46 protein-coding genes and 2 tRNA genes (1 of these 48 running past the window's edge) are annotated in these 57,671 nt (G+C 62.7%); 11 read left to right on the top strand and 37 right to left on the bottom strand.

The genetic code is table 11. The annotated features are described in order from the left end of the window. Window positions 1–1,057: the 5' portion of an outer membrane protein assembly factor BamC gene (gene bamC / locus BMW76_RS30695; RefSeq protein WP_090872077.1), read on the bottom strand. 173 nt of this gene lie to the left of the window's left edge; 1,057 of the gene's 1,230 nt are visible here — the first part of the coding sequence; it begins with the start codon at window positions 1,055–1,057; the stop codon falls past the left edge of the window. 498 nt (window positions 1,058–1,555) lie between these two features. Between bamC and BMW76_RS30690 the strand changes: the two genes are divergently transcribed. Continuing rightward, a complete protein-coding gene (locus BMW76_RS30690; protein ID WP_090872075.1) occupies window positions 1,556–2,035 on the top strand; it encodes a DUF2844 domain-containing protein in 480 nt (159 codons plus the stop codon). Window positions 2,036–2,046: 11 nt separating this feature from the next. Further along, entirely contained in the window at window positions 2,047–3,351 is a 1,305-nt protein-coding gene (locus tag BMW76_RS30685) for a DUF3443 domain-containing protein (protein ID WP_090872073.1), read from the top strand. 145 nt (window positions 3,352–3,496) lie between these two features. On the opposite strand, the gene BMW76_RS30680 is transcribed toward BMW76_RS30685, so the two are convergent. From BMW76_RS30680 to BMW76_RS30630, 11 genes are all read right to left on the bottom strand, one after another. Next, complete coding sequence (locus BMW76_RS30680) at window positions 3,497–5,635, bottom strand: YadA family autotransporter adhesin (protein ID WP_245763436.1); 2,139 nt, start codon at window positions 5,633–5,635, stop codon at window positions 3,497–3,499. Window positions 5,636–6,157: 522 nt separating this feature from the next. Beyond that, window positions 6,158–6,388, bottom strand: a complete 231-nt coding sequence (locus BMW76_RS30675; protein WP_090872071.1) for a hypothetical protein — start codon at window positions 6,386–6,388, stop codon at window positions 6,158–6,160. 134 nt (window positions 6,389–6,522) lie between these two features. Beyond that, entirely contained in the window at window positions 6,523–6,972 is a 450-nt protein-coding gene (locus tag BMW76_RS30670) for a hypothetical protein (RefSeq protein WP_090872069.1), read from the bottom strand. A 167-nt stretch (window positions 6,973–7,139) separates the two neighbouring features. Beyond that, window positions 7,140–7,907: an amino acid ABC transporter ATP-binding protein gene (locus BMW76_RS30665; protein WP_090872067.1), complete on the bottom strand. Its 768-nt coding sequence runs from the start codon at window positions 7,905–7,907 to the stop codon at window positions 7,140–7,142. 3 nt (window positions 7,908–7,910) lie between these two features. Next, window positions 7,911–8,588: an amino acid ABC transporter permease gene (locus BMW76_RS30660; RefSeq protein ID WP_090872065.1), complete on the bottom strand. Its 678-nt coding sequence runs from the start codon at window positions 8,586–8,588 to the stop codon at window positions 7,911–7,913. Between the two features lie 22 nt (window positions 8,589–8,610). Continuing rightward, window positions 8,611–9,393, bottom strand: coding sequence for an amino acid ABC transporter substrate-binding protein (locus BMW76_RS30655; protein WP_162497881.1), 783 nt, complete (start codon window positions 9,391–9,393; stop codon window positions 8,611–8,613). A 493-nt stretch (window positions 9,394–9,886) separates the two neighbouring features. Next, window positions 9,887–11,338, bottom strand: a complete 1,452-nt coding sequence (gene hydA, locus BMW76_RS30650) for a dihydropyrimidinase (RefSeq protein ID WP_090872062.1) — start codon at window positions 11,336–11,338, stop codon at window positions 9,887–9,889. A 32-nt stretch (window positions 11,339–11,370) separates the two neighbouring features. Further along, a complete protein-coding gene (locus BMW76_RS30645; RefSeq protein ID WP_090872060.1) occupies window positions 11,371–12,867 on the bottom strand; it encodes an NCS1 family nucleobase:cation symporter-1 in 1,497 nt (498 codons plus the stop codon). Window positions 12,868–12,986: 119 nt separating this feature from the next. Further along, on the bottom strand, window positions 12,987–14,309 hold the full coding sequence (gene preA / locus BMW76_RS30640) for an NAD-dependent dihydropyrimidine dehydrogenase subunit PreA (RefSeq protein WP_090872058.1): 1,323 nt from the start codon (window positions 14,307–14,309) through the stop codon (window positions 12,987–12,989). 49 nt (window positions 14,310–14,358) lie between these two features. Then, on the bottom strand, window positions 14,359–15,708 hold the full coding sequence (locus BMW76_RS30635) for an NAD(P)-dependent oxidoreductase (RefSeq protein ID WP_090872056.1): 1,350 nt from the start codon (window positions 15,706–15,708) through the stop codon (window positions 14,359–14,361). 114 nt (window positions 15,709–15,822) lie between these two features. After that, window positions 15,823–17,100 carry a Zn-dependent hydrolase gene (locus BMW76_RS30630; RefSeq protein ID WP_090872054.1) on the bottom strand — a complete coding sequence of 426 codons (1,278 nt, stop codon included), beginning with the start codon at window positions 17,098–17,100 and terminating at the stop codon, window positions 15,823–15,825. A 357-nt stretch (window positions 17,101–17,457) separates the two neighbouring features. On the opposite strand from BMW76_RS30630, the gene BMW76_RS30625 reads away from it, so the two are divergent. After that, complete coding sequence (locus BMW76_RS30625) at window positions 17,458–18,201, top strand: TetR/AcrR family transcriptional regulator (protein WP_090872052.1); 744 nt, start codon at window positions 17,458–17,460, stop codon at window positions 18,199–18,201. A 51-nt stretch (window positions 18,202–18,252) separates the two neighbouring features. On the opposite strand, the gene boxA is transcribed toward BMW76_RS30625, so the two are convergent. The 4 genes from boxA to BMW76_RS30605 all read right to left on the bottom strand — a co-directional run bounded on the left by boxA (window position 18,253) and on the right by BMW76_RS30605 (window position 23,847). After that, complete coding sequence (gene boxA / locus BMW76_RS30620) at window positions 18,253–19,500, bottom strand: benzoyl-CoA 2,3-epoxidase subunit BoxA (protein ID WP_090872050.1); 1,248 nt, start codon at window positions 19,498–19,500, stop codon at window positions 18,253–18,255. Window positions 19,501–19,550: 50 nt separating this feature from the next. After that, window positions 19,551–20,978: a benzoyl-CoA 2,3-epoxidase subunit BoxB gene (gene boxB, locus BMW76_RS30615; protein ID WP_090872048.1), complete on the bottom strand. Its 1,428-nt coding sequence runs from the start codon at window positions 20,976–20,978 to the stop codon at window positions 19,551–19,553. Window positions 20,979–21,068: 90 nt separating this feature from the next. Then, window positions 21,069–22,751: a 2,3-epoxybenzoyl-CoA dihydrolase gene (gene boxC, locus BMW76_RS30610; protein WP_090872046.1), complete on the bottom strand. Its 1,683-nt coding sequence runs from the start codon at window positions 22,749–22,751 to the stop codon at window positions 21,069–21,071. Window positions 22,752–22,884: 133 nt separating this feature from the next. Further along, window positions 22,885–23,847 carry a helix-turn-helix transcriptional regulator gene (locus BMW76_RS30605; protein ID WP_090872045.1) on the bottom strand — a complete coding sequence of 321 codons (963 nt, stop codon included), beginning with the start codon at window positions 23,845–23,847 and terminating at the stop codon, window positions 22,885–22,887. Window positions 23,848–24,267: 420 nt separating this feature from the next. Between BMW76_RS30605 and BMW76_RS30600 the strand changes: the two genes are divergently transcribed. From BMW76_RS30600 to BMW76_RS30585, 4 genes are all read left to right on the top strand, one after another. Next, window positions 24,268–24,747 (top strand): DUF4863 family protein, encoded by a 480-nt coding sequence (locus BMW76_RS30600; protein WP_090872043.1) that lies wholly within the window; start codon window positions 24,268–24,270, stop codon window positions 24,745–24,747. A gap of 64 nt (window positions 24,748–24,811) precedes the next feature. Beyond that, entirely contained in the window at window positions 24,812–26,410 is a 1,599-nt protein-coding gene (locus BMW76_RS30595; RefSeq protein ID WP_090872041.1) for a benzoate-CoA ligase family protein, read from the top strand. 8 nt (window positions 26,411–26,418) lie between these two features. Then, window positions 26,419–27,273, top strand: coding sequence for an alpha/beta fold hydrolase (locus BMW76_RS30590; RefSeq protein WP_245763435.1), 855 nt, complete (start codon window positions 26,419–26,421; stop codon window positions 27,271–27,273). 221 nt (window positions 27,274–27,494) lie between these two features. Continuing rightward, window positions 27,495–28,682 (top strand): sterol desaturase family protein, encoded by a 1,188-nt coding sequence (locus BMW76_RS30585; protein WP_090872038.1) that lies wholly within the window; start codon window positions 27,495–27,497, stop codon window positions 28,680–28,682. A gap of 400 nt (window positions 28,683–29,082) precedes the next feature. Here the strand turns inward: BMW76_RS30585 and BMW76_RS41375 are convergent, their stop codons facing one another. Then, window positions 29,083–29,388 (bottom strand): hypothetical protein, encoded by a 306-nt coding sequence (locus tag BMW76_RS41375; protein WP_177200538.1) that lies wholly within the window; start codon window positions 29,386–29,388, stop codon window positions 29,083–29,085. Between BMW76_RS41375 and BMW76_RS30575 the strand changes: the two genes are divergently transcribed. Beyond that, the gene (locus BMW76_RS30575) at window positions 29,315–31,429 is read left to right on the top strand and encodes a phosphocholine-specific phospholipase C (RefSeq protein WP_090872036.1); all 2,115 of its coding nucleotides are present in this window, start codon (window positions 29,315–29,317) and stop codon (window positions 31,427–31,429) included. The genes BMW76_RS41375 and BMW76_RS30575 overlap by 74 nt on opposite strands. A gap of 102 nt (window positions 31,430–31,531) precedes the next feature. On the opposite strand, the gene BMW76_RS30570 is transcribed toward BMW76_RS30575, so the two are convergent. From BMW76_RS30570 to uvrA, 3 genes are all read right to left on the bottom strand, one after another. Next, complete coding sequence (locus BMW76_RS30570; RefSeq protein WP_090872034.1) at window positions 31,532–32,236, bottom strand: glutathione binding-like protein; 705 nt, start codon at window positions 32,234–32,236, stop codon at window positions 31,532–31,534. Between the two features lie 141 nt (window positions 32,237–32,377). Further along, window positions 32,378–33,442, bottom strand: coding sequence for a DMT family transporter (locus BMW76_RS30565; RefSeq protein ID WP_090872032.1), 1,065 nt, complete (start codon window positions 33,440–33,442; stop codon window positions 32,378–32,380). A 37-nt stretch (window positions 33,443–33,479) separates the two neighbouring features. After that, window positions 33,480–39,404 (bottom strand): excinuclease ABC subunit UvrA, encoded by a 5,925-nt coding sequence (gene uvrA / locus BMW76_RS30560; protein ID WP_090872030.1) that lies wholly within the window; start codon window positions 39,402–39,404, stop codon window positions 33,480–33,482. Between the two features lie 797 nt (window positions 39,405–40,201). Between uvrA and BMW76_RS30555 the strand changes: the two genes are divergently transcribed. Then, window positions 40,202–40,492, top strand: coding sequence for a DUF3303 domain-containing protein (locus tag BMW76_RS30555; protein WP_090872028.1), 291 nt, complete (start codon window positions 40,202–40,204; stop codon window positions 40,490–40,492). Between the two features lie 191 nt (window positions 40,493–40,683). On the opposite strand, the gene BMW76_RS30550 is transcribed toward BMW76_RS30555, so the two are convergent. From BMW76_RS30550 to BMW76_RS30475, 15 genes are all read right to left on the bottom strand, one after another. Further along, window positions 40,684–40,760, bottom strand: a tRNA-Pro gene (locus BMW76_RS30550). A gap of 69 nt (window positions 40,761–40,829) precedes the next feature. After that, complete coding sequence (locus BMW76_RS30545; RefSeq protein ID WP_177200540.1) at window positions 40,830–41,228, bottom strand: MerR family transcriptional regulator; 399 nt, start codon at window positions 41,226–41,228, stop codon at window positions 40,830–40,832. Window positions 41,229–41,283: 55 nt separating this feature from the next. Further along, on the bottom strand, window positions 41,284–41,694 hold the full coding sequence (locus BMW76_RS30540; RefSeq protein ID WP_090872023.1) for an integration host factor subunit alpha: 411 nt from the start codon (window positions 41,692–41,694) through the stop codon (window positions 41,284–41,286). A gap of 54 nt (window positions 41,695–41,748) precedes the next feature. Further along, window positions 41,749–44,181, bottom strand: a complete 2,433-nt coding sequence (gene pheT, locus BMW76_RS30535; protein ID WP_090872021.1) for a phenylalanine--tRNA ligase subunit beta — start codon at window positions 44,179–44,181, stop codon at window positions 41,749–41,751. A gap of 172 nt (window positions 44,182–44,353) precedes the next feature. Further along, window positions 44,354–45,367 carry a phenylalanine--tRNA ligase subunit alpha gene (gene pheS / locus BMW76_RS30530; protein ID WP_177200539.1) on the bottom strand — a complete coding sequence of 338 codons (1,014 nt, stop codon included), beginning with the start codon at window positions 45,365–45,367 and terminating at the stop codon, window positions 44,354–44,356. A 159-nt stretch (window positions 45,368–45,526) separates the two neighbouring features. Continuing rightward, the gene (rplT, locus tag BMW76_RS30525; protein WP_004192938.1) at window positions 45,527–45,886 is read right to left on the bottom strand and encodes a 50S ribosomal protein L20; all 360 of its coding nucleotides are present in this window, start codon (window positions 45,884–45,886) and stop codon (window positions 45,527–45,529) included. Window positions 45,887–45,916: 30 nt separating this feature from the next. Next, complete coding sequence (gene rpmI, locus BMW76_RS30520) at window positions 45,917–46,114, bottom strand: 50S ribosomal protein L35 (RefSeq protein ID WP_090872017.1); 198 nt, start codon at window positions 46,112–46,114, stop codon at window positions 45,917–45,919. 270 nt (window positions 46,115–46,384) lie between these two features. Then, window positions 46,385–46,909 carry a translation initiation factor IF-3 gene (infC, locus tag BMW76_RS30515; protein WP_081767593.1) on the bottom strand — a complete coding sequence of 175 codons (525 nt, stop codon included), beginning with the start codon at window positions 46,907–46,909 and terminating at the stop codon, window positions 46,385–46,387. Between the two features lie 49 nt (window positions 46,910–46,958). Next, entirely contained in the window at window positions 46,959–48,866 is a 1,908-nt protein-coding gene (gene thrS / locus BMW76_RS30510; protein ID WP_090872015.1) for a threonine--tRNA ligase, read from the bottom strand. Window positions 48,867–49,139: 273 nt separating this feature from the next. Next, window positions 49,140–49,216, bottom strand: a tRNA-Val gene (locus tag BMW76_RS30500). Window positions 49,217–49,340: 124 nt separating this feature from the next. Further along, window positions 49,341–51,581 carry a RelA/SpoT family protein gene (locus BMW76_RS30495; protein WP_090872126.1) on the bottom strand — a complete coding sequence of 747 codons (2,241 nt, stop codon included), beginning with the start codon at window positions 51,579–51,581 and terminating at the stop codon, window positions 49,341–49,343. A 105-nt stretch (window positions 51,582–51,686) separates the two neighbouring features. Next, entirely contained in the window at window positions 51,687–52,040 is a 354-nt protein-coding gene (locus BMW76_RS30490; protein WP_090872013.1) for a RidA family protein, read from the bottom strand. A 128-nt stretch (window positions 52,041–52,168) separates the two neighbouring features. Further along, complete coding sequence (locus BMW76_RS30485) at window positions 52,169–53,089, bottom strand: alpha/beta fold hydrolase (RefSeq protein WP_090872011.1); 921 nt, start codon at window positions 53,087–53,089, stop codon at window positions 52,169–52,171. A 236-nt stretch (window positions 53,090–53,325) separates the two neighbouring features. Then, on the bottom strand, window positions 53,326–53,967 hold the full coding sequence (locus BMW76_RS30480) for a CoA transferase subunit B (RefSeq protein ID WP_090872009.1): 642 nt from the start codon (window positions 53,965–53,967) through the stop codon (window positions 53,326–53,328). Between the two features lie 2 nt (window positions 53,968–53,969). Continuing rightward, window positions 53,970–54,674, bottom strand: a complete 705-nt coding sequence (locus BMW76_RS30475) for a CoA transferase subunit A (RefSeq protein WP_090872008.1) — start codon at window positions 54,672–54,674, stop codon at window positions 53,970–53,972. Window positions 54,675–54,965: 291 nt separating this feature from the next. Here BMW76_RS30475 and BMW76_RS30470 point away from each other — a divergent pair, with 291 nt between their 5' ends. Further along, the gene (locus tag BMW76_RS30470; protein ID WP_090872006.1) at window positions 54,966–55,511 is read left to right on the top strand and encodes a PAS and helix-turn-helix domain-containing protein; all 546 of its coding nucleotides are present in this window, start codon (window positions 54,966–54,968) and stop codon (window positions 55,509–55,511) included. A gap of 62 nt (window positions 55,512–55,573) precedes the next feature. Here BMW76_RS30470 and BMW76_RS30465 read toward each other — a convergent pair whose 3' ends face one another. Together BMW76_RS30465 and BMW76_RS30460 are read right to left on the bottom strand one after the other, a co-directional pair. Then, window positions 55,574–56,002, bottom strand: coding sequence for an acyl-CoA thioesterase (locus BMW76_RS30465; RefSeq protein ID WP_090872004.1), 429 nt, complete (start codon window positions 56,000–56,002; stop codon window positions 55,574–55,576). Window positions 56,003–56,223: 221 nt separating this feature from the next. After that, window positions 56,224–57,000: an SDR family oxidoreductase gene (locus BMW76_RS30460; protein ID WP_090872002.1), complete on the bottom strand. Its 777-nt coding sequence runs from the start codon at window positions 56,998–57,000 to the stop codon at window positions 56,224–56,226. Between the two features lie 186 nt (window positions 57,001–57,186). Between BMW76_RS30460 and BMW76_RS30455 the strand changes: the two genes are divergently transcribed. Then, a partial coding sequence (locus BMW76_RS30455; protein ID WP_143062355.1) for an NAD(P)/FAD-dependent oxidoreductase occupies window positions 57,187–57,671 on the top strand: 485 nt, incomplete at its 3' end.

Genomic DNA, 57,671 nt, shown 5'->3' with positions numbered 1-57,671 from the left:
AGAAGCCCTGCTCCTCCGAAGACAAATCCTTCGGATCGACGTAGCGGACAAAGTACAGGCCACGCGCGCGATCGCGATCGTCGACGGTGAAGTTGCTGCGATCGAGCGCGAGACCGACACGCAGCCATGCGCGGTCGTACGGCTCGCCGAGCGTCAGTTCCGTCGACGAAGCCTGCACCGACGTATCGCCCGACGACGGATCCCGCACGGGCGTCTGCGCGGACAGCGAGACGTTTTGCGCAGCCGTCGCGGCGGCCACTGACTTCGCGCCATTCGTCGCAGCGTTGGGCGCCAGTTGCGCACCGGCGGGCGACGTAGCCGGCGCAGCCGAAGAACCGGCCACCCGCGCGCCCGAATCCGCCTGGGCGAGCGACGCCATCAGACGTTTCAGGTATTCGGTTTCGAGCGCCGGATCGTTCGGCTTCGGCTCCCACTTGCTCGTGTCGTTGTTCGCGCCGCTCAGCGCCTCACGCAGGCCCTTCTGGCTGACGAAGACGTATGTGCCGCCGTTCGGCGCCGCTTCGAGACGCGTGCGGTACTTGTTCCGCTCCGCCGTCACATACGAATTGCCCATCGCCTTCGACAGCGTGCTACGGATGAGACCATCGTTGATGGACGGATGCGTCTCGTTCCAGTCCGTTTCCATCACGCCCTTGTCGCGCTGATCGACGACGAGCAGAAAGCCCTGCTCCTGCCAGAAGCGGCGGATTTGCGGCCACGCCTGATCGGGCGTCTTGTTGTCGAGCACGAGCCAGCTTTCGGTGCCGTCGCGCTGGATGTGCATGCCGCTGACGACAGGCGCGACAGCCGTGGTGGACGGCGCATCGGATTGCACTTGCTGCAGCGTGGACAGCGACGTCTGACCGCTTTGCGGCGGCAGCGAGCGCTGGTCTGCCGTTTCTTCCATCATGTTCGGCGGAACAGCGAGTGACACTTCCTTCGACTTCGAGTCGCTCTTGTAGTCGATTTTGGTCGGCGACGACGTGCCGCAGCCGGCGACCAGACCGCCTGCCATCAGCAATGCTGCGAACCGCTTGGTGAGACGAAGATCTGTCATGTTCTGGAAATCCTTCCGCTACGCCACGGCAAGTCCGTGGTAACCCATCATTTTACCGGTCCGGCGTCGCGAAGTGCAAAAAGCGGGGTTTGCCTCGCGTGGAAGCGCTTTCGGCCGTGTTACCGCCATGCGCTTTCGGCCGTGTTGCCGCCATGCGCTGCCGGCCTGCCGTCGATGTGCCAAATGCGGAGCCTGGGCACCACTGCCCGCAACGCAAAAGCCGCCCGCATCATCTCATAATCACTGGGAAACGCAGCGCACCAGCGCCCATTTCACGCCGAAATTTAACATTCCGCCACAATTTTCGGCGCAATCGCGAAGCGGTCAAGACGCTGAGCTACGCCTTTGATTCCTTTGGGCTAAACGGGTATCGATCAAGCCCTTTCGAGCGATATCGACATGCGACCCTTTTGTCTGCGTGAATCGCGTCTCAAAACCCCGGTGATATCTTGAAATAACGATCTCAAAAATGCCCGCGGGCCTTCGGGGAGCACAACCATGACGCGAATCGACAATCATCGGGCGACGATTTTCGCCGCATTCACCGTTCTGGCGGCGGGCGTCACCGCATTGCTCGCCGGCCCCGCATATGCGGAACTCGGCGGCACGATGTCCGCGCATCGAACGGACGACGGCTCGACGCAACGCGTGCTGCCAGGCAGTGCGATCCAGATGCGTTCGATCGTCGATGCGGGCGGCACGACCATCAACGAATACGCAACCAGCGACGGCCATGTCTTCGCCTACACATGGCAAGGCCCGACGATGCCCGATCTCACACGGATGCTCGGACGCTATGCGGACCCCTACCGCGTGAAAGCGGCCGCGCAACTGAGCGAGCTCAGTCCCCTTCACGCTTCGCGCGTCGAGCAAGCGGAAGTCATCGTCGAGTCGGGTGGTCAGATGCGCAGCTACGTCGGCCGCGCATGGCTGCCGGCTGCCGTTCCGGCCGGCATTTCGCTCGCCGATCTGCACTGACGGGATGCGTGATGACGAATAGACGGCTTCTTGCGCCTGGCTTTCTCGTGGGCGTACTCATCGCATTGCCCGGATGCGGTGGCGGCGGCGGTGGCGGGAATTCAAGCAGTTCGGACACGGGTGGCAACTCGTCGCCTTCGACACCCCCTTCGCCGGCCAGCGGCTCGCCAACAGCCAGTGCCCCCGTCCCGGCCAGCGCGCCCGTTGCAACCGTTCCTCAATCGACGGTACCCAATACCCAACCGATCGTCGTCACGTCGACACCCACGCAGACCCGCAACATGCTAACGACGAGCGTGACGGTATGCGCGCCGGGGACGTCAAACTGCGTGACGATCGACAACGTGCAGGTCGATACCGGCTCGCAAGGGTTCCGCGTACTTGCTTCGCAATTGCCCGCGAGTCTCGCGTTGCCCGCCGTGTTGGCCACCGCGTCTGCCGGTACGGTGAACGGCGTAAGTGGAGAATGCGGCGTGTTCGGCACCGGCTATACATGGGGCGCCGTGCGCACCGCCGATATCCGGATGGCAGGCCAGCTCGCGCCGAGCCTGTCGATCCAGGTAATCGCCGATCCATCCATGCCGACCGTCCCCGCAGACTGTGCGGCCTCCGGCCTGCCGATGATGACGCCCGCGGCGCTGCGCGTGAACGGCATTCTCGGCGTCGGCCTGTTCTCCGCCGATTGCGGCGGCGGTTGCATCGCGTCGGCCCTGCCGCGCTGGTACTACGCATGCGACACGACAGGCTCGTGTGTGTCGAGCACACAGCCGCTCGACCAGCAAGTGACCAACCCGATCAGCCGGTTCGCGCTCGACAACAACGGCGTCGTGATCGACCTGCCGATGGTCGGTCCGAGCGGCCAGGCGACTGTCTACGGATCGATGATCTTCGGCATTGGCACACAGGCCAACAACACACTCGGCAGCGCAACCGTGTTGAAGGCCAACACCACGACGGGCTATGTCACCACCTCCCTGAACGGACAACCGTACTCGCAAAGCTTTATCGATAGTGGTTCGAACGGCCTGTTTTTCCCCAGCACGACGCTCACGCGCTGCGGTGTCTGGTGGTGCCCCGCGTCGACGCAATCGCTGTCGGCGACACTGACGGGCGTCAATGGCGCAACGGCGTCGCCGGACTTTTCCATCGCCAACGCGCAAACGCTGTTTGCCACCAACAACTACGCGTTCAACAACCTGGGCGGTCCATCGAGCGCGTTCGACTGGGGACTGCCGTTCTTCTTTGGACGACGCATCTATACCGCGATCGAGTCGCGCCTCACCTCGGCCGGCAACGGACCGTACTACGCTTTTTGAGCGAGTGTCGCGTCGCGTGCCGAACTTAGGACCGCTCGTCTGCTCGTCTCTATGGCCGAAGCAAGCGCTGCCGGGGTGTGACGACAGCGTGCCCACAACGCGATCACGACGGTGCAGCAGCGCTGCGCCCGCCGTGCAAGCCGGATCAGTTGCCGAGCACGATGCCTATGCCGGCTCGCACAATCGTGCTGTTACTGCCCGACGACGCGACGCCCGCATTGAAGTTGATCGTCCCCTTGTCGTTCCAGCGCGATACACCAAAACCGAGCGCCGCCTGCCCTCGATAGCCAGCGATACCGGCATTGAGCGTCGTACGCCCCGGCAGGTACGGCGTGACGATCTGCAACGCCGACGCGGCGGCGATCCCCTTTCGGGTGCTCGTGTCGAGGTCATGAAGCGACTGATGGGTCTGATCGATCGCTGCGTTCAACTGATTCAGGTTGACCGCGTCCGTGCCGCGCGTGCCTGGGGCGACATTGGCGATCTGCCGTTCGCCGCCTGCCCGGCCCACGGATACGGCATTCGCACGATCCGCAATGGAACCCGCGCCCAATGCGACCGCGCCATTGGCAACGGCCTGGCTGCCCGCGCCGAACGCCGAAGCATTTGCGCCGTTCGCGACAGCTTGCGCGCCAACAGCCGTCGCCGTCAGGCCGCTCGCCTGTGCATTGGCGCCGAGCGCGGTGGCCTGATCGCCGTTTGCGGTCGCGCTCGCGCCCACGGCCGTCGCATGCGTGCCAGTCGCAGCCGCTCCTTCCGTCTTGGCGTCGCCATTCACGCTCACGAAGGGATTCGTTGCGCCTTGCGTTTGCACGTTGACGATCTGATTCACCACATCGTTCAACTGACCGAGATTGACCGCGTCGCTGGCCAGAACGCCGTTGGCCAGATTGTGAAGGACCGTGCCGCCAGCCACGCCCTGGCCCAAGGTCACGCTCGCATAGTCCACCCGGTCAGTTGCATGGTCGTACACGACTGCACTCGTTGTGCGGCCGTTTTCGTCGACGAGTCCTGCCTGCTTCAACTGCGCGACATTGACGGCATCCGTATCGGCTGTGCCCGCCGCAACATGCGTGATCTGCCGTTCGCCGCCTGTCGTGCCGACGGACACCGAATTGGCCCGATCCGCGACCGCATTCGCACCGAGCGCGACCGAATTCTCGAACGCGGCCTGCGCGCCACCGCCGATCGCAACCGAATTGGCGCCCGTGGCCAGCGAATCGGCGAGCGTCGAATTCGCGTGGAAATAGCGCGGCTCGACGCCGTTGTTCATTACGTTGCCGAGCGCAACGTTGAGATCGTTGATTGCACTCGTGTTGCTGGCAACGCGGCCATCGAGATTGCCGAGTGCATCGCCGACGTTGCGAAACACGCTGCCACCGACACGATACGACGGCGCGACGACCGTTCCGTCCGCTGCGACCGCCGCGCCACCGCCCAACGCCGACGCCACGCTCGCGCTCAGGCCATGCAACTGGCTGCCGTTGATCGCATCGTGGCTGCTTGCATCGACCATACCGTTTGCCACATTGCCGAGCCGGACGGGCGCACTCGCTGCTGCGCCACCCAACGTGACGGCGTCATGGGCCGCCGAGTCATATGTGACCGCGTCCGGCACGCCAGCCGATACAGCGGCGCGCAACTGGCTGACGTTGACGGCATCGGTATCCGCTGTGCCCGCCGCGACGTTGACGATCTGCCGCTGGAGCGTCGCGTTGCCGACGGAGACGACGTTCGCGCGATCGGCTTTTGAATTCGCGCCCAACGCCACGGCACCGCTTGCGATGACCGCACTGTTCGAGCCCAAGGCCACCCCGTCGACGGCTGCGTCCCCCACCAGCGCGTTCACGCCGATCGCCGTCGAACGCTGACCGCGCGCCATCGACATCGAACCGAATGCGAGCGAATCGGCGCCGTCCGCCGCCGACATGTAACCGATCGACACGGCCCTGTCCGCGTCGAAACCGGTCGACGCGCTATAGCCAATCACCGTCGTGTCCAGGCCCAACGCCGCAACGCGCGCACCGATGGCCGTCGAACCGGCGCGCGCCGCGCCTGCGCCAGCTCCCACGGCGAGCGCATAGTCTCCCGACGCGTTCGCCGACGGACCGATCGCCATTGTATTCAGGTCGTTCGACACGGTGGTCGGCGCGCCCGTCATCACATTGGTGCTGACGGCGATGTAATCGGTGACGGGCGCCGCGCGCGCCGCCGGCAACCATGCGATCGCCCCGAACACCGCGACGGCCATGCCTGCGCGCGCATAGCGATCGAAGCAGCCCACGCGCCCCACTGCATCATAAGGAGCGACGCTTCGGCTAATCAGGCCAGCGCTGCCTCGCGCACGAACCGACAAAGAAGAAACCGGCGCGCGTTGATCGCGCGCTACGCTTTGCACATTGCTCATCTAGAACCTTGATACGGATAAATCCACCTCTCCCCAAAATGCAGCATCGAACGATTTGCTTCTGCTTCCATCACTTTGGATACCGAATCAATATGGACAAGGTATTCGATGAACGACGGAACCGACATTCCGCAAGATGCCTCCTACGTACCGCCACTTCTTCGATGTCGGTTACGACAGGTAAATCCTACGGAGACGGTGAATTCCTCAATACAAGAAAACTCCCAAAGTCGGATTTCTTCGACTTTCGCGGGCGACGCCGCTCAAACTGCGCACATGAGCGTGCGCAACGCATCGAGCGTATCGAAGGCGAACGAAGGGAACGCGTGCGACGCCAGCGCGCCACACAAACGACACTGAATGGAAAAAAGTGCAGGCGACAGGCCCGCAAGCGCAGGACTAGGAGCCGCCGCCCGCGAGCACCTGCTCGAGCGCCATCGAACGCGCCGCCTCCTCGGCCTCTTCAGCGGTGTCGAACACGCTGCCCGACACGTGAACCTGATGCCATTCGGGTTTGTCGGCGGCGTCGCGGAAGATGCGGAAGCGCGCGCAGTAGCCGCGCGGCGTGACGGGCACCACGTCGATGTCGACGGATGCGCCCTCTATGTGATGTCTGACGAAGCCGTCCATGCTGCCCTCCTGAACGCTGCATAACGTGCCCGCAATAACGTAGCCGCATTACGCAGAAATCCTAGCATGCCGGCCTGGATGCGGCAGGTGCGGCGCAGCATGCCGCGCCGCTCGCCCCGCTCGCAGCGCTCGCCTTACTCGCCGGTTTGCTCTCCGGCTCCGGCGGGCGCGCCCGTCTTCGCGAGGCGTGCGGGCGCGAGCCAGCGGAACGCGCTCAAACCGTTTGTGTCGTAGGTGCATTCGACGGCTGCGGGCACCACGGTCTTGCGCGGCTTGGTCTTTTCGATCGCGGCAGCGACGGGCGCGAGCAGGCCGGCTTCGTTGATGTTCGTATTCCGCGGCTTGGCGGCGGCCGCTTCCGATGCCGTCTGCGGATGCTCGAGCGTGCCTTCCACGACGACGCGGCTGCCACGGATGCCTGTCCCCGCGTGCACGATCTTCAACGTATCGTCGGCGGAAAGCTCCCTCGCCGATTGCCGCATCATCTGCTCGCATGCGCTCGTATTTTTGTACACGGACGCGCATCCCGCGGACAAAGCGGCGGCAACCGTGCAGCATGCGATCAACAGAGTGCGTGTCTTCATCGATGTTCCGTGGTTCAAGGCGACGGCCATTGTAGCGTAGCTGCCGGATGCCGGCGTGACGCACGTCCGAAGCGCGGGCCTCGAGCAAAACAACAAAGGGCGCCCGCAGGCGCCCTCGTTGTCATTCATACGTCGACGTGAGTCGGCGTGTATCGGGGATACGGCGATCAGTCTTCCCAGCCATCCGGCAGCGTCTGCGTGAGCGTCGAGACGAAGCTCGCCGTTTCCGACTGCTTCGGCCGCGTGAAGATGTCGCGCGAATGACCCTGCTCGACGATCGACCCATTGCTCAGGAACACGACGTTGCGTGCGATCGATGCGGCGAGCCGCAGATCGTGCGTGGCCATGAGCATCGTCATGCCTTCTTTCGCGAGCTGGCGCAGCACTTCGACCACTTCGGCGGCGAGGCCCGGATCGAGCGCGGAAGTCGGCTCGTCGCACAGCAGCACTTCCGGCGACGGCGCGAGCGCCCGCGCAATCGCCACGCGCTGCTGCTGGCCGCCCGACAGCGTGACGGGCCACGCATCGGCCTTGTGCGCGATGCCAACCTTTTCCAGCAGTTCGAGCGCCCGCGCGCGCGCCCTTTCGCGGTCCCACTTCTGCACCGTGATGAGCCCCTCCATCACGTTCTCGATCACCGTGCGATGCGGGAACAGCTGAAAGTTCTGGAACACCATCCCGGTGCGGCGGCGAATCGCGAGCACCGCTTCCTTCGACGGCTTTTCCGTGCGGCTGAACGGGATGCGCTGATCGCCGAGTTCGAGCGAACCGGCTTCGGGAATTTCCAGCAGGTTCACGCAGCGCAACAGCGTGCTCTTGCCGCTGCCCGACGGGCCGATCAGCGCCGTCACGTTGCCCTGTTCGAGCGCGAGATCGACGCTGTTCAGCACGCGATGATCGCCGAAATACTTTTCGATTTTTTCGAGGCGAATCATCGTTCAGCTACCCGACGTGAAAAGCGCGTGGCGGCCGAAGCGGCGTTCGAGGCGCACCTGCGCGGAGGACAGCACGGAGCTGAACACGAGATAGATCAGCGCGGCTTCCGTATAGAGAATCAGCGGCTCGTACGTCACCGATGCGATGCGCTGCGCGGCCTGGAAAATCTCCGGCACGGTCAGCACGGCAGCAAGCGACGTGTCCTTCACGAGCGCGATAAACGAGTTCGACAGCGGCGGCAACGCGACGCGCGCCGCCTGCGGCAGGATCGCGCGACGCAGCGCCTGCGCGCGCGTCATGCCCATCGAGTACGCCGCTTCCCACTGCCCTTTTGGGATCGACTCGATCACGCCGCGGATCACTTCCGAGTTATACGCGCCGACGTTCAGCGAGAAGCCGATGATCGCGGCCGTCAACGGATCGAGCACGATGCCGACGTTCGGCAGGCCATAGAAGATCACGAACAGCTGAACGAGCAGCGGCGAGCCGCGAAACAGCCACACGTAGAAGCGCACGACGGCCACCGACCACGCCGGCCCGAACAGCCGCAGCAGCGCCACGATGAACGCCAGCGCGAGTCCGATCGCGAACGACACGAGCGTCAACGGCACGGTGAACACGAGGCCCGCGTACAGCAGCGGCCACAGCGATTCCCCCATCAGGTGCAACCATGCAGGCATGATTCAGGCTCGCCCTTCTTGCTTATTGCGAAACGTCTTTGCCGAAGTACTTGTTCGAGATTTTCTCGTATGTACCGTCGGCCTTGATATCGGCGAGCGCCTTATTGATCGCGGCCTGCAGTTCCGGATTGCCCTTGCGGATCAGCACCGCCGACTTGTCCGAGCTATCCGACGACGTGTCGATCGCGGCGATCTTCACCTTCGCGTCCGGCTTGTGCTTCTTGAAGTCGAGGAACGATAGCGAGTCGTTGACCGTCGCATCGACGCGGCCCGACGTCAGCAGATCGATCGATTCGTTGAAGCCCTGCACGGGGACCACTTCAGCGCCGTGCGCGGCAGCGATCTTGCCGAAGTTGCTGGTCAGCGTGTTGGCCGACTTCTTGCCCTTCAGGTCGTCGAAGGTCTTGATCGCGCTGTTGTCAGCACGCACGATCAGCGCCGCGTGCGACGTGATGTACGGCGTGGAGAAGTCGTACTTCTGCTTGCGCGCATCGGTGACGGCCACTTCGTTGATCACGGCGTCGTAGCGGTTCGCGTCGAGACCGGCGATCAGGCCGTCCCATTTGCCTTCGACGAACACCGGCTTCACGCCCAGTTTCTGCGCGATCGCGCGGCCGATTTCGACGTCGAAGCCCGTCAGCTGGTTCGACGCATCGTGGAACGTGAACGGCGCGTACGTGCCTTCCGTGCCGAACTTGATCTCGCCGGCGGACTTGATCTTCGAGAGGTCGTCGGCAGCGAACGCGGCCGTGGCCGTCGCGACTTGCAGCAGGCCGATCAGCAGGAGGGATCGAATCGACTTCATGATGTGTGCTCCGAGGTTCGTTTTATCCGGTTGTGCGTGCGTCTGCCGGAACACCCGTCCGGCAGCGTGGGCGGACTGTAGCAAACGGTCCTTATTTCCACAACGCATTTGAAGGCTTATATATATGCCGCGGCGGAATAAACTGGACCGAAACAGAGAGGTTGGCAATGCGCAAGTATACGGACGCACGGGAATCCTTGCGCTGCATGGGGCGTTGACGTGCAGCACGTCGATTTGCTTCGTCGTCGCGTTGCGTCTGCGTATTCGTTGCTATCGCTTCGCGATGGCTTCGGCGTCGATCTGCCGCTCCCGTTGTTGCCGTCCTTACCCGTTCCTTGCACGGCGCGCTGTGGTGCATCGAAAGCCGCTCCCGCAGCGAGGCCGGAAGCATAACCGAAAATAGCAACGGCCGCTCCTGCCCTGCGAGGCGAAGCGGCCGTTCGTGTCGTGCAGCCAGATCGAGCCCGATCGAGGTTCAGTGCCCAGATGCGGTTCAGCGTTCGACGGGATGCGGCTCCTTCAGCTTGTTGGCGACCCGCACCGCGTCGTAGTACGCGGCATTGGGCGGGCGCTTCAGGTACTGACCCGCGCCGCGCTGAGCACGCAGATCGCCGTCGGCCCATGCATGCGCGCCGCGCGTGAACGTGTGCATCGCGACGCCCTGCACCGTCATCCCTTCGAAGACGTTGAAGTCGACCTTCTGATGATGCGTCTTCACCGAGATCGTCTTCGTCGCGGCCGGGTCCCAGATGACGAGGTCCGCGTCCGCGCCGACCTCCACCGCGCCTTTGCGCGGATAGAGGTTGAAGATTTGCGCAGCGTTCGTCGATGTGATGCGCACGAACTCGTTCGGCGTGATGCGTCCGCGGTTCACGCCCTCGTGCCACAGCACCGACATCCGGTCCTCGACACCGCCGCAGCCGTTCGGAATCTTCGTGAAGTCCTCGCGGCCCATCGCTTTCTGCGACGCGCAGAACACGCAATGGTCGGTGGCCGTCGTATGGAGCTGACCCGATTGCAGGCCGCGCCACAACGCCTCGCGATGCTCGCTCGTGCGAAACGGCGGGCTCATCACATGCGCGGCGGCACGCGTCCAGTCGCGGTCGCGATACACGGATTCGTCTATCACGAGATGGCCGGGCAACACTTCGCCGAAGACACGCTGCCCTTCGTTGCGCGCGCGCGAGATTGCTTCGACGGCCTCTTTCGCGGACACGTGCACGATGTACACAGGCACGCCGAGCACCTGCGCAATGCGAATCGCGCGATTCGCGGCCTCGCCTTCCACTTCGGGCGGACGCGACAACGGATGCGCCTCCGGCCCCGTGAATCCCTTCGCTAGAAGTTGCTTCTGCAACTGGAACACGAGCTCGCCGTTCTCCGCATGTACCGTGGGCAGCGCGCCGAGTTCGAGAGAACGCGAGAAGCTGTTCACGAGCACTTCGTCGTCCGCCATGATCGCGTTCTTGTAGGCCATGAAGTGCTTGAAGCTCGACACGCCGTGCTCATGCACGAGCGTGCCCATGTCGCGATACACCGACTCGTCCCACCACGTGACTGCCACATGAAAGCCATAATCCGCCGATGCCTTTTCGGCCCAACTACGCCATTGCCTGAACGCATCCATGAGCGGCTGCTTTGGGCTCGGGATCACGAAGTCGATGATGCTCGTCGTGCCGCCCGACAGGCCCGCCGCCGTGCCCGTATAGAAATCGTCGCTCGCCGTCGTGCCCATGAACGGCAGCTCCATGTGCGTGTGCGGATCGATGCCGCCGGGCATCACGTACTGATCGTGCGCGTCGACGATCTTCGCGCCCTCGGGCGGATCGATCGTGCGGTCGATCTGCAGGATCGTGCCGCCGTCCTGCGGGTCCGCGATCAATACGTCGGCTCTATGCGTGCGGTCGGCATCGATCACGGTGCCGCCGCGAATCAGGGTTGTCATCGGTTGCCTCCTCCGTTAAATCAATCGCGTGTTCATGCATTCGCCATGCTCGCGCCAGGACTGCGGCGCAGCTTCATCCACGTGCCGTACACGATCGACGCGAGTGCGAGTCCCACGAACCATGCATACGTGTAGAGCGTATTGAGGAACCCGGGCACGTTCGGGAACGACGCTGGAAACGCCGTGTGCAGAAAGCCCGGCAGATTCGGCAGCACGCCGACCACGAGCGCGACGACAGCAGCCATGTTCCAGCCGCCCGTGTAGCTGTATTCGCCGTTTTCGTCGAACAGTTCGCGCTGATCGAGCCGCGTGCCGCGAATCAGGAAGTAATCGACCATCAGGATGCCCGCAACGGGTCCGAGCAGCGCCGAGTACCCGACGAGCCACGTGAAGATGTAGCCTTGCGTGGTCGCGAGAATCTTCCACGGCATCATCACAATCGCGATCGTCGCGGTGATCAGGCCGCCCGTGCGATACGAAATACCCTTCGGCCACAGGCTCGAAAAGTCATACGCGGGACCGACGAGATTCGCGGCGAGATTGCAGCACATCGTATCGAGCGTGAGGATGATGAGCGCGATGCCGACGCCGATGCCCGTCATGCGGCTCGCCAGGTCGATCGGGTCCCAGATCGCCTTGCCGTAGATCACGACCGTCGCCGACGTGACGACAACCGAGATCACCGACAGCAACGCCATCGGCACGGGCAAGCCGATCGACTGCCCGACGATCTGGTCGCGCTGCGTTCTCGCAAAGCGCGTGAAGTCGGGGATATTCAGCGCGAGCGTCGCCCAGAAGCCGACCATCGCCGTGAGGCCCGGCCAGAACGTGACCCAGAAGAGCCCTTCCTTCTTGCCGCCCGGCGCGAACTGCGAAGGCGCCGACAGCATCGAGCCGACGCCGCCCGCCTTAGACGTCGCCCACCACACGAGCGCGATGCACATCACGACCTTGATCGGCGCGGACCAGCTTTCGAGCCAGCGGATCGAATCGGTGCCGTGCACGATGAAGTAGATCTGCAACGCCCAGAACGCGAGAAAGCACGCGAGCTGCGCAATCGAGATGTCGAGAAACGGCAGCGCCGCGCCGTGCAGCGCGTTGCCTGTCAGAATGTTGAGCAGCGTATAGATCGCGCTGCCGCCGAGCCACGTCTGGATGCCGTACCAGCCGCACGCGACGATCGCGCGCAGCATCGCCGGCAGCTTCGCGCCCTGCGTGCCGAACGACGAGCGCACGAGCACCGCATACGGTATGCCGTGCTTCGCGCCCGCATGTCCGATCAGAAGCATCGGCACCAGCACGATGACGTTGCCGAGCAGGACCGTCAGCACCGCCTGCCACGGCGACATGCCCTCTTCCGTCAAACCGGCCGCGAGCATGTACGACGCGATGTTCATCACCATGCCGACCCACAGCGCCGCGAAGTGATACCACTTCCACGTGCGCTGCGCGGGGCCCGTCGGCGCGAGGTCGTCGTTATAGAGACTGCTGCCGTGCGGCGCGTCGGCGGATTGCGCTGTCTGCTTCATCGGGGGATCTCCACTTGATCGCTCGTTGACTGCTCATTGACTGATGGCTGATTTGGCAAGCCCACGCGTTCTCTCATGTGATTCGTCGAAACGCGTCGGGCCGGAAGACGGCCAGCAAATCAGGCTGCTTTCGCCGCGTGCTGCGCATCGGCTTGCGCGCGGCCTGATTCGGGTGCATCCGCAACGACGCGTGCCGGATTGTTCGGATGCGTGGTCCAGTTCGCGTACTCGCCGCTGTCGACGCGCTCCATCGTGATGCATTGCTCGACTGGGCACACATGCATGCAAAGATTGCACCCGACGCACTCCGCGTCGATCACTTCGAAATGGCGCTTGCCGTCCTTCTCGCGCGTGATCGCCTGATGCGACGTGTCCTCGCATGCGATGTGACACAGACCGCACTGGATGCACTTGTCCTGATCGATGCGCGCCTTGATGTCGTACTTCAGGTTCAGGTACTTCCAGTCGGTGACGTTCGGCACCGCGCGGCCGCGAATGTCGTCGAGCGTCGCGTAGCCCTTTTCGTCCATCCAGTTCGACAGGCCGTCCGCGAGATCAGCGACGATGCGAAAGCCGTAATGCATCGCCGCCGTGCACACCTGCACGCTGCCCGCGCCGAGCACGATGAACTCCGCCGCGTCGCGCCACGACGAAATGCCGCCGATACCCGAGATGGGGAGACCGGGCGTCTGCGGATCGCGCGCAATTTCGGCGACCATGTTCAGCGCGATCGGCTTGACGGCGGGGCCGCAATAGCCACCGTGCGTGCCCTTGCCGTCGACGGTCGGCATCGGCGCCATCTGGTCGAGATCAACGGCGACGATCGAGTTGATCGTGTTGATCAGCGACACGCCGCCCGCGCCGCCTTTGTAAGCGGCGCGCGAGCCCATGCGGATATCGCTGATGTTCGGCGTGAGCTTCACGAGACACGGCAGTTTCGTGCCCTCCTTGACCCAGCGCGTGACCATCTCGACATACTCGGGCACCTGGCCGACAGCCGAGCCCATCCCGCGTTCGCTCATTCCATGCGGACAGCCGAAATTCAGCTCAACGGCATCCGCGCCCGTGTCTTCGACGAGCGGGAGAATCCATTTCCAGTCGCGCTCGTTGCACGGCACCATCAACGACACGATCAGCGCGCGGTCGGGCCAGTCGCGCTTGACCTGGGTGATTTCGCGCAGATTGACGTCGAGCGGCCGATCGGTGATCAGCTCGATGTTGTTGAGGCCCGCGATACGCTGGCCGTTCCACTGAACCGCGCCGTAACGCGAACTGACATTGACCACATGCGGATCGAGACCGAGCGTCTTCCACACGACGCCGCCCCAGCCGGCTTCGAAAGCGCGGTTCACGTTGTACGCCTTGTCGGTCGGCGGCGCGGACGCGAGCCAGAAAGGATTCGGCGAATTGATGCCGGCAATCGTGCAACGTAGATCGGCCATGATCGGCTCCGTGGAATTCGGTTGTGTTGTGACGTTGCGCGTGTGCGTTTCAGGCGGCCTTCACAGCTGCGAGCGCGAACGCCGCGTCGATCGACGCCGCCGCGAGCTTGCCGTCCTGCACGGCCTGCACGGTCAGATCGACGCCGCCCGATGCCGCGCAATCGCCGCCCGCCCATACTTTGTCCAGCGACGTGCGCATGTCCGCATCGACCGCAATGCGGCTTCCGTCGAGCGTCAGCAATTCACGATCGAGACCGACGGGCACGAGCGTTTGACCGATCGCCTTCAGCACCATGTCGGCTTCGACGATGAAGCGCTCCACGCTGCCCTCTCTTGCGACGCGTTCGAACTCGACGCCCGTCACCGTTCCATCGCCGGCGATCAGACGTACAGGCTTTGCATGCGTGACGAGCGTCACGCGCTGCGTCTGCGCGAACTCGCGCTCGGCCCATGTCGCGCTCATCGATTCGACGCCGCGCCGGTACACCATCGTCACGCTCGTCGCGCCGAGCTTGCGGCTTTGCACGGCGGCATCGACGGCCGTATTGCCGCCGCCGATCACGACCACGCGACGTCCGACGGGCACCGTCGACAGGTCTTTCGCCTGACGCACCTGCTCGATGAAATCCACGGCATTCATCACGCCGCTGAGCGACTCGCCTTCGAGTTCGAGCGCACGCACGCCCCCGAGGCCCATTGCGAGGAACACGGCGTCGTGCTGTTGGCGCAACGCGTCGAGCGTCACGTCGCGACCCAACGCAACACCCGTCTTCAATTCGATACCGCCGACCGACAGCAGCCATTGCACTTCGCGCTGCGCGAAGTCATCGACGGTCTTGTATGCGGCGATGCCGTATTCGTTGAGGCCGCCGCCTTTGTCGCGCGCGTCGTAGATCGTCACGCGATGGCCCGCCACGGCAACACGATGCGCGCACGCGAGCCCCGCCGGCCCCGCGCCGACCACGGCCACATGACGCCCGCTATCGGCCGCGCGCCTGAACTGCACGGCATCGCGCGCGATCGCCCAATCCGTCGCGTGACGTTGCAACGCGCCGATCGCGACGGGCTTCGCGTCCTGGTGATTGCGCACGCACGCGCCTTCGCAAAGGATCTCGGTTGGGCAGACCCGCGCGCACATGCCGCCCAATGGATTGGCCGAAAGAATATCGGTGGCGGCGCCCTTCAGATTGCCATTGCCGATCTTGCGAATGAAGCCGGGTATGTCGATCTGCGTCGGACAGGCCTGCACGCATGGCGCGTCGTAGCAGTAGTGACAGCGGCTCGCGGCCGCGGCGGCTGCCGTCGCATCCAGCAGCGGCGCGATGTCTGCGAACTCGCACGAAAGCTGTTCGGACGACAAACGCTGTGCCGCGATGTCGCCGGTTTGCTTGATGGCCATACGCGTTCCTTCGTCAAAGTGAGGACGTAGCCGTGCCTGCCGGCTTCGCATCAGCGAAGCCGGGATGGCATGTGTTTTATGGTCAAAGCAGTGAAGCGTTGAGGCGTTATGGCTTTACGATGCGGGCTCGCAAGCGCGCCCCAGCATCGCGTGCAGCAACACGTTCGCGCCCGCCTCGATCCATTCGGGCGTCGCGTCTTCGATTTCGTTGTGACTGATGCCGTCGACACACGGCACGAACACCATCGACGTCGGCGCGACTTGCGCGAGATAGCACGCGTCATGGCCCGCGCCCGACACCATGTCGCGATGCGAGTAACCGAAGCGCTGGGCAGCGGCGCGCACGGACTTCACGCATGCCGCGTCGAATCTGACGGGCTCGTAGTAGAAGATCTGTTCGAGCTGCGTTTCGAGGCCGATCGCGCCCGCGATCTTCGCGACGCCTTCACGCAGCGCGGCGTCCATCTTCGCGAGCACGGCATCGTCGGGATGACGGAAATCGACGGTGAAGAACACGCGGCCGGGAATCACGTTGCGCGAGTTCGGATGCACCTGCATCATGCCGACCGTCGCGCACGCGAGCGGCGCGTGATCGAGGCCGATACGGTTGACGAGATCGACGACGCGCGCTGCGCCCAGCAATGCATCCTTGCGGCGCGGCATCGGCGTCGGGCCCGCATGCGCTTCCTGCCCCGTCAGCGTGATTTCGTACCAGCGCTGCCCTTGCGCGTCGGTGACAACGCCGATCGTCTTCTGCTCCGCTTCGAGTATCGGCCCCTGCTCGATGTGCAGTTCGAACGCTGCATGCAGCGGACGCCCGCCGCACGGCACGTCGCCCGCATAGCCGATGCGCTTCAGTTCCTCGCCGATCGTCTTGCCGTCGACGTCCTTGCGCGACAGGCCATAGTCGAGCGTGAAGACGCCCGCGAACACGCCCGATGCCACCATCGCCGGTGCGAAGCGCGAGCCTTCCTCGTTGGTCCAGATCACGACTTCGATCGGGTGCTCGGTCTGAATGTTGCGATCGTTGAGGCAGCGGATCACTTCGAGCCCGCCCAGCACGCCGTAGATGCCGTCGAAGCGGCCGCCCGTCGGCTGCGAGTCGGCATGCGAGCCCGTCATCACGGGCAACGCATCCGGGTTCGTGCCCGCGCGCCGCATGAACACGTTGCCCATCTGATCGACGCTCACCGTGCAGCCCGCCTCCTTCGCCCAGCTGACGATCAGGTCGCGGCCCTGCTTGTCGAGGTCGGTGAGCGCGAGACGGCAGACGCCGCCCTTCGGTGTCGCGCCGATTTTCGCCATCGTCATCAGGCTGTCCCACAGCCGCTTTCCGTTGACGGCAATCGACGTATCGAGTCCCTGTTTCAACGCTTCGGATACCGCATTCATTCGTCTTGCTCCTCTGGATCAACACGCGTTGCAGTTCAGGCGCGAGGGCCTTGCGACGCCTCGCGACGACGTGAAACTGGTGCATCGGTTTCGTCAGCGGATTCGCTTTGGGGCATCGATGCACGCGTCGCATGCATCGCGCGAATGCGTTCGTGTCCCCATCGGTCGGTGCCATCGGGCGCGTTGCGGATCCTGTCCGATTGGACAGGTTGTAGTCGATCAAAATCAGCAAATCAATCTCTTTCGTGCGGACAGGAACAGAGCGAGAAGCATGCCCATCGCAACGCAGCAACGCACTCTCGTTGCGGCCGCGGACTGACGACAATGTTCATGCCGTCGCGAGCACAAGCGGCTAGAATGAAGCGCGACGCGGCACCGGACCGCGCGAGGTCAACGATGAAAGACGACAAGCCAGTGGAAGACGCAGCGGTGAGCGAGACGGATCACGACGAAGCGGCGCGACCTTTGCGGCGGCGCAAGGCTCACATTCGCGAGAGCAACGAAGCGCATCTTCTGGCGTGCGCCGAGGCGGTCTTTGCGGAAAGAGGCTTCGAAGGCGCGAGTACGGCAATGATCGCGGAGCGTGCAGGCTTACCGAAAGCCAACGTCCACTACTATTTCCCGACCAAGCTCGCGCTCTACCGGCGCGTGCTCGAAGACCTGTTCGAAGACTGGCATCGCGCGGCGAACACGTTCGAAGGCAGCGACGACCCGGTCGAAGCGATCGGCGGCTATGTGCGCGCGAAGATGGAACTGTCGCGGCGGCGGCCGCTCGGCTCGAAGGTGTGGGCGAACGAGATCATCCATGGCGCCGGACACATGCAGGACATCCTCGATCAACGCGTGAAGCCGTGGCTCGACACGCGCGTGAAAGTCATCGACGACTGGATCGCGCGCGGACTGCTCGCGAACGTCGATGCGCAGACGTTGATGTACATGATCTGGGCGACGACGCAGCACTACGCGGATTTCGATGCGCAGATACGCGCGCTGGGCGGCAAACGGGCATTGTCGCAAAAGGCCTTCGATGCGGCGACGGAACAGGTCGTGCAACTCGTGATTCGCGCGTGCGGCGCCAGGTCTCCGTCTGCCAGGACATGAGTGCTTTGAATCACTTCAGTCACTTCAGTCACGCGCTTCTCTTTGACGCGCTCAATACGTTTCCAGATGCAGGCGCCCTTCGCGTTTGAGCTTCTGCCACAACGTGTCCCATTCGAGACCGTGCTGCCCGGCGATATCCTGCAGCGACTGCAGCACGCCGTCTTCCATGCCCTTCAATCCGCACACGTAGATGTACGTGTTGTCGTCCTTGAGCATCTGCGCGACGTCGGCGGAGCGCTCGCGCATCGCGTCCTGCACATAGCGCTTCGGCTCGCCGGGCGTGCGTGAAAACGCGAGGTTCGTGTCGATGAAATCTTTCGGCAGATTAGTCAACGGGCCGAAGTAAGGCAGCTCTTCTTTCGTGCGCGCGCCGAAGAACAGCATCAGCTTGCCTGTTGCGCCTTTCAGCCTGCGCCTGCGGCGATACTCCGTCATCGCGCGCATCGGCGCCGAGCCCGTGCCCGTGCAGATCATCAGCAGATGCGAGTTCGGATGATTCGGCATCAGGAACGTGCTGCCGAACGGGCCGATCACATTGACGACATCGCCCTTCTTCAGGTCGCACAGATAGTTCGAGCACACGCCGTTCGTCGCATTGCCCTCGTAGTCCTGCGTCACGCGCTTGACGGTCAGCGACACGTTGTTGTAGCCGGCGCGTTCACCGTCGCGCGGACTCGCGATCGAATATTGCCGCGCGTGATGCGCGCGTCCATCGGCCGTGCCGCCGGGCGGCAGAATGCCGATCGACTGCCCTTCGAGCACCGGGAACGGCATCTGACCGAAATCGATCACGATGTGATGGATGTCGCTTTGCGTCGCTTCATCGGTGAGCCGATAGTTGCCGACGACGGTCCCCGTCGTCGGATTCCTGTGCGTGTAGAGATTCACATAAGGACGCGCCGCGGACCACGGCGGCACGACCGCACCGCGCACCGTATCGACCTCGATGCCTTCCGCTTCATCGGTATGGTCGCTGCTCGCAGATGCCCCGTTTTGCGACTCGACGGATGGCGGCGGCGCCATCGTTCCCTGCTCGGGCAACACGTCCCATGTGAACTGCTCGTCGATGCTGTACGCGTCGGCCTTGAGCACCGAACGCCAGTTGTCGATTGCGCCCGTCGGGCACGGCGGCACGCACGCCATGCAGGCGTTGCACAGGTCCGGCTTCACGACGTAGTTCGTGCCGTCGTGCGTGATCGCATCGATCGGGCAGGTCTCTTCGCACGTGTTGCAGCGAATGCAGATCTCCGGATCGATCAGATGCTGCTTCAGGATTTCGATCGATACAGGCGCGTTCATGATTGCTGTCTCCTGCCCTCTTGCCCTTTTGCCATGGCGCTGCGCCGCGCTCAGTTGAAGCGCACGTATTCGAAATCGACGGGCTGGCGGTTGATGCCCATCGCGGGCGGCGCGATCCAGTTCGCGAATTTGCCGGGCTCGACGACGCGCCCCATCAGCGATGCGACGAACGCGCGGTCTTCCGCAGTCGGCAGCCATTTCGATTCGTTCGCGGCCCATTCGGCGTCGCCGATCACATGGCCATCGGGCGAGACATGCGTGCCCGCGAACGTGCCGATCTGCCGGTTGAACGCCTTGTGCGGCACGCTCAGACGAAAGTCGATGCCGGCCTTCTCAAGCACCTTGTTCCAGCGCGCGACACCCGCCATCGAATCCTTGATGTAGTCGTCGCGCAGCACTTCGTTCATCGCGTTGAGCATCGGCACTTCGCGCTCGATGAGCTTGCCGTCTTCGACGTCGAGCAGCTTGTAGTTCAGGCCGCCCAGTTGATGATCGTCGTCGCGCTTCGTTTCTTCATAGCGGCCCTTGAGGCCCGAGCTATAGAAGGTCGCCGCATTCGACGATTGATCCGCGCCGAACAGATCGATCGTCACCGAGTAGTGGAAGTTCAGATAGCGCTGGATGGTCGGCAGATCGATCACGCCCGCTGCGCGAAGCTTGTTGACGTCATCCGTCTTCAGTTCGTTCATCACCTGAGCGGTGCGCTGCACGACGCGAGACACGCCCGACTCGCCGACGAACATGTGATGCGCTTCTTCCGTCAGCATGAACTTCGTCGTGCGCGCGAGCGGATCGAAGCCCGATTCGGCGAGCGCGCTCAACTGGAACTTGCCGTCGCGGTCCGTGAAATACGTGAACATGTAGAACGCGAGCCAGTCCGGCGTTTTCTCGTTGAACGCGCCGAGGATGCGCGGATTGTCTTCGTCGCCCGAGCGTCGGCCGAGCAGCGCTTCCGCTTCCTCGCGGCCATCGCGGCCGAAATAGCGATGCAGCAGATACACCATCGCCCATAGGTGACGTCCTTCTTCGACGTTCACCTGGAACAGGTTGCGCAGATCGTACAGCGACGGCGCCGTCAGGCCGAGATGACGCTGCTGTTCGACGGACGCCGGCTCCGTATCGCCTTGCGTGACGATGATGCGGCGCAGGTTCGCACGATGCTCGCCGGGGACGTCCTGCCACGCGGCTTCACCCTTGTGCTCGCCGAAATGGATCTTGCGGTCCTGCTCGCCGGGCGACAGAAAAACGCCCCAGCGATAGTCGGGCATCTTCACGTAATCGAAGTGCGCCCAGCCGCCCGGGTCGACGCTGATCGCGGTACGCAGATAGACGTCGAAGTTGTGCGAGCCGTCCGGTCCCATGTCGCCCCACCATGACAGGAAGTTAGGCTGCCATTGTTCGAGCGCGCGTTGCAGCGCGCGGTCGTCGGCCAGGTTGACGTTGTTGGGAATCTTGTCGCTGTAGTTGATCGTGGACATGTCGGTTCCTTGAGCGCAGTGCGTGTTGTCCGGCGAGAGGCTTCGTGTCGTTGTGTCGATGTGCGTGCGATGACGTGGCGGCTAAAGCGCTCAAACGCGCGACACGTCGAATTGCGCCTTGCTGCCCTTGCCGTACACCTTGAGCGCGCCCTTCTCGCCCACCGCGTTCGGCCGGTTGAAAATCCAGTTCTGCCATGCCGTCAGCCGGCCGAAGATGCGCGACTCCATCGTCTCGGGCCCATTGAAGCGCAGATTCGCTTCCATGCCCGTCAGCGCATCGGGCGACATCGCCGCGCGTTCTTCGAGCGCAATGCGGATTTCGTCGGCCCAGTCGATATCGTCCGGCGAGGCCGTCACGAGACCCAAACGCTCGGCTTCCACCGCTTTCACGGGCTGGCCGATCTTCGCGCGCGCGGCGTCGAGCGGCCCGGCTTCTTCATAGAAGCGCCGCGCGAGGCGCGACTGATGCGTGACCATCGGATACAGGCCGAAGTTGACCTCCGACAGCGTGATTGCAGGCTCTTCGTCCTCATTGGCGGGCAGCGCGGCCATATACGTGCGATCTGCGGCGAATGCGAATTCCGCGAACGTGCCCGCAAAGCACGAACCCGGCTCGATCAGCGCGAACAGCGAACGCGACGACACGTCGATGCGCGCGAGCGTGCGGCGCAAGAGGCCAATCGTTTCGCGCACGAACCAATGGTCCCTGTGCTCAAGCAGCGTCGCATCGACGGCAAGCACCGCGCGCGCGTCGCCCTCCGTTTTCAGTATCCACGTGCCGATCTCCAGCTCGTTCGTGCGCATCGACAGGATCGCATCGTCGAGCTCGCGCGCGAACTGCAGTGGCCACCAGTTCACGCCCTTCGCGATGATCGCTTCGATATCGGTGGGCTGATCGGTCGTGGGCGCTTTCGCGGTGAAAGTGGCCGTGCGTTTCGCACGGTCGATCGTGACATCGAGCGTCGCGTACGTGAGGCCGCTCTCACGTTCCGTGCGCTCGATGCGCGTGAGCGTCACGCCCTTCGCGTCCGCGGGACGGTCGCTTTGTTGCGCGAGTTCCAGTGCACGCGCCGCGATCGCCTGCTCGAACTGGTTCGGCTTCACGATTTCGTCGACGAGCCGCCACTCTTTGGCCCGCGCGCCCCGAATGCCTTCGACCAGCGTGCAGAAAATATCGGCGCGGTCGTGCCGAACCTTGCGCTTGTCGGTGACGCGCGTCAGGCCCCCCGTACCCGGCAGCACGCCGAGCAGCGGCACTTCCGGCAGCGCGACTGACGACGAGCGGTCGTCGATCAGATAGATTTCATCGCACGCGAGTGCCAGTTCATATCCGCCGCCTGCACATGCACCGTTGACGGCTGCAAGAAACTTCAGGCCGGAATGACGCGACGAGTCTTCGATGCCATTGCGCGTTTCGTTCGTGAACTTGCAGAAGTTGACCTTCCATGCATGCGACGAAAGGCCGAGCATGAAGATGTTCGCGCCCGAGCAGAACACGCGGTCCTTCATGCTCGTGAGGACGACCGTGCGCACTTCGGGATGCTCGAAGCGGATGCGCTGAAGTGCATCGTGCAGTTCGATATCGACGCCCAGGTCGTATGAATTGAGCTTCAGCTTGTAGCCGTCGCGGATGCCGCCGTCTTCGGCGATGTCGATGCCGAGCGTCGCCACCGGACCGTTGAACGAGAGCTTCCAGTGCTTGTACTGCGCGGGATCGGTGCGGTAGTCGACTCGCGTGATAGCGGCGTCTGCTGAAGACATGGCTGAGGACATGGGGCGGCTCCTGAGACGGGTACAGATTGTTTTAACGAACAATAGTGCACCGTCTCAGGCATGTAAAGCACTTTACTTCATGTTATCGGGTTATCCCTGGCGCGCGAGCGCTGCCTGATGACGCCCGAGTGCATCACGCTTCATCGCCCAGTTCGGCCGCCAACCGTGCCGCGAGCCGGTCGCGCAGTTGCAGATAGGCGTCGGCCAGCGTGCGCTCGCTCGTGTCGAAGCTCATGTCGGCGCGGCCGTACAGTTCGCTGCGGCCCGCGAGAATGCGCTTCAGGTCCTCCATCGCCTCCTTGCTGCCCGCCATTGGCCGCAGATCGCCCTGCGCGACGACGCGGCGCATGTGCTCCTCGGGGCTCGCCTGCAGCCAGACGGTGAAGCAGTGCGCGAGCAGCATGTTGAATGTGCCAGGCTCGGATACGAGCCCGCCCGGCGATGCGATCACGGCGCGCTCGTGCTCGCCGATGACGGCTTCGAGCGCGCGCTGCTCGTAACGTCGATAAGCGCTCGCGCCGTACAGCGAATGGATCTCCGACGGCGGGCAACCCGCCATCTGCTCGATCACGCGCGTGATCTCGATGAACGGCACCTTGCGCTCCTGCGCAAGCATGCGGCCGAGCGTCGACTTGCCCGCGCCGCGCAGGCCAATCAACGCGATGCGGTCCTTCCGGTGCGGGTCGCGCGGCGCCTGCGCGAACATCTCCGACAGCGCGACGCGGGCGCGCTGCAATGCCGCCTGGTCGCGGCCCTGCAGCAGTTCGCGGATCAGCAGCCACTCGGCGGAGGACGTGGTTTCGTCGCCGATCACCTCGGCAAGCGGACAGTTCAGCGTGGCCGCGATCTGCCGCAGCACCAGCACCGACGCGTTGCCGAGACCCGATTCGAGATTCGCCAGATGCCGCTCGGACAGGCCCGTTTCCACCGCCAGCGTCTTGCGCGTCATGCCGCGCCGCGCGCGCAGCAGGCGCACCCGCTCGCCCATCGCCGTCAGAAACGGGTCGCGCTCTTCGCGTTCGGCTTTCGGCGCTTCGTCGTCGGCGCCCGGGGACGGCGCTGCACTTGCCGCCACCACAGAGTAAGTTTGATTCATGTCGCGAGCCCTCATCGCATAGGTATATGTACTATAGTGCTTGACACACACGAGGTGAACGGTTAATTTTCGCCGCATATCGACCCAATAACAACGCCGCGTGCCTTCGTCCAGATGGCATAGGCGAAATCGGAGACGATCGGTCGCACGCCACATGAACTAAGGTGCGTGTCGATCGACATCCTGCATGTGATCGGAGCGGGCATGAGCCCGGAAGATGTGCCAGCGTGCGAGCCCGGTCGACACGCCGACGCTGGGTCGATCGCGGATGCATAGGACCGGAACGAGGCGATAAGGCGTGAACTCTGGGCGATGGTCATGGGACTGGAGTAAGTGCTCTGCATGGGGTTGGAGTAAGTGCTGAAGCACTAACTTCAACCGACAGCTAAAGCGCTAACTCCCGTCGACAAGGAGGCAAGCATGTCCCCTCGGGAATTTCAGCATCTGATTGCGCGCGTTACCGCACAACTCGCGGCCCGTCCGCTCGATGCGTCGCTGGCGACGTGGCTCAACGCGACATGGCCTTCCGGTAGCGATACGTACCGCGAGCTTGCCGACGCATGCCGCACAGGTGTCGCCGAAGGCTGGCTGTGCAACCGCGAGCACGGCGGCATCCGCTACGGCCGCGTCATCAAGCCGACACCCGACACGCACGGTTTTTCCGTTGACGTCGTCGACATGCAGGACATTGCCGGTCCACATCACATGCATCCGAATGGCGAAATCGATCTGATCATGCCGCTCACCGACAGCGCAACATTCGACGGCCACCCCGCCGGCTGGTGCGTCTATGGACCCGGCAGCGCACATCGGCCGACCGTTGCGCACGGACAGGCGCTCGTGCTCTATCTGCTGCCGCAAGGTGCAATCGAATTCACGCGGGACTCGTCGAGCGCCTGAGACCGCATCCAGCCACGCCCCACCTGCACTAATACGCACGCCGCCTCACTACGTCGGAGGACACATGGAAGCCTTGCTGGAATCGCGCCCGAGCGAGCCCTCGCCAAAAGTCGAAGCGCCGCCCGCGCAATTCAACTTCGCGTCGCATCTGTTCCGCCTCAACGACGTGCGCCCCGACAAGCCCGCCTACATCGACGACGCGAGCGTCGTCACCTATGCGCAACTCGAAAACCGCGCGCGCCGTTTCGCGACCGCGTTGCGCTCGCTCGGCGTGCATCCCGAAGAGCGCATCCTGCTCGTGATGCTCGACACCGCCGAACTGCCGATCGCGTTTCTCGGCGCGCTATACGCGGGTGTCGTACCCGTCGTCGCGAACACGCTGCTCACGGCCGCAGACTATCTGTACATGCTCATGCACAGTCACGCTCGCGCCGTGATCGCATCGGGCGCACTGCTGCCGAACGTCGACAAGGCGATGCGCGAAGCGGAACACGATGGCTGCCTGCTAGTCGTCTCGCAGCCAGTGCAGGTCGATTTGCCACCGGAATACATGTTGAACCGGTTGGTCGACGGCGCCGAGCCCATGTTGAAACCGAATGCATGTAGCGGAGACGACATCGCGTTCTGGCTGTACTCATCGGGTTCAACGGGGAAGCCGAAAGGCACGGTGCACACACACGCCAACCTGTACTGGACTGCCGAGCTTTACGCGAAACCGGTACTCGGCATCAGCGAACAGGATGTCGTGTTCTCGGCCGCCAAGCTGTTCTTTGCATATGGCCTCGGCAACGCACTGACGTTTCCGCTTTCGGTCGGCGCAACGGCCGTGCTGATGGCCGAGCGGCCGACACCCGACGCGATCTTCAGGCGTCTCGTCGAACATCGCCCGACGATCTTCTACGGCGTGCCAACGCTGTACGCGAACATGCTGGTCTCGCCCAATCTGCCGCCGCGCGAGCAGGTCGCCATGCGCATCTGCGCGTCGGCGGGCGAAGCGCTGCCGCGCGAGATCGGCGAGCGGTTCACCGCGCATTTCGGCTGCGAGATTCTCGACGGCATCGGCTCGACCGAGATGCTGCATATCTTCCTGTCGAATCGCGCGGGTGAAGTGGAATACGGAACGACGGGCCGTCCCGTGCCCGGATATGAAGTGGAGCTGCGCGACGAAGCGGGTCATCCCGTGCCTGATGGTGAAGTGGGCGATCTGTTCATCAAAGGACCGAGCGCGGCGCTGATGTACTGGTCCAATCGCGAGAAGTCTCGCGCGACGTTTTTGGGTGAGTGGATCCGCAGCGGCGACAAGTATTGCCGTCTGCCGAACGGCTGCTATCAATACGCGGGCCGCAGTGACGACATGCTGAAAGTCAGCGGACAGTATGTATCGCCTGTCGAGGTCGAGATGGTGCTCGTGCAACATCTTTCCGTCCTCGAAGCGGCCGTCGTCGGCGTCGATCACGGCGGTCTGGTGAAAACGCGTGCATTCGTCGTGTTGAAGCAAAGTGCCGATGCATGTGATGCACTCGCCGATGAACTAAAGTCATTCGTCAAGGGCAAGCTGGCGCCGCACAAATATCCGCGTGATATCGTCTTCGTCGACGATCTGCCGAAGACAGCAACGGGTAAGATTCAACGCTTCAAACTGCGAGAACAGCCAATCGGCTGATGAACGGAATGTCCGAACCTGTCACGACCTTGCGCGACGACGCAAAGAGTGCGTCGATTGCATTGCCTGCCAATGGGCAACGCGGCGCGTTGGAGATCGAATACCGCTGGCTCAACGCGCGTCTTGTCGATGCGCCGCTGGCCGTGTTCCTGCACGAAGGGCTGGGGTCGGTCGCGATGTGGAAAGACTGGCCTCAGGCGCTGTGCGACAGACTCCGCATGCGTGGTCTCGTGTACTCGCGCCCGGGTTACGGCCGTTCGACGCCGCGTCCGCACGATGTCAAGCTACCCGTCGATTTCATGTCAGTGCAGGCCCGCGATGTACTGCCCGGGCTGCTCGATGCACTCGGTGTCAGCGCGCAGGAAAGACAATGCATGTGGCTGATCGGTCACAGCGACGGCGGTTCGATCACGCTGCTTTATGCTGCCGCCTTTCCCGATGCACTCGCGGGCGCCGTCGTCATTGCACCGCACGTCTTTGTCGAGGACATTTCCGTTGCGAGCATTGCCGACGCGAAGACGGCGTATGAACAGTCCGACCTGCGCAGCAGGCTCGCCCGCTATCACGACGATATCGATTCGGCGTTCTATGGCTGGAACGATGTGTGGCTGAGCGCGGCGTTCCGGTCGTGGAGCATCGTCGATGAACTAAAGCGCATCTGCTGCCCGTTGCTCGCCGTGCAAGGTCACGATGATCACTACGGCACGATGATGCAGATCGACACCATCGCGCAACACGCGCCGCAGACGCAACTGACGAAGCTCGATAAATGCGGACACTCGCCTCATCGCGACGCGCCGCAAGCGCTCAACGATGCGATCGTCGCATTCGTCAACAAGCACAGCGGCCCTTTTCAGACCTGACGCCGCGCGCAACGCAGGCCACGTCAAAGGTACACGCGAGTTCATCACGTTGAGATGAAGCGGTCGACGGCACTTTACCAGCAGTGCCGTTGGCCTTCTTGACCAATATTCACAGTCGCACCCATCCGCAGCCTGGCTTAACGGTATAGGATGCCTGACCATTCGCGCGTCACGGCCTCTCCCCGCTTACCGTCGATGCGCACTAACGTGTCATCGACAATATGAATCGCGATCAGAATCAAGACTCCAGACAAGCCGAAACGCCCAGCACAGGAGCACCTGCCGTCGTCGCCTCCACCCGAAAGCTGCTCGTGAGCCACGGCGAACTCGTGTTCGGCAACGGTCTCATCGCCACAATTCTCGCGCTTGTAGTCAGCTTCCTGTCACTGCTCGGCGTGCTTGCATTTCACTACCCTCAGTACCTGACGACGCCTGAACTGCGCCATGTCTACTCGGTGGACCTGATGCGCCACGTCCTATTCACTGCACTGATCGTATCGGGTGGACTTGCGCTCGGCAGCATCGCGATCGACAACCGGCGGCACATCAATGCACTCGCGTTCATGTTCGTGATCGCCGCTGTCGCGCTCGGCGGCTCGCGCGTGCCCGTCGGCAATTTTCCGGGTCACACGCCGTATATCGGGGTCGACTGGTTCATCCTCGATCTGCTCGGCTCGACTACGATCTTCGTGCTGCTCGAGAAAGTATTTCCCTTGCATCGACAACAGCCCGTGTTTCGCGCCGAATGGCAAACGGACATGATGCATTTCGCTGTCAATCACTTCATCATCGGCCTTGCATTGCTGATCGTGAACTTCATGATTCATCGCGCGTTCGAGTGGATGGTCAATGCACATTTCCAACACATGGTGCAGCAGATTTCCTTCGTTCCGCAGTTGCTGCTCTGCATGCTCGTCGCCGACCTCGCCGAATATGCCGCGCACCGCGCCTATCATGAAGTACCGTTCCTCTGGCGCTTTCACGCGGTGCACCACAGTGTGAAGTCGATGGACTGGCTCGCGGGGTCGCGCCAGCATATTTTCGAACTGGTCAGCACGCGCGTCGTCGTGCTCGGTCCGTTGTTCGCGCTCGGCTTAGACAAGGTGGTCATCGATGCGTACATCATCGTGGTCGGCTTCCAGGCCGTGTTCAATCACGCGAACGTCAGTCTTCCGTGGGGCCCGCTGCGCTATATCTTCGTCACGCCGGATTTCCATCACCGGCACCACTCCTCCGATGATGAAGCGATCGACCGGAACTACGCTGCACATTTCGCGTTCATCGATTATCTGTTCGGCACGGCCGTAAGGACGGGCCGCCGCTCTCCGGGGAAGTATGGAGTCGTCGGCGACTATGTTCCCGATGGTTTCATCCGGCAGCAGGCCTTTCCTTTTCGCCCCGCCGAATAGCAAACATGCATTGAAGTTCTCCACAGAATCCGTGACCAACCCTGTGGACAACGTGCCGATAACGCACACAAGTCATTGAACCGTCACACTGAACATGCGCTGCATCTCATGCAGCGCATTTCCGTCTGCACTTCTTTTCCCATCTTCCGCTTCACAATACCTACATACGCGCTGGCTATCCTTTCGCGGCTCTCACCCTGATGCCGGAGGATGACGATGCCCGCACCGCACGCCGCAGCACGTAGCCAGCGACGCAAGCGTTTGCACCCTGCACTCGCGGTCGTCGCTGCATCGATTGCGGTTGCGGCATGCAGCGACGGCGCCTCCAACGATGCATCGCAGGCACAGCAACAGCAACAACGGCAGCAGCGTCAGCCGCAACCGTCCCTCGCGACGGCCTTCAACGCCGTCCCATCGCAGTCAGCTTTACCGCCGAACCCTTCGCTTCAAAGCCCGCAGTCAACATCCGCGCGGGCACAGCAGGCTGCATCCGCCGCCGGCGCCAGCGCAACGGATTCCGTCGTACTCGCACCACCCGTGATTCACACTGTCGATTAAGTTCTGCCCGCACGGCTCTCGCCCCCGCATGGAAGCCGTCCCTTTCCGTTTCTTTCTTCACGATCGAAGCCAACATGACCTCAAAGAACCGCCGTGATTTTCTACGCACCGCCGCCCACGCAGCCGGCAGCGCGACTGCAGTGAGCATGCTGCCCCTCGGCATCCGCAACGCGCTTGCGATTCCCGCCAACAACAAGACGGGCAGTATCCGCGACGTCGAGCACATCGTCGTGCTGATGCAGGAGAACCGTTCGTTCGACCACTACTTCGGCACGCTCAAAGGCGTGCGCGGTTTCGGCGATACGCGCGCGATCAATCTGCCGAACGGCAAGCCGGTGTGGCATCAGCCGGGGCTTGGCGGCGTTGGCGAAGTGTTGCCGTTCCGTCCGACTGCGCCGAATCTCGGCTTGCAGTTCCTGCAGGACCTGCCGCACGACTGGCCCACGACGCACGGCGCATGGAACGGCGGCCGCAACGACCAGTGGGTGCCGTACAAGGGCACGACGACGATGGCGTATCTCACGCGCGATGACATCCCGTTCCACTATCAGCTTGCCGATTCGTTCACGATCTGCGACGCGTACCACTGCTCGCTGATGGGCGCGACCGATCCGAACCGTTACTACATGTGGACCGGCTGGGTCGGCAACGACGGCTCGGGCGGCGGCCCCGTCGTCGACAACTCGGAGCTGGGCTACGGCTGGTCGACCTATCCGGAAGTGCTGCAAGCCGCGGGCATCTCGTGGAAGATCTATCAGGACATCGGCACGGGTCTCGACGCGAACGGCTCGTGGGGCTGGACGGAAAATCCGTACATCGGCAACTACGGCGACAACTCGCTGCTCTACTTCAATCAGTATCGCAACGCGCAGCCCGGCAGTCCGCTGTACGAGAAGGCTCGCACGGGTACGAACGTATCGGCGGGCGGCACGTATTTCGACGTGCTGCGTCAGGATGTGCAGAGCAATCAGTTGCCTCAGGTATCGTGGATCGTCGCGCCCGAGGCCTATTCGGAGCACCCGAACTGGCCTGCGAATTACGGCGCGTGGTATGTCGATCAGGTCTTGCAGATTCTTACGTCGAACCCCGACGTGTGGAGCAAGACGGTGCTGCTCATCAACTATGACGAGAACGACGGTTTCTTCGATCACGTGTCGCCGCCGTTCGCACCGTCGTCGAATGCCGATGGCCTCTCGACCGTCGATACGACAAACGAAATCTATCCGGGCGGCAACAGTGGCAAGTATGCGCCCGGTCCGTACGGCCTCGGACCGCGCGTGCCGATGCTCGTCGTGTCGCCGTGGTCGAAGGGCGGCTGGGTGTGCTCGGAAGTGTTCGATCACACGTCGGTGATCCGCTTCATCGAGAAGCGCTTCGGGCATGGGCACAACCTGTCGGAGTCGAACATCTCGCCGTGGCGTCGCGTGGTGTGCGGCGATCTGACGTCGGCGTTCAACTTCGACAATCCGAACGATGCGCTCCCCGCGCTGCCGTCGACGACCTCATACAAGCCGCAGGACCAGAATCGTCACGCTGACTATATTCCCGTGCCGCCCCTTGTCGGCTCGGTGCCGAAGCAGGAACAGGGCGTGCGTCCCGCGCGCGCCGTGCCGTACGAACTGTTCGTGCGCATCGACGACAGCAGCAGCGGCAAGCTGTCGATGCGCTTCGTCAATACAGGCAAGGCCGGTGCGAACTTCCTCGTGTTCGCGGCGATGAGCGCGAATGCGCCGCGCACGTACACGGTCGAAGCGAACAAGCGCCTTGTCGACCAGCTCAACGTGAATGCCGACGGCACATACGACTTCACGGTGCACGGACCGAACGGCTTCCTGCGCCGCTTCGCCGGCACGCAGACGACGCAGCATTTCTGGAACAGCCACGATCAGGCGAAACCGGAAGTCGTCGAAGGCTACGATGTCGAAAACGGCAATCTGCAGTTGCGCCTGAAGAACGACGGCAATGCGCGCTGCCAGTTCACGATCGTCAATGCGTACGATGCGGGCAGTCCTGTCAAGCACACGGTTCGCGGCGGCGACAGCGACACTGTGTACCTCGATCTGCGTCACGTGCACGGCTGGTACGACCTGACGATCACCGTCGATAGCGATGCGTCGTTCTTGCGCCGCTTTGCTGGTCACGTCGAGACAGGCAAGCCGGGCATGAGCGATCCAGCGCTCGGCACGTAACGCTCGACAGGAAGGCCCCTGAAAGAAAGCCTGTGCCGTCGAAAACGGCGCAGGCTTTTTTGTCTTGTCGAACGCTCGCGGGGTCAGTTCAGGATCGGGGGCTTATCCGCGCTTCGGAATATCCAGCCCCCTCACGACAGCGGGGCGCGCAAGAAACGCATCGAGCGCGCGCTTCACGTGCGGATAGTTGTCGATCTCGACCAGATCGGCCGCCTCATAGAAGCCGATCAGATTGCGCACCCACGGAAACGTCGCGATATCGGCGATCGTGTACTCGTCGCCCATGATCCACTTGCGCGTCGCGAGCCGCTCGTTCAGCACGTTGAGCAGCCGCTTCGATTCGTTGATGTAGCGGTCGCGCGGACGTTTGTCTTCGTACTCCTTGCCCGCGAACTTGTGGAAGAAGCCGACCTGGCCGAACATCGGCCCGATCCCCGCCATCTGGAACATCAGCCATTGAATCGTCTCGTAGCGGTCCGACGCGCGCTTCGGCAGCAACTTGCCCGACTTGTCCGCGAGATAGATCAGGATCGCGCCCGACTCGAACAGCGGCAGCGGCTCGCCATCGGGCCCGTTCGGATCGATGATCGCGGGAATCTTGTTGTTCGGATTCAGCGACAGGAATTCCGTCGACATCTGATCGTTCGCATCGAAGCGCACCAGATGCGGCTCGTATGCAAGGCCCGTCTCCTCCAGCATGATCGACACCTTGACGCCGTTGGGCGTCGGCAGCGAGTAGAGCTGGATGCGCTCGGGATGCTCAGCGGGCCACTTCTTCGCGATCGGGAAAACGGATGGGTCAGGCATGAAAGGTCCTCGTCGTTGATCGGCAAACAGACGGTCAATATAGACGCGTTGCGTCGTCTTTGCTTGTGCGAAGCTGCGTGGACCGGTTCAGTCCGCGCTTCCCGCCCGCATGTGCGCGTCGACGGCATCGGCTGGCCGCCGTCAGTGCTGGTGCCGGTGATGGATATCGGGGAAGTGAGCGTGCGTGTGCGTAATGCGCGCATGACGGTGCGGATGCGTATGCGGCTCCGAACCGTCCCAGTCGAAATCGTGCGCATGCTGATGATGCTCGTCGTGCCGATGCCGATGGTTGTGCTCGAGTATGTCGTGCGTGTGCTCGTGTATGTGGCGCTCGCGCAGATGCAGCCAGATACCAAGTGCCATCAACGCAGCCGCGATCCAGAAGAGTAGAGGCGGCCTCTCGGGCCACAGCGCGAACGAAATGGCGACGCCGAACAACGGCGCCACCGAAAAATATGCGCCCGTGCGGGCCGAGCCGAGATGCCGCAGCGCGACCACGAACAGCACGAGGCTCACGCCGTAGCCCGCAAAACCCGCTGCCATCGACGCGACGATCAGTCCGCCTCCCGGCACGTGCGCGCCCTGCAACAGCGCGATGCCCGCATTCACGGAACCGGCAACCAGCCCCTTGATGCACGCGATAACCATCGCGTCGTTGTTCGAGACCTTGCGCGTCAGATTGTTGTCGATAGCCCAGCACAGGCAGGCAGCGGCGACCAGCGACGCGCCCACTCCCGATCCGCCTCCTCCAGGCTGCCATGACAGCAGCACGCCGCCCGCGACGATCGCGACCATGCCGATAAACACCTGAGCGTCGACGTTCTCGCGGAACACGACCCAAGCGATCAGCGCAGTGAACACGCCTTCCAGGTTCAGCAGCAACGAAGCCGTTGCCGCAGGTGTCGCGTTCAGGCCGAACATCAGAAGCGCCGGTCCGGCCATGCCGCCCGCAGCGATTGCGCCGATCAGCCAGGGCACTTCTGCCAGAGGCATCGGATGCGCGTCTGGATGATCACCGCTCTGCCCGCGCCGCACTCGCCGGATCAGAATCGCGATGGCGAGTCCAACTCCGCTGCCGAGATAGAACAGCCCCGCCACCATGAACGGCGACAACGTACCGAGCAGTGCCTTCGCAAACGGCGTCGTTGCACCGAAGAGGACGGCCGCCAGAATCGCAGTGAGAGCTGCGCTGTAACGTGTGTGCATGACCGTGCCTCTCGTTGTACGCCCTTACCCCTTACCCTTAACCCGCGCTGACTCGCTTGCCGTCGGCGTCCTCGTCGGACATGCCCGCGGCGCGAGCCAGCACCGGCTCCAATGCGCGCCCGGTATGGCTCGCCGCAACGCGCACCAGCCCCTCGGGGTCCGTCGCCGCAACGATCGAACCGCCGCCCACACCGCCTTCCGGCCCGAGATCGATGATCCAGTCGGCTTCCGCGATCACGTCCAGATCATGCTCGATCACGACGACGCTATGCCCCGCATCCGCCAGCCGGTGCAGCACGCGAATCAGCTTTGCGACGTCGGCCATATGCAGACCGACAGTCGGCTCGTCGAGCACGTACAGCGTATGTGGCGCCTTCTGTCCGCGTCGGGTGATGTCGTCGCGCACCTTGCTCAGTTCGGTAACGAGCTTGATGCGCTGCGCCTCGCCACCCGACAACGTCGGCGACGGCTGGCCGAGCGTCAGATAGCCGAGGCCGACGTCCTTCATCAGTTGCAGCGGATGCGCGATGTTCGACATCGACGCGAAGAAGTCGACGGCCTCGTCGATTTCCATCGTCAGCACGTCGCCGATGTTTTTGCCACGCCACGTGACCGCAAGCGTTTCCGGGTTGAAGCGCTGCCCATGACATACGTCGCACGGCACCTTCACATCAGGCAGGAAGCTCATGCCGATCGTGCGCACGCCTTGCCCTTCGCAGGCGGGACAGCGACCCTCGCCCGTATTGAACGAAAAACGCGACGCCGTATAGCCGCGCGCCCGTGCTTCGAGCGTGTCGGCAAAGAGACGCCGGATCGTGTCCCACACGCCGATATACGTGGCGGGACACGAGCGCGGCGTTTTGCCAATCGGCGTCTGATCGACTTCGAGCACGCGGTCGATTGATTCGAAACCGCTGATCGACTCGCAGCCTTGCCACACATGCGTGACGTTCAGCGACGGCTTAGGCGCGCTGCGCGCAAGCACGCTCGACCGGCGGTTCGCCGCAGCCGACTGTTCGTCCTTCCCGGACTGCGCAATCTTGCGGGCGCGCCGGACAGCCGGCGACGACAGCACGGAGCGGCCGACGGCGTCGAGCAGATTCGTCATCAGCACGTCGCGGGCGAGCGTCGATTTGCCGGAGCCGCTCACGCCCGTTACGGCGACGAGGCGCCCCAGCGGAATGCCGACCGTCACGTCGCGCAGATTGTGCAGCGTCGCGCCGTGCACGGTCAGCCAGTTGTCGGGCATGGCCGGCGCGCGTTTCGTCGCGACCGATACCGGGCGCCGCGCCTGCAGCGGATGCAGGATCGGTTGCGCGAGAAACTGGCCCGTCAGCGAACTGGACTGCGCGGACAGATCGCCGACACGCCCCTGCGCAACCAGCGTACCACCACGCTTGCCCGCGCCCGGACCGATATCGATAATGTGATCCGCGCGGCGAATGGTGTCCTCGTCGTGCTCGACGACGACGAGCGTATTGCCCTTGTCGCCGAGCTTGCGCAGCGCGTTCAGAAGAATCTGGTTATCGCGCGGATGCAAACCGATCGTCGGTTCATCGAGCACATAGCAGACGCCCTGCAGATTGCTGCCGAGTTGCGCGGCGAGACGGATACGCTGCGCTTCGCCGCCCGACAGGCTAGGCGCCGCCCGATCGAGACTCAGATAACCGAGGCCCACTTCTTCGAGGAACTGCAACCGGCTGCCGATTTCGCTGATCACGTCGCGCGCGATCTCGGCGTCGCGGCCTTGCAGTTCGAGCCCATCGATCCAGCGGCGCGTGTCCGACACGGTCCACTGGGCGACGTCGACGATGGACGTTTCGTCGAACGTCACCGCGCGTGCGGACGTATTGAGGCGCGTACCGTGGCAATCCGGACACGGCTCTTCGCCTACGCCCTCCGGCTCCTGCTCGTCCGACGGCAGGGTCTGTTCGCGGCCGCGATTGTCGTCGACGAGCACGGTGTCGTCATAAGCCGCGCGCTGCTCGCGCGTCAATGCGAGTCCCGTACCGACACAGGTCGTGCACCATCCGTGCTTGCTGTTATACGAGAACATGCGCGGATCGAGTTCAGGATAGCTGGTGCCGCACACCGGGCACGCCCGCTTGACGGAGAGCACCTTCACTTCGCCGACATGAGCGGTCGTGCCGTTGCCGGTCATCGCATGTTCGAGGCCATCGAGCGGCGCGAGCAGATGCATGACGCCCTTGCCCGACTCGAGCGTTTCGTCGAGCAGGCGGCGCAATTCCGCTTCCTTGTCCGCCGACACGACAATGTCGCCGACGGGCAGTTCGATCGTATGTTCGCGGAAGCGGTCGAGCTTCGGCCACGGATCGACGGGCACGAACTCGCCATCGACGCGCAGATGCGTATTGCCGCGCGCCTTCGCCCACTTCGCAAGGTCGGTATAGACGCCCTTCCGGTTCACGACGAGCGGCGCGAGCAGACCGACGTGTTCGCCTTTGTAATCACGCGTCAATTGGGCGACGATCGATTCCACGCTTTGCGACGTGACGGGCGCACCGTCATGGATGCAGTGCTGGATGCCGAGCTTCACATACAACAGACGCAGGAAGTGCCACACCTCCGACGTGGTCGCGACGGTGCTCTTGCGCCCACCGCGCGACAGACGCTGTTCGATCGCGACGGTTGGCGGAATGCCGTACACCGCGTCGACTTCGGGACGCCCTGCCGGCTGCACGATCGAGCGCGCATACGCGTTCAGCGACTCCAGATAGCGGCGCTGCCCTTCGTGGAACAGGATGTCGAATGCGAGCGTCGACTTGCCGGAACCCGACACGCCCGTGATCACGTTGAACTTGCCGTGCGGAATATCGACATCGAGCGCTTTCAGGTTGTGCTCGCGGGCGTTCACGATGCGCACGACGTCTTCGCCTTCCACTGCACGCCGCGCGCGCGCTGCATTCAGCACTGTTTGTAGCGGCGTGCCCTGCGTTGCGGCTTCGGCTAGTTCGGCTGCTTCCGTCGGCTCGATAGCGCGACCGATCGCCCCGTCGTATTGCACGAGCGCTGCGCCCGTGTGTGAATCGGGGCATCGCTTGATGTCTTCCGGCGTGCCCGCGCACACGACGAGGCCGCCGCCGTCGCCGCCTTCCGGACCGAGGTCGATCAGCCAGTCGGCCGCGCGAATCACGTCGAGGTTATGTTCAATCACGATCAGCGAATGACCGCCCGCGAGCAGCTTGCCGAACGCCTGCATCAGCTTGGCGATGTCGTCGAAATGGAGACCCGTGGTCGGCTCGTCGAACATGAAAAGACGCGCCGCGCTCGCCTGCTTCGTGCCGCCGCGGGCCGTGCGCGCCTGAGCGGTTTCGGCGAGAAAGCCAGCGAGCTTGAGCCGCTGCGCCTCGCCGCCCGACAGTGTCGGCACTGGCTGGCCTAGCTTCACGTATTCGAGACCGACGTCGACGATGGGCTGCAACACGCGCAACACTTCACCGTCACCGGCAAACAGGCCGACGGCCTCGTGCACCGTCAGTTCAAGCACGTCGGCAATGCTCAGCTCGCGCCCTTCGCGCTCGATCTTCACTTCGAGCACTTCGGGCCTGTAGCGGCTGCCGTCGCAGTCCGGACAGCGCAGATAGACGTCGCTCAGGAACTGCATTTCGATGTGTTCGAAGCCTGAGCCGCCGCAAGTCGGACAACGGCCGTCGCCCGAATTGAAGCTGAACACGCCTGCGCCATAGCCGCGTTGCAGCGCGAGCGGCGCCTTCGCGAACAGCTTGCGGATTTCGTCGAACGCGCCGACGTAGCTTGCCGGATTCGAGCGCGTCGTCTTGCCGATGGGCGACTGATCGACAAACACGGCGTCGCTGATGTGCTCGACGCCCGTCAGGCTTCGATGCGCGCCAGGCGCTTCCGTGGCCTTGCCGAGTTGCCGCGACAGCGCGGGATTCAGCACGTCCTGGATCAGCGTCGATTTGCCCGAGCCCGAAACACCCGTCACGCACACGAGACGCTGCAACGGAATTTCGACTGTCACATCGCGCAGATTGTGCTGACGCGCGCCTTCCAGCACGATACGCGGCGTGCTTTCGTCGACGGGTCGCCGCGCCCAGTGCGCCGCGTCCGCGACATGCTTGCGCCCGCCCAGATACTCGCCCGTCAGCGTGCCGGCCGAACGGATGTTATTGGGCGTGCCGTCGTAAACGATCCTGCCGCCGCGCTCGCCCGGTCCGGGTCCCATGTCGATCAGACGATCGGCGGCCAGCATCACGGACGGATCGTGTTCGACGACGACGAGTGTATTGCCCGCATCGCGCAGACGTTGCATCGCCTCGACAATCCGGTTCAGGTCGCGCGGGTGCAGGCCGATACTCGGTTCATCAAGCACGAAGAGCGTCTTGGTCAGAGACGTGCCCAGAGCGGTGGTCAAGTTGATCCGCTGCACCTCGCCGCCGGAAAGCGTGCGGCTCTGGCGATCCAGCGTCAGATAGCCCAGCCCCACGTCGCACAGATATTTGAGGCGTGTGCGCACTTCGGCGAGCAGCAGTTTCAGCGCGTCGTCGAGCAGTGCGCTCGGCAGCGTTATCTCATCAAAAAAGCGCCGGATACGCTCGATGGGCAGCAGCATCAGATCGTGGACCGTCAGGCCCGGTAACGCTTCGAGCTGCGCGCGTTCCCAGTCGACGCCGCGCGGCATGAAGCGCTGCGGCGGCTCGAGCACGGCGTCCGCGTTCCGGGTCGAGCCGAGGCGCCACAGCAGCGATTCCGTTTTCAGACGCGCGCCGCCGCATGTCTCGCACGGCGTGTAGCTGCGATATTTCGACAGCAGCACGCGGATGTGCATCTTGTACGCTTTCGATTCGAGGTAGCCGAAAAAGCGCTTCACGCCGTACCACTGCTTCTGCCAGTCGCCATCCCAATCCGGCGAGCCGTTGATGACCCAGTCGCGCTCGGCTTCGGTGAGCTCGGACCAACGCGTGTCGCGGCGAATGCCCGCTTTCGCCGAATAGCGCATCAGGTCATCCTGGCATTCTTTCCAGGCGGGCGTCTGCATCGGCTTGATCGCGCCGCCGCGCAGCGTCTTGCGCTCGTCGGGAATCACCAGGCCCAGGTCGACGCCGATGACGCGCCCGAAGCCCCGGCAGGTGTCGCACGCGCCGTAGGCCGAGTTGAACGAGAACAACGCGGGCTGCGGTTCGGCGTAGCGCAGGTCGCTGTCGGGGTTGTGCAGGCCCGTCGAGAACCGCCAGATCTGCTGTCCGGCCGGCTCGCCTTGCGTGCCTTCCTGCGCCAGCACATACACGTTCACGCGTCCGCCGCCGCGCTTCAGAGACGCCTCGATCGCTTCGACCACGCGGGCCTTTTCGATCTGATGGAGACGGAAGCGATCGGCTACGACGTCGAGCACCTTGCGCATGCCCGTAGGCGACGGAATTTCACGCTGCGCCTGAACCCGCGTGTAGCCGCTCGCGGAAAGCCATTGCTCGACTTCCGCTTCGCTCGTCGACTCCGGCAACTCGACGGGGAACGTGACGACGATGCGCGGATCGTCGCCCGTCGTGCGCGCGCTCAGTTCGGCGTAAATCGTTTCCGGCGAATCGTGGCGAACGGCCTGTGCCGTCTTTCGATCGAACAGCTCGGCCGCGCGTGCGTAGAGCAGCTTCAGATGGTCGTTCAGCTCCGTCATCGTACCGACCGTCGAACGCGAGCTGCGCACCGGGTTCGTCTGGTCGATCGCGATAGCGGGCGGCACGCCGTCGACGCGGTCGACCTGCGGCCGGTCCATCCGGTCGAGAAACTGGCGGGCATAAGCGCTGAAGGTTTCGACGTAGCGCCGCTGCCCTTCCGCGTACAACGTGTCGAACACGAGGCTCGACTTGCCCGAGCCCGACGGTCCCGTCACGACGGTCATTTCGCCCGTGCGCAGGTCGAGATCGACGTTCTTCAGGTTGTGCTGGCGTGCGCCTCGAATTCGGATCGTTCCGTTAGATGACAATTTGACTGTCCGTCTGAATGAGTTGCCGGGGCATGCTGGCCGTGGTTGCGGCCACGGCTGCGCACCGCGGGATGGGAACAGGCGCGCGGCCTGTTCTCGAACTGTCTTCCGCGGTTCCGGATAGGTGAATACTATACTGTATGTTTATACAGTTTTGCACGGCGAGTGCACTACGTTCGAGCGGCAAATGGCATAAGCCAAATGATCGGTTTCTGACGCACTCAAGCGCGGCGCGGCTTAGGGGCAATTCAAAGCCGGATCGACACGTTTGCGCGGTTCGCATCGCGTCGAAAAAGAAAAAACCCGGCGAAGCACCGGGTTCGAATGGCCGTCCCCCACAGCCCTCGGGCGAAGGCTGATCGGCCGCTTACCACACGCCACCTGGCACCCTTGCGGCGGTCGAATGCGCATCGACGATGGTCTTCGTCTGGTTCGCCCCCCAGCGGACCAAGAAGCGTCGGACGACTCCTCGCAGCACCTACAGCATCGTCCGAACGCCGAAATACTCTATGAGCGCAGCCTTAACGGAAACTTAAAGCAGCGGATACGCTCGGCCGAATGCGGGAAGTCGCAAAGAACTCGATCGTCATAGCTGCTTCGCCAATGGAAGTTGCACTGGCGCTGCCTATCATTTCTTTGAGCGAGCTTTAGAGCGCCACGGTGGCTGCACGGAATGTTGGATAACGTAGGACGAATTCGCGTCCGATGCAGGTTCCCACGCGCCGCGCGCTGCGGCGTCTGTCACGGTGACGGCTTGCCACTGGCCGGCACTGTCGCGAGTCGAGTGGAGGTCTCCAATGAAGTTCATTGTTCAGTGGAACGGGCAACCGACGGCGCAGCAATCGGCCATCGAACGGTTCATGAAAACGGGTGGCGCGTTGCCGCCCGATGGCATCAAGATGCTCGGACGATGGCATACGATCGGCGAACTGAGCGGGTGCGCGATCATCGAGGCCGACAACACCGCGCCCATGGCGGCTTGGATGCTGCAGTGGGGCGATATCTTCGAGTTCACCATCTCGCCCGCTGTCACCGATGAGGAACTCGGGGCGGCACTCGGGGCGTATCAGGCTCAGGCGGGCAAGTGAGGTGGCGAAGCCTTGTCCGCTGACCGCTTCGGGGCATGCGTGGGTTGGCGGCGGTGGTCGAGCGGGTTAATCAGGATACCGATGCACTTGTGTCTTGTGTCTTCCTGCTCTACATATGTGCTGACCATGGCGCACGTACGACACAACGAAAAAAGGACTTACGGCTTTCACCGTAAGTCCTTTTGTCCATCTGGTCGGGGCGAGAGGATTTGAACCTCCGACCACCTGCACCCCATGCAGGTACGCTACCAGGCTGCGCTACGCCCCGAAAGCGTGAAATTATAACAGACACTTCACGCGAATAGAACTGCAACAATCGACAACCGCAATAAATTCTTCAATGTCCGAGCAGGTCGATCACCTGCAACAACTCCTTGCGCAACTGGTCGACGTCGACGGTAGCGGTGGTCGGCTGGACGACCGTCCCTTCGACGGCTTCGTCCTCGCCTTCCTGTCCCTGCACGGCGCCATGCGAATCGAGCCTGTTGCGCGCACCGTTGATCGTGAAACCCTGCTCGTACAACAGCTCGCGGATTCGCCGGATCAGCAGCACTTCATGATGCTGGTAGTAACGGCGATTGCCCCGGCGCTTCACCGGACGCAACTGCGTGAACTCCTGCTCCCAGTACCGCAGCACATGTGGCTTCACGCCGCACAGTTCGCTGACTTCACCGATCGTGAAGTAGCGCTTCGCGGGAATCGGAGGCAAGACGACTTTTTCCATCGTCGCTGTCATCGTCAGTTAGCGGTCGGTTAAACCGTCGTAGTGGTTGCGCGGGCGCGCGATGCGATCAGCGCGCGAAGCTCTCTTCGGCGCCGTTCTCAACCAGCGCCTTCAGCTTTTGACTTGCATGGAACGTCACGACGCGGCGCGCGGCGATAGGAATCGCCTCGCCCGTTTTCGGATTTCTGCCGGGACGCTGCGGCTTGTCGCGCAACTGGAAGTTGCCGAAGCCGGACAGCTTCACGCTGTCGCCGCCCTCAAGCGCGTCGCGAATCACTTCGAAGAACGCTTCGACCATGTCCTTCGCTTCCCGCTTGTTGAGCCCGACATTGTCGAACAGCAGTTCCGCAAGCTCAGCCTTGGTGAGCGTCGGTGCTTCGGCCGACGCGCTGGAGGTCGATGAAGGAATATCGCGAATCATGGCGCTACGTTGCGCCGAAAGAAGGGCTTCGAAATCACTCGAGTTCATTTCATTCATATCTGTCAAATGGCGCGTCAACCACAACGGAACATGCGGAGCAACCGTTATCGGCTATCCGCGCAACCGGGCGCCATACACTCGAGCAAGACGATCCACCAAAGTCTGAATGGCCAAATCGACCGTTTCATCCTGAAGGGTCCCACCAGTATCTTGCAAGGTTACACGGAACGCAAGGCTTTTCTCGTGCGCCGCCAGCCCGCCGGAAGTATTTGATTTTGCACGAAATTCATCGAAAAGCGCAACCCTTTGAATGGTCTTGCATGCGTCTTCGGACAACGCCTTTTGCATCTCGTCGAAGAGCGCCTGAACCTCGACCTTCTGGTCCACGACGATCGCGATATCGCGCCGTACCGGCGGGAATTTCGATACTTCCGTCGTACTCGGCAACGTACGTTGCATCAGCGCTTGCGCATCGACTTCGAACACAATCGGCGCATGCGGCAGATCGTACTTCTGCATCCAGCGCGGATGTAGTTCGCCAATCCAACCGACAGCGCGGCCATCGAGTTCGACACGCGCGCTGCGTCCCGGATGCAGCGCCGGATGCTCCGCCTTCACGAAGCGTGCAACGGCAGGCGCAAGCAGCGCTTCGAGATCGCCCTTCACATCGAAGAAATCGACGGCACGCGTCGCCGCGCCCCACTGCTCTTCGACGACGGGACCATATGCGAGCCCGCCGATGATCTTCGGCTGCGCGAAGCCTTCGACAGCGAGTTCGCCGGCCTTCACCGACGTGTCCTGCAGGAACACGCGGCCCGCTTCGAACACGCGGATACGATCCGCGCGACGGTTCAGGTTGTGGCGCAGCACGTTGATCAGGCTGCCGAACAGTGTCGTGCGCATCACCGACAGCTGGCTCGCGATCGGATTCAGCAGACGCACCGGGTTGTCGTTGCCGGCGAAATCCTGCTCCCATTCGGCATCGACGAAGCTGAAGTTCACCGTTTCCGCGTAGTCGCGCGCGGCCAGCGCATGACGCAGTGCATGGATCGAACGCTGCGTCTCGTTCGTGCGGCGCATTTCGCTGCGGGCAACGGGCGGGTGCGCCGGAATCTTCTCGAAGCCGTAAATGCGCGCGACTTCTTCGATCAGGTCTTCTTCGATTTCGATATCGAAGCGATAAGGCGGCGGCGTCACGAGGAAGTCGTCGCCTTCGCGCTCGAACGGCAGGCCGAGGCGCGTGAAGATCTGTGCGATCTCATCCGCGCCGATCGCAACGCCGATGATGCGATTCGCGCGTGCGACCCGCAGCTTGACGGGCTCGCGCTTCGGCACATTGACGATCTGGTCGTCGACGGGACCGGCCTCGCCGCCGCAGATATCGAGGATCAGTTGCGTGATGCGCTCGATATGCTCGACGGTCGTCGCGTAATCGACGCCGCGTTCGAAGCGATGGCCCGCGTCCGTCGAGAAGTTGTACCGGCGCGAGCGGCCGCGAATGCTATCAGGCCACCAGAAGGCCGCTTCGAGATAGATGTTCGTGGTATTGAGCGTAACGGCCGTGCTGTCGCCCCCCATGATGCCCGCGAGACTTTCGATATGGCGGTCGTCGGCGATCACGCCGACCGTCTCGTCCACTTCGACCGTGTTGCCGTTCAGCAGCTTGAGCGACTCGCCGCGCTTGCCCCAGCGCACGTCCATGCTGCCGTGGATCTTGTCCAGATCGAACACGTGCGACGGACGGCCGAGCTCGAGCATCACGTAGTTCGAGATGTCGACCATTGCGGAAATGCTTCGTTGACCGGAACGTTCGAGACGCTCGACCATCCACGCGGGCGACTTCGCGCGCGCATTGACGCCGCGAATCACGCGCCCCGAGAAACGGCCGCACAAATCCGGCGCCGAGATCTTCACGGGCAGCGTTTCTTTCAGCTTCACTTCGACGGGCTTGATCTCCAGCGGACGCAGCGGCGCGCCCGTGATCGCAGCCGTCTCGCGCGCGACGCCGAACACGGACAGGCAATCGGCCTTGTTCGGTGTCAGCTTGATTTCGAAGACGGTATCGTCGAGATTCAGCGTTTCGCGGATGTCCTGGCCGATCGGCGTATCTTCCGGCAGGATCAACAGGCCGCTATGATCGTCCGACAGCTTCAGTTCGCGCGCCGAGCACAGCATGCCCTCGCTCTGCACGCCACGCAGCTTCGACAGTTTGATCGCGAACGGCGCGCCGCCCTCTTCCGCTGGCGGCAACTGCGCGCCCACCAGCGCAACGGGCACCTTGATGCCGGGCGCCACGTTGGGCGCGCCGCACACGATGTTCAGCGTCGCGCCCGTGCCGGCGTCGACCTGACACACGTTGAGCTTGTCGGCGTCGGGGTGCTTGACGACTTCGAGCACGCGGCCCACCACGATCTTCGACGTCGGCGGCGCAGCGGGGCGCAGGTCTTCGACTTCGAGACCGGCCATCGTCAGGGCGTGCGACAACTCTTTCGTCGTCAGTTGCGGATCGACAAAGGTTCTGAGCCAGGATTTCGGGAATTGCATGGTTCTGTACGTTCTAAACAGGTTGTGTCCGCATCCGGCCGATACGTCGGCATCGGGCCAGAGGCGCTGTTTGCGGCGGGGCAATCATGATGCTGGACGCCGGGCCGCTCTCGTAGCGTGCCTAAAGCTTGAGCCTGAGTGTGATGACGCTCGCGCTCAGGCTCTCACTGCGTCAGGCGAACTGACGCAGGAAACGCAGGTCGTTTTCAAAGAACAGACGCAGGTCCTGAACGCCATAGCGCAACATGGTCAGACGCTCGAGCCCGCTGCCAAACGCAAAGCCGATGTAACGCTCGGGGTCGAGGCCCATGTTGCGGATTACCGTCGGGTGAACCTGGCCCGAGCCCGAAATTTCGAGCCACTTGCCGGCGTTCTTGCCCTGCTCGAACATCATGTCGATCTCGGCGGACGGCTCAGTGAATGGGAAATACGAAGGACGGAAGCGCACGAGAATATCGTCGCGCTCAAAGAATTTCTTGAGGAAATCGGTGTAGACGCCCTTCAGATCGGCAAAGCTGATGTTCTCGTCGATCCACAGGCCTTCCACCTGGTTGAACATTGGCGAGTGCGTCGCGTCGCTGTCGACGCGATACGTGCGTCCCGGCACGATCACCTTGATGGGCGGCGTGTTGGTGCGCGCGTAGCGGACCTGCATCGGGCTGGTATGCGTGCGCAGCAGCAGCGGACGGCCTTCGGCGTCCTTGCCGTCGACGTAGAAGGTATCTTGCATCGAACGCGCCGGATGGTTCTCCGGGCTGTTCAGCGACGTGAAGTTGTACCAGTCGGTCTCGATCTCGGGGCCGTCGGCGACATCGAAGCCGATCGTGCGGAAGATCTGCTCGACACGCTCCCACGTATGCATCACGGGGTGCAGGCTGCCCGTGCCTATGCCGCGGCCGGGCAACGTGACGTCGATGGCTTCAGCGGCAAGACGCTGGTTGAGCAGTGCGTCGGCCAGCGCCTGACGGCGCGTCGTCAGCGCGGCTTCGACCTGCTGCTTGGCGATGTTGATCCGCGCGCCTTCCGTCTTGCGCGCTTCGGGATCAAGCTTGCCCAGCCCCTTCAACAGTTCCGTCAGCGCACCCGACTTGCCGAGAAAGCGTGCCTTCTCGTTTTCGAGCGTGGTGACGTCGGAGGCTTGTTCAAAGGCGCTTTGCGCGTCGGCGACAATCTGGTCCAGATCCATTGATCCCATCTTTTCAACGTCAGTATTCAATCAAAGTAAAACTGGCTCGACCAACAAAAAAGGGGCTCGGTGAGGAGCCCCGTTTTTGTTGCAGCGTCACCGGGACTACCGGACTGTTCGCTGCAACGAACCACGCAGTACTAGATGCTAACAGCGCAATCAGGCTGCAACGGCGGCCTTCACCTGCTTGACGATCGCAGCAAAAGCAGCCTTGTCGAACACAGCCATGTCGGCCAGCACCTTGCGGTCGAGTTCGATCGACGCCTTCTTCAGGCCGTTGATGAACACGCTGTACGTCATGTCGTGCTGACGCACCGCCGCGTTGATACGCGTGATCCACAGTGCGCGGAACACACGCTTCTTGTTGCGGCGATCGCGGTAGGCGTACTGGCCTGCGCGCATGACCGCCTGCTTGGCGATGCGATAGACGTTATTGCGGCGGCCGCGGTAACCCTTGGCCAGGTTGATGATCTTCTTGTGGCGGGCCCGTGCGGTAACCCCACGTTTGACTCGAGGCATGTTTCGCTCCTATGAGTGTCGGTTAAGGGGTTAGGCGAACGGCAGCATCGCGCGTACGGAGTTCAGATCAGCATCATGAACTGCCGTGGCGCCGCGCAGGTGACGCTTGTTCTTGGTGGTCTTCTTGGTAAGAATGTGGCGCTTGAAGGCTTGACCGCGCTTGACGGTACCGCCCGGACGAACCACGAAGCGCTTTGCAGCGCTCTTCTTGGTCTTCATCTTCGGCATGACAACTACTCCATTATTTGATGGACATGGGTGTGCGGTCAGCTCAGAAAGCCCTCACCCGCCCTTCGAAACCCACTCCACTTGGTATGCAGCAAGCCTGAGCTACTGGCCGCTGCCTTTTCGGGAAAGACGCCCGCTGTACGACAAAATTGCGGTCGACTTTCCGAAACCTGCTTCGTTGCCGTCCTATCGAGACGGCTCACTGACTCTCAACCTTTCCAACTTTCGACAAACGGGCTGCGCATGTTCAGATGCACAGCGGACGTCTGCTTACTTCTTTTTCTTCGGCGCCAGCACCATGATCATCTGGCGGCCTTCCATCTTGGGCATTTGCTCGACCTGACCGACTTCATCCAGGTCGGTGCGCAGGCGTTCGAGCATGCGCATGCCGATTTCCTGGTGAGCCATTTCGCGGCCACGGAAACGCAACGTGATTTTCGTCTTGTCGCCATCTTCGAGGAAGCGGACAAGGTTACGCAGCTTGACGTTGTAGTCACCGTCATCCGTACCGGGCCGGAATTTGACTTCCTTGACCTGGATGACCTTCTGCTTGAGCTTGGCCTCGTGCTGCTTCTTCGCTTCCTGGTACTTGAACTTGCCGTAGTCCATCAGGCGGCAGACAGGCGGAACCGCTTGCGGCGCGATTTCGACCAGATCCACATCCTGCTGTTCCGACAAGCGGAAAGCTTCAGCGAGTTTTACGATGCCGAGCGGTTCGTTGTCGACTCCGACCAGACGCACTTCGGGCGCAGTGATTTCACCGTTGATGCGATGCGACGACTTATCAGTAGCGATGTTACGTTTCCTCTAAAGATTAAAAAAACGAGCCGCGCTGCCAGGTGGTCTAGTTGAACGTCTGTACGTCCTGACGCAGACGCTCGCTGAAGGCATCGACGGACATCACGCCCAGATCGACGCCGCCACGGGCACGCACGGCTACCGTTTGTGCATCACGCTCCTTGTCGCCGACGACCAGCAAATACGGCACCTTTTCAAGCGTGTGCTCGCGTATTTTATAGCTAATCTTCTCGTTGCGCAAATCGGCTTCCACTCTAACCCCTTGTTTTTGCAACGATTGAGCCAGAGATTGGGCGTATTCCGCCTGACTTTCGGCGATATTCATCACCACGACCTGCATCGGCGCCAGCCATACGGGCATTGCACCAGCATGGTGCTCGATCAGAATGCCAAGGAAACGCTCCATTGATCCGACGATTGCCCGGTGCAGCATGATCGGCCGGCGGCGGCTGTTGTCTTCTGCCACGTACTCGGCACCCAGGCGCTCCGGCAGGACCATGTCGAGTTGCAACGTGCCGCATTGCCACGAGCGGCCGAGCGCGTCCTTGATGTGATATTCGACCTTCGGACCGTAGAACGCGCCCTCGCCCGGCAATTCTTCCCACGTCACGCCGCAGGCAGTCAGCGCGTCGCGCAGCCCCTGCTCGGCGCGGTCCCAGATTTCGTCCGTGCCCGCGCGCGCGTCGGGGCGCAGCGACAGCTTGATCTCGACATTGTCAAAACCGAAGTCCTTATAGACGCTCATCGCCAGCGTGTTGAACGCGATCGATTCGCTGATGAACTGGTCTTCCGTACAGAAGATGTGCGCATCGTCCTGGACGAATCCGCGCACGCGCATCAGACCATGCAGCGCGCCCGACGACTCGTTGCGATGACACGAACCGAACTCTGCATAACGCAGCGGCAGATCGCGATACGAGCGCAAGCCGTGATTGAACACCTGCACGTGGCCCGGGCAGTTCATCGGCTTGATTGCGTAGTCGCGCTTTTCCGACTCCGTCGTGAACATGTTTTCACGATAGTTCTGCCAGTGACCCGACGCTTCCCACAGCGAGCGGTCCATGATCATCGGCGTCTTGATCTCGAGATAGCCCGCTTCGTTCACACGACGACGCATGTACTGCTCGACCTGCTGCCACAGCGTCCATCCGCGCGGATGCCAGAACACCATGCCCGGCGACTCGTCCTGCATGTGGAACAGGTCCAGTTGCTTGCCGAGCTTGCGGTGATCGCGCTTTTCCGCCTCTTCGAGCATGTGCAGATACGCGTCCTGGTCTTCCTTCTTCGTCCAGGCCGTCCCGTAGATACGCTGCAACTGCTCGTTCTTCGAATCTCCGCGCCAGTACGCACCCGCGACCTTCATCAGCTTGAAGACCTTAAGCTTGCCCGTCGACGGCACGTGCGGGCCGCGGCACAGGTCCGTGAAGCCGCCGTGCGCGTACAGCTTGATTTCGTCGCTGGCGGGAATCGATTCGATGATCTCGGCCTTGTACTTTTCGCCGATGCTCTTGAAGTACTCGACGGCCTCATCGCGCGACACGACACGACGCGACACCGGTTCGTCTTTCTTCGCGAGCTCCTGCATGCGTTTTTCGATCTTCTCGAGATCTTCGGGCGTGAAAGGACGGCTGTACGAAAAGTCGTAGTAGAAGCCGTTATCGATCACCGGCCCGATCGTCACCTGCGCTTCCGGGAAAAGATCCTTCACCGCGTAAGCGAGCAGGTGCGCCGTCGAGTGGCGAATGATGTCGAGACCGTCCGCGTCCTTGTCCGTGACAATCGCGAGCGACACGTCGTGATCGATCAGCGCGGACGTATCGACCAGTTCGCCGTCGATCTTGCCGCCGAGCGCAGCCTTCGCGAGACCGGGGCCAATCGATGCAGCCACTTCGGCGACAGTCACAGGGTGCTCGTACTGTCGAACGGAACCATCGGGCAGTCGTATCGAAACCATTGCGTTCTCCGTAATGCCGGCAGGCGGCGGCACATGCAACAAGCGCTAAAGACAAAAAAAATGCGGCCCCGCTTTCGAGGGGCCGCATTCACATTTCTGCAAGCTACTGCAAACAACAAGGGCGAAAGTGGTCCTCGACTAGCGTCGCTCCGAAACGGTTCCGGTCAACGTTCGCGGTGTCATAACCATGTTCGCCTGATTCGCTCTTTACGCCGAAGCGCTCATTGCTACTCGCGTTTGCGAAACCTCGGCAAGCCGAAGTTTCAGATTCGTTGGTAGGCTCGATTGGACTCGAACCAACGACCCCCACCATGTCAAGGTGGTGCTCTAACCAGCTGAGCTACGAGCCTAGAGAAACGAGATTATATGGAGCACAGAGAAAGTTGGCAAGCGTTTTTATGCGTCGGCACCAAAATATCGATGCGTGTGCGCACGCGCGCGGCAATGGTCATCACGAGCGCATTTCCAACGGCATCACTTGCGCGTCGCCCTGACGACGCCCGTCACTTCCCCCAGCATCGCGCACGCACGCTGGATCTGCGCGGCGCTCGACACTTCTACAGTGAACTGCATGAACGCCGCGTTGCGCCGTGACTGCGACTTCACGCCGATCACGTTCATCTTCTCGCGCGCAAACACTTCGGAAATGTCGCGCAACAAACCCTGCCGGTCAGTTGCCTCGATCGACAGGTCGACGGGATACACCGACTTGCCGCGCCCGCTCATCACATCGGCGGACCACGCGGTTTGCAGCACGCGCTCCGGTGCGCGCTCGGCCATACGCCGGAACGTCGGGCAGTCGCTGCGATGAATCGACATGCCTTTGCCGCGCGTCACGAAACCGGCGATGTCATCGGGCGGCGCCGGACGGCAGCAACGCGCGAGTTGCGTCAGCAGCGCATCGACGCCGACGACGAGCACGCCCGTCGACGCGCCATGTGCGACGCTCGCGCCGCTACTGCGCTTCTCGAACTGCTCGGGCGCCTCGACGACAGGCTCGGCGGGCGGCGCATCGCTGAGCGCCTGTTCGACGAGCCGCAAGCTGAACTCTTCCTTGCCGACCACCGAGAACAAATCCTCGGGCGACTTGAAGCCGAGCTTCGACGCCAGCTGATCGAGACTGACGGATGTCTTGCCTTCGCGCTGCAAGGTCTTTTCAACCATCGCGCGCCCGGTGGCGACGTTCTCCTGCGCTTCGACGGCATTGAACCACGCACGTACCTTCTGACGCGCGCGGCTGCTTTGCAGGTAGCCGAGTTGCGGGTTGAGCCAGTCGCGCGACGGGCCGCCCTCCTTGACGGCGACGATCTCGACCGTCTGCCCGTTCTGCAAGGGCGTATTCAACGGCACCATTGCGCCGTCGACGCGCGCCCCACGGCAACGATGCCCCAGTTCGCTATGCAGGTGATAGGCGAAGTCGAGCGGCGTCGAGCCCTGCGGCAACGGAATCACGCGTGCCTGCGGCGTGAGCGTGTAGATGTGGTCGTCGTCGAGCGTCGCCTGGCGCAACTGCTCCCATGGCTTCGCCGCGCCCTTGTCGCCGTGCTTGCCTTCGGACACATCGTCCTTCCACGCAAGCAGTTGACGCAGCCATGCAATCTTCTCGTCGTATTTCTCACTGGCGCTGAACTGGCCGCCATAGCCGCGCGTGCCGGCCTCCTTGTAGCGCCAGTGCGCGGCCACGCCATATTCGGCGAACCGATGCATCTCCTGCGTGCGGATCTGCACTTCGAACGCGCGGCCGTCGTCGCCGATCACAACCGTATGCAGCGACTTGTAGCCGTTCGGCTTGGGCCGCGAGATGTAGTCGTCGAACTCCCTCGGCACTGGCTGCCACAGGTTGTGCACGATGCCGAGCACCGTGTAGCAGTCCTTGATGTCGGGCACGATCACGCGAAATGCGCGCACGTCGTAAAGCTCGGCGAAGTCGAGCTCTTTGCCGCGCATCTTGCGCCAGATGCTGTAGATGTGCTTCGGCCGGCCGCTCACTTCGGCTTCGATGTGCGCGGCCGCCAGCTCCCGCTGCAGCCGCGCGATCGCTTCGGCGACATAGGTTTCGCGTTCGACGCGCTTCTCGTCGAGCAGCTTCGCGATGCGCTTGTACGTCTGCGGCTCTTCGAAGCGGAACGCGAGATCTTCGAGCTCCCACTTCAGTTGCCAGATGCCGAGGCGGTTCGCGAGCGGCGCGTAGATGTCGAGCGTCTCGCGCGCCACATCGGGTGACGGCGTGATCTTCGCCGCCGCGTAATAGCGCATCGATTGCAGCCGCGACGCGAGCCGGATCAGCACGACGCGTATGTCCTGCGCGAACGCGAGCAGCATCTTGCGCAGCGCTTCGACCTGCGCGCGGCGCGCGGCCTGCGCGTCGCGGCCCGCCTCGGGCATCGCGTTCTGCGCAGCGCGCATGCTCACGGTGCCGAGGCGCAACAGCTTGCGCACGTCGCTCACCAGTTGCGCGACTTCCTCGCCGAAATTATCGGCGATGGTTTGCTCCGGGCTCTCGAGATGCGGCGTCAGCGAGAACAGCGCCGCCGCCAGCACGGCGGGCGGATCGACGTTGAGCGTGCGCATGATGGAAGCCGTGCCCGCCGCGTGATCGGCGAGCAACTCGCCCGACGACAGCCGCGCGTCACCTGCGTGCTCGCGCACGAACGCAAGCGCGTCGTCGAAGGACGGCGTCGGGTTCGGAGCAGTCGTGACAGTATCGCTATTCATCGTGAAGCGGCCCGCGGCTTCCGCGGGCGAGGAGGCCAATGCAAATGCGTGAAGCGTATGTTTCGTATGTTGCGTGTGTCGCGTATCTCGTGTGTATGGCCCGTATCAGCTGCGCTGTGCGGCGACCACGACCACTTCGACGAGGCACTTCGGATTCGCGAGTTTCGCTTCGACGGTTGCGCGCGGCGGCGTGTTGCCTTGCGCGACCCACTCGTCCCACACGGCGTTCATGCCGGCGAAGTCCGCCATATCCGCGATATAGATCTGCACCGAAAGCAGATGCGCCTTGTCGCTGTTGGCTTCACCGAGCAAACGGTCGATGTGGCCGAGCACTTCGCGCATTTGACCGGCGATGTCCTGGTCGGTGTCCTCGGCGATCTGGCCAGCCAGATAGACCGTGCCGTTATGCACAGCGGTTTCCGAAAGACGCTTGCCGACGTGATGACGAATGACTGCCATGAAATTTCCTGTCCGTTGTGAATGAAGAGTGAACCGACGCTGCATGATGTTCGTTTTGCGCGCGCTATGCGCGATGCGCCCATCGTGATCGAACAGCAGTCGAACTGCGCCCGCGCGCCAATCTCATATTATGACGCGTCGGCGCCTTTCCCGATGAAGAACCGTTTCGCAATGTCGATCTGATCAGCGGAAAGAAAAGCCGGCGCATGGCCTACTCCCGGGATTTCGACGCTCGAGACATTGCGCCCCTTCTCGACCATCTTCGCGACCGTTTCGCGCGACAGCAGATCCGATTGCTCGCCGCGTACGACGAGCACGGGCCCTTCGGTCGAAGCAAGCGACTGCCATAACGCCGCCTCGCCGAGTGCCGCCAGTTCGGGCGTGGTCTGCGCAAACGGCTCCGCGATGCGCGGATCGTAGCGAAAGCGCCAGGCGCCGTCGCGCTCGTGCACAAGCGGCGTGTTGATCTCGCGCCATTCGTCCGGCGTCAACGGCCCGAACGATTGAGCGAGCAACCCGGCGTGATCGATCGCTTCCTGCTGCGTGGCGAACGACACCGGCTGCCCGAGATAGCTGCCGATGCGTTCGATGGCGACCGGTTCCACATGCGGGCCGACATCGTTGACGATCATCTTGCGTATCGGCGAGTCCTTCAGCCCGGCGAAGGCCATGCCGATCAGCCCGCCCATCGACGTGCCGAACCAGTCCACCGTCTCGACGCCGAGCCGCGCGATCAGCGTGACCATATCGCCGACGTATTGCGGGATGCCATAGTAAGTAGGGTTGGCGAGCCACGAAGACAAGCCACGCCCGACCACATCCGGACACACGACGCGATACACGGGGGACAGCGCCGCCGCGAGCCGGTCGAAGTCGCGGCCAGAACGCGTCAGCCCATGCACGCACACGAGCACGCGGGGGTTATCGGGCGCGCCCCATTCGGTGTACGCGATGCGATGCAGCCCGGCAGGACTCGCGCATTGCACATAGCGCTGACGGGGCACGGAGGTGTCGACAACGGGCGAAACGGCGACGGGCGTAGCGGTCATCAGAGTTCCCTCGATCGAAAGGCTGCAGCGTGCATGAAAGGCGCACGGAACACGACCGATTCTAAACCGCTTCGTCTCGCGCGCTCATCGGCGTAAAGGCATAGGACGAAAGCACAAAGCCAGCGAACACGGGTCTCGAGGCACAAGACAAAAAAAGCGGGCGCGACTTGCATCGCGCCCGCTTTTCGACAACTGCTTTCGATAACTGTTTTCGACGCAAGGTCGAACGAACAAACTCAGCTCACTGCGCTCGTATCGAGCGGCGCGCCCGTCTTCGCCTTGATCTCGTCGACGCTCACGCCGTCAGCCAGTTCGACCAGTTTCAGGCCGCCATCGACCACGTCGATCACGCCCAGGTCCGTGATGATGCGGTCGACCACGCCCACGCCCGTCAACGGCAGCGTGCATTCTTCGAGGATCTTGTGCTGGTCGCCCTTCGCGACGTGCTCCATCAGCACGACGACGCGCTTGACGCCCGCCACCAGATCCATCGCGCCGCCCATGCCCTTGATCATCTTGCCGGGGATCATCCAGTTCGCCAGATCGCCCTGCTTGCTGATCTGCATCGCACCGAGAATCGCCAGGTTGATGTGACCGCCGCGAATCATCGCGAACGAATCGGCCGACGAGAAAATCGACGAGCCCGGCAGCGTCGTCACTGTCTGCTTGCCGGCGTTGATCAGGTCCGCGTCCACTTCCTCTTCGTACGGCGACGGGCCGATGCCGAGCAGACCGTTCTCCGACTGCAGCCACACTTCCATGCCCGCCGGCACGTGGTTGGCGACGAGCGTCGGCAGCCCGATGCCGAGGTTCACATAAAAGCCGTCTTGCAGTTCCTGCGCCGCGCGCGCGGCCATCTGGTCACGATTCCAAGCCATGTTTACTCTCCTTTCGCGCGGACGATGCGTTGTTCGATGCGTTTTTCCGGGTGCGCGTTCAGCACGAGGCGCTGCACGAAGATACCCGGCGTGTGGATCGCGTCCGGATCGAGTTCGCCCGTCTCGACGATCTCTTCGACTTCCGCGACCGTGATCTTGCCCGCCATTGCACACATCGGATTGAAGTTGCGTGCGGTGCGGCGGAAGATCAGATTGCCCGACTTGTCGGCCTTCCACGCCTTGACGAGCGCGACGTCGGCTGTCAGCGAGCGTTCGAGCACGTAGTGGTTGTCGCCGAACTGGCGCGTTTCCTTGCCTTCCGCGATGACCGTGCCGAAGCCCGTGTTCGTGAAGAACGCCGGAATGCCCGCGCCGCCCGCGCGCAGCTTTTCGGCGAGCGTGCCTTGCGGCGTGAATTCCAGCTCGAGTTCGCCCGCCAGATACTGGCGCTCGAATTCCTTGTTCTCGCCGACGTACGACGAGATCATCTTCCTGATCTGGCGCGTCTCCAGCAGCAGGCCGAGGCCGAAGCCGTCGACGCCCGCGTTGTTGCTGATGCAGGTGATGCCCTTCACGCCCGAGTCGCGCAGGGCGGCGATCAGCGCTTCAGGAATGCCGCACAGCCCAAAGCCGCCGACGGCGAATGTCTGCCCGTCCTTGACGATGCCTTCGAGCGCGGAAGCCGCGCTTGCGTAGACTTTATTCATCAGTGTGTCCCTTCCTTGATTGGATACCCGAAAATCCGGATCAATGCGACGCCGTTCTTGTGTCGACTCGCGCCCGCTCCTGCTCACCGCTGCGCTTGCACGAGCCGGCTGCCGGGGCGCTGCGGGCACAGCCCGAAACGTCATTCTAGTCATCTGCGGCGAACGGTGGCGCGATACGGACAAATCCTCGCCGCGCCAGCCGCGCATCTTGTGATGTGCCGAAAGGGTACGATGCGGCGCTGTTGCGGCACAATACGCAAAAATACATAAGTAGTCGCACCCTCTGATTTCATGCCCGAACTGGATTACCAAACCGCGTTTCATCTTGCGCCGATCGGCCTCGTGCTGTCGCGCGAGCGGATCATCGAGGACTGCAACGACCAGGTCGCCGCCATCTTCCGCCGTTCGCGCGAGTCGTTGCTGGGGCAATCGTTCGCGGTGCTGTATCCGTCGCCGGATGAATTCGAGCGCATCGGCGAGCGCATCCCGCCCATCATGACGGCGCAAGGCAGCTACGCCGACGACCGCATCATGAAGCGCGCGAATGGCGAGCTGTTCTGGTGCCATGTGACGGGGCGCTCGCTCGATCTATCGGTGCCGCATGCAGCGGGCGTCTGGACCTTCGAGGATCTGAGCGCGACGCGGCGCGTCGCCGTCGAGCTGACGCCGCGCGAGCGCGAGATCGCCGCGCAGCTGGTGACGGGGAAAACGAGCAAGCAGATCGGCCGGATTCTCGACATCAGCTCGCGGACAGTGGACGTCTACCGCTCCCGGCTGATGCGCAAATACGGCACGGGCAACGCGACTGAACTGCTGCAGCGCCTGCTCGGCAATTGACTGTCGACTGCAAAAAAGCGCCGGCAGCGAGAGCCGGCGCGCATCGAACGGGAAGGTAAGGCTCAGGCCTTGACGAGCTGGGCGCTTTCGATGGTCGAGCGCAGCAGATCGGGAAGCGGCATCGACTTGCCTGCCGCGTAGTCGATCCACACGCACTTCGCGGAGCCGCGTGCGTACAGCGTGTCGGGGTCGTCTGCGCGAAACAGTTCGAAGCGCGTATCGAAGCTGCTGCGGCCCGGCGTGCCCACCGTCATGCGGCCGATCACGTCGCCAGGATAGTGCAGCTGCTTCAGGAATTCCATCGACGCATTGACGATCACGGGCCCCTGCCCTTCGCCGTTGCCGCCCGCAATGCCGATCTGCTCGAACCAGGAAATCCGCACCTGCTCCATGTAACGGAAATAGACCGTGTTGTTCACATGGCCGAACGCGTCCATGTCGCCCCAGCGGATCGGCATCGACATTTCAAAAACGGGGTGGTAATCGCTCATCGCACTTCTTCTACGGTTTGAATCTGAATCGTGAAAACGGAACTGCACGGGCCGCATCCGGTAACGGACGCACGACCCGCCAATTGCAGCGGCTAAAGGGGTTCTTGCAACGTCGGCGCCGCGCGGGCGCCGCACATGGGCGTCAATGATCGCGCTTTTCGCGCGCTTCTGCTCCGAAGCTAACAGGCAAGCGTGTCAGCCAAACGATTGCCTGCCGCCGTTTACGAAAGACCGAAACCATCATCGGCGGCGATCACCGAGCCGTTGATGAACTGCGATTCGTCGGCGGCGAGCAGCAGCAACAGTCCGTCGAGATCTTCCGGCTTGCCCACGCGATGGCGCGGCAGCATCGAAATCAGCTTTTGCCCCTGATCGGTCGACCAGTGATGGTGATTGATCTCGGTATCGATGTAACCGGGGCAGATCGCATTGACGTTGATGCCGTGCCGGCCCCACTCCTGCGCCATCGCTTTCGTCATATGGACGACGGCCGCCTTGCTCATCGAGTAGAGCCCGATCTGCGGCAACACGCGCAAGCCCGCCACCGACGCGATATTGATGATCCGATACGGCGGTTTGTTCGAACCGCCGCCGCGCATGATCATCCGCTTGGCCACTTCCTGCGCGACGAAGAATGCGCCGCGCGTATTCGTGTCGAACACGTATTCGAAGTCCGCGGGGGTCACGTCGGTCAACTTTTGCGTCGTCGATACGCCCGAATTGTTGACGAGAATATCGATCGTGCCCGCTTCTGTCTCCGCGTGTGCGACGGCCGACTTGATGCTCTGATAGTCGGTCACGTCGAGCGAGACGACATGCGCAGCCCCGCCCGACGCCTCGATCTCGGCGCGCAATTCCTTCAGACGTTCGATGCGTCGGCTTGCCAGCACGACCTTTGCGCCCGCTTGCGACAGCACCATGGCAAACCGCTTGCCCAGTCCACTCGATGCGCCCGTAATCAGCGCCACCTTGCCTTCCAGATTGATCGAACGGCCCATTGTCGTTTTCCTTGGAACATGGATGTGACGGAGTGCATGCCCACGCGCCGCGCAGGCATAGGGGTCAGTCCTCAGTCACCATAATAGTACGATCGTGCTAATCTTGCCTCTTTGTGTTGCAGCGTAGGGATCGTTCAATGACAATACGATCCCGAAAAAAGCATTCTAACGGTAAGAGGAGCATCAATGACCCCCGCAAGCCTGATCGAGCAGTACGGCCCGCGCGAATCGATGGAATATGACGTCGTGATCGTCGGCGGCGGCCCCGCGGGCCTGTCGGCGGCTATTCGTCTGAAGCAGCGCGCGGCGGAAAAAGGCGTCGAGATCGGCGTCTGCGTGCTCGAAAAGGGCTCGGAGATCGGGGCACATATCCTCTCGGGCGCCGTGATGGACCCGCGCGCGTTGAATGAACTGATTCCGGACTGGAAGGAAAAAGGCGCGCCGCTCGACGTCGAAGTAACGGAAGACCGCTTCCTGTTCCTCTCCGAAACGGGCGCGAAGGCCGTGCCGAACTGGGCGCTGCCGGACAACTTCAGGAATCACGGCAACTATGTGATCAGCCTCGCGAATGTCACGCGCTGGCTCGGGCAGCAGGCCGAAGCGGTGGGCGTCGAGATCTTCCCGGGCTTTGCGGCGGCGGAAGTGCTGTACAACGACGATGGCTCCGTCAA

Source organism: Paraburkholderia diazotrophica (assembly GCF_900108945.1).
GTDB lineage: Bacteria > Pseudomonadota > Gammaproteobacteria > Burkholderiales > Burkholderiaceae > Paraburkholderia > Paraburkholderia diazotrophica.
This window is presented reverse-complemented; position numbering and strand designations above follow the sequence as displayed.

Excerpts from the sequence above, each read along its gene's own strand:
- BMW76_RS30690 (WP_090872075.1), top strand. The coding sequence starts at position 1,556 with ATGACGCGAATCGACAATCATCGGGCGACGATTTTCGCCGCATTCACC.
- BMW76_RS30685 (WP_090872073.1), top strand. The coding sequence starts at position 2,047 with ATGACGAATAGACGGCTTCTTGCGCCTGGCTTTCTCGTGGGCGTACTC.
- BMW76_RS30675 (WP_090872071.1), bottom strand. The coding sequence starts at position 6,388 with ATGGACGGCTTCGTCAGACATCACATAGAGGGCGCATCCGTCGACATC.
- BMW76_RS30670 (WP_090872069.1), bottom strand. The coding sequence starts at position 6,972 with ATGAAGACACGCACTCTGTTGATCGCATGCTGCACGGTTGCCGCCGCT.
- BMW76_RS30665 (WP_090872067.1), bottom strand. The coding sequence starts at position 7,907 with ATGATTCGCCTCGAAAAAATCGAAAAGTATTTCGGCGATCATCGCGTG.
- BMW76_RS30660 (WP_090872065.1), bottom strand. The coding sequence starts at position 8,588 with ATGCCTGCATGGTTGCACCTGATGGGGGAATCGCTGTGGCCGCTGCTG.
- BMW76_RS30655 (WP_162497881.1), bottom strand. The coding sequence starts at position 9,393 with ATGAAGTCGATTCGATCCCTCCTGCTGATCGGCCTGCTGCAAGTCGCG.
- hydA (WP_090872062.1), bottom strand. The coding sequence starts at position 11,338 with ATGACAACCCTGATTCGCGGCGGCACCGTGATCGATGCCGACCGCACG.
- BMW76_RS30645 (WP_090872060.1), bottom strand. The coding sequence starts at position 12,867 with ATGAAGCAGACAGCGCAATCCGCCGACGCGCCGCACGGCAGCAGTCTC.
- preA (WP_090872058.1), bottom strand. The coding sequence starts at position 14,309 with ATGGCCGATCTACGTTGCACGATTGCCGGCATCAATTCGCCGAATCCT.
- BMW76_RS30635 (WP_090872056.1), bottom strand. The coding sequence starts at position 15,708 with ATGGCCATCAAGCAAACCGGCGACATCGCGGCACAGCGTTTGTCGTCC.
- BMW76_RS30630 (WP_090872054.1), bottom strand. The coding sequence starts at position 17,100 with ATGAATGCGGTATCCGAAGCGTTGAAACAGGGACTCGATACGTCGATT.
- BMW76_RS30625 (WP_090872052.1), top strand. The coding sequence starts at position 17,458 with ATGAAGCGCGACGCGGCACCGGACCGCGCGAGGTCAACGATGAAAGAC.
- boxA (WP_090872050.1), bottom strand. The coding sequence starts at position 19,500 with ATGAACGCGCCTGTATCGATCGAAATCCTGAAGCAGCATCTGATCGAT.
- boxB (WP_090872048.1), bottom strand. The coding sequence starts at position 20,978 with ATGTCCACGATCAACTACAGCGACAAGATTCCCAACAACGTCAACCTG.
- boxC (WP_090872046.1), bottom strand. The coding sequence starts at position 22,751 with ATGTCCTCAGCCATGTCTTCAGCAGACGCCGCTATCACGCGAGTCGAC.
- BMW76_RS30605 (WP_090872045.1), bottom strand. The coding sequence starts at position 23,847 with ATGAATCAAACTTACTCTGTGGTGGCGGCAAGTGCAGCGCCGTCCCCG.
- BMW76_RS30600 (WP_090872043.1), top strand. The coding sequence starts at position 24,268 with ATGTCCCCTCGGGAATTTCAGCATCTGATTGCGCGCGTTACCGCACAA.
- BMW76_RS30595 (WP_090872041.1), top strand. The coding sequence starts at position 24,812 with ATGGAAGCCTTGCTGGAATCGCGCCCGAGCGAGCCCTCGCCAAAAGTC.
- BMW76_RS30590 (WP_245763435.1), top strand. The coding sequence starts at position 26,419 with ATGTCCGAACCTGTCACGACCTTGCGCGACGACGCAAAGAGTGCGTCG.
- BMW76_RS30585 (WP_090872038.1), top strand. The coding sequence starts at position 27,495 with ATGAATCGCGATCAGAATCAAGACTCCAGACAAGCCGAAACGCCCAGC.
- BMW76_RS30575 (WP_090872036.1), top strand. The coding sequence starts at position 29,315 with ATGACCTCAAAGAACCGCCGTGATTTTCTACGCACCGCCGCCCACGCA.
- BMW76_RS41375 (WP_177200538.1), bottom strand. The coding sequence starts at position 29,388 with ATGCTCACTGCAGTCGCGCTGCCGGCTGCGTGGGCGGCGGTGCGTAGA.
- BMW76_RS30570 (WP_090872034.1), bottom strand. The coding sequence starts at position 32,236 with ATGCCTGACCCATCCGTTTTCCCGATCGCGAAGAAGTGGCCCGCTGAG.
- BMW76_RS30565 (WP_090872032.1), bottom strand. The coding sequence starts at position 33,442 with ATGCACACACGTTACAGCGCAGCTCTCACTGCGATTCTGGCGGCCGTC.
- BMW76_RS30555 (WP_090872028.1), top strand. The coding sequence starts at position 40,202 with ATGAAGTTCATTGTTCAGTGGAACGGGCAACCGACGGCGCAGCAATCG.
- BMW76_RS30545 (WP_177200540.1), bottom strand. The coding sequence starts at position 41,228 with ATGACAGCGACGATGGAAAAAGTCGTCTTGCCTCCGATTCCCGCGAAG.
- BMW76_RS30540 (WP_090872023.1), bottom strand. The coding sequence starts at position 41,694 with ATGAATGAAATGAACTCGAGTGATTTCGAAGCCCTTCTTTCGGCGCAA.
- pheT (WP_090872021.1), bottom strand. The coding sequence starts at position 44,181 with ATGCAATTCCCGAAATCCTGGCTCAGAACCTTTGTCGATCCGCAACTG.
- pheS (WP_177200539.1), bottom strand. The coding sequence starts at position 45,367 with ATGGATCTGGACCAGATTGTCGCCGACGCGCAAAGCGCCTTTGAACAA.
- rplT (WP_004192938.1), bottom strand. The coding sequence starts at position 45,886 with ATGCCTCGAGTCAAACGTGGGGTTACCGCACGGGCCCGCCACAAGAAG.
- rpmI (WP_090872017.1), bottom strand. The coding sequence starts at position 46,114 with ATGCCGAAGATGAAGACCAAGAAGAGCGCTGCAAAGCGCTTCGTGGTT.
- thrS (WP_090872015.1), bottom strand. The coding sequence starts at position 48,866 with ATGGTTTCGATACGACTGCCCGATGGTTCCGTTCGACAGTACGAGCAC.
- BMW76_RS30495 (WP_090872126.1), bottom strand. The coding sequence starts at position 51,581 with ATGAATAGCGATACTGTCACGACTGCTCCGAACCCGACGCCGTCCTTC.
- BMW76_RS30490 (WP_090872013.1), bottom strand. The coding sequence starts at position 52,040 with ATGGCAGTCATTCGTCATCACGTCGGCAAGCGTCTTTCGGAAACCGCT.
- BMW76_RS30485 (WP_090872011.1), bottom strand. The coding sequence starts at position 53,089 with ATGACCGCTACGCCCGTCGCCGTTTCGCCCGTTGTCGACACCTCCGTG.
- BMW76_RS30480 (WP_090872009.1), bottom strand. The coding sequence starts at position 53,967 with ATGGCTTGGAATCGTGACCAGATGGCCGCGCGCGCGGCGCAGGAACTG.
- BMW76_RS30475 (WP_090872008.1), bottom strand. The coding sequence starts at position 54,674 with ATGAATAAAGTCTACGCAAGCGCGGCTTCCGCGCTCGAAGGCATCGTC.
- BMW76_RS30470 (WP_090872006.1), top strand. The coding sequence starts at position 54,966 with ATGCCCGAACTGGATTACCAAACCGCGTTTCATCTTGCGCCGATCGGC.
- BMW76_RS30465 (WP_090872004.1), bottom strand. The coding sequence starts at position 56,002 with ATGAGCGATTACCACCCCGTTTTTGAAATGTCGATGCCGATCCGCTGG.
- BMW76_RS30460 (WP_090872002.1), bottom strand. The coding sequence starts at position 57,000 with ATGGGCCGTTCGATCAATCTGGAAGGCAAGGTGGCGCTGATTACGGGC.